General features: G+C 65.2%; 60 protein-coding genes (1 of these 60 running past the window's edge). 33 read left to right on the top strand and 27 right to left on the bottom strand.

Annotation, left to right across the window (positions count from 1 at the left end):
• Positions 1 to 139: 139 nt before the first annotated feature.
• Both H3H36_RS10165 and H3H36_RS10160 read left to right on the top strand, forming a co-directional pair.
• Positions 140 to 526, top strand: a complete 387-nt coding sequence (locus H3H36_RS10165) for a BPSL0067 family protein (RefSeq protein WP_182216956.1) — start codon at positions 140 to 142, stop codon at positions 524 to 526.
• Positions 527 to 534: 8 nt separating this feature from the next.
• Positions 535 to 969 (top strand): STY0301 family protein, encoded by a 435-nt coding sequence (locus H3H36_RS10160; protein WP_182216954.1) that lies wholly within the window; start codon positions 535 to 537, stop codon positions 967 to 969.
• Positions 970 to 990: 21 nt separating this feature from the next.
• On the opposite strand, the gene H3H36_RS10155 is transcribed toward H3H36_RS10160, so the two are convergent.
• The 3 genes from H3H36_RS10155 to H3H36_RS10145 all read right to left on the bottom strand — a co-directional run bounded on the left by H3H36_RS10155 (position 991) and on the right by H3H36_RS10145 (position 3,213).
• Positions 991 to 1,776 (bottom strand): BPSS1780 family membrane protein, encoded by a 786-nt coding sequence (locus H3H36_RS10155; protein ID WP_182216952.1) that lies wholly within the window; start codon positions 1,774 to 1,776, stop codon positions 991 to 993.
• Positions 1,773 to 2,732, bottom strand: coding sequence for a homoserine kinase (locus H3H36_RS10150; protein ID WP_182216950.1), 960 nt, complete (start codon positions 2,730 to 2,732; stop codon positions 1,773 to 1,775). The genes H3H36_RS10155 and H3H36_RS10150 overlap by 4 nt, the downstream gene beginning before the upstream one ends.
• A 61-nt stretch (positions 2,733 to 2,793) precedes the next feature.
• Positions 2,794 to 3,213, bottom strand: a complete 420-nt coding sequence (locus H3H36_RS10145) for a hypothetical protein (RefSeq protein ID WP_182216948.1) — start codon at positions 3,211 to 3,213, stop codon at positions 2,794 to 2,796.
• A 222-nt stretch (positions 3,214 to 3,435) separates the two neighbouring features.
• On the opposite strand from H3H36_RS10145, the gene polA reads away from it, so the two are divergent.
• From polA to H3H36_RS27695, 5 genes are all read left to right on the top strand, one after another.
• Positions 3,436 to 6,189 (top strand): DNA polymerase I, encoded by a 2,754-nt coding sequence (gene polA / locus H3H36_RS10140; RefSeq protein WP_182216946.1) that lies wholly within the window; start codon positions 3,436 to 3,438, stop codon positions 6,187 to 6,189.
• Positions 6,190 to 6,272: 83 nt separating this feature from the next.
• Positions 6,273 to 7,157 carry a dienelactone hydrolase family protein gene (locus tag H3H36_RS10135; protein WP_182216944.1) on the top strand — a complete coding sequence of 295 codons (885 nt, stop codon included), beginning with the start codon at positions 6,273 to 6,275 and terminating at the stop codon, positions 7,155 to 7,157.
• Between the two features lie 144 nt (positions 7,158 to 7,301).
• Complete coding sequence (locus tag H3H36_RS10130; RefSeq protein ID WP_182217211.1) at positions 7,302 to 8,051, top strand: ZIP family metal transporter; 750 nt, start codon at positions 7,302 to 7,304, stop codon at positions 8,049 to 8,051.
• Between the two features lie 96 nt (positions 8,052 to 8,147).
• Positions 8,148 to 8,429, top strand: coding sequence for a hypothetical protein (locus H3H36_RS10125; RefSeq protein WP_182216941.1), 282 nt, complete (start codon positions 8,148 to 8,150; stop codon positions 8,427 to 8,429).
• Positions 8,422 to 8,709: a type II toxin-antitoxin system RelE/ParE family toxin gene (locus H3H36_RS27695; protein ID WP_182216939.1), complete on the top strand. Its 288-nt coding sequence runs from the start codon at positions 8,422 to 8,424 to the stop codon at positions 8,707 to 8,709. The genes H3H36_RS10125 and H3H36_RS27695 overlap by 8 nt, the downstream gene beginning before the upstream one ends.
• Positions 8,710 to 8,724: 15 nt before the next feature.
• Here H3H36_RS27695 and H3H36_RS10115 read toward each other — a convergent pair whose 3' ends face one another.
• The 3 genes from H3H36_RS10115 to H3H36_RS10105 are packed head-to-tail and all read right to left on the bottom strand — an operon-like array spanning position 8,725 to position 11,650.
• Positions 8,725 to 9,579 (bottom strand): sulfurtransferase, encoded by an 855-nt coding sequence (locus H3H36_RS10115; RefSeq protein ID WP_182216937.1) that lies wholly within the window; start codon positions 9,577 to 9,579, stop codon positions 8,725 to 8,727.
• 9 nt (positions 9,580 to 9,588) lie between these two features.
• On the bottom strand, positions 9,589 to 10,512 hold the full coding sequence (locus H3H36_RS10110) for a DMT family transporter (protein ID WP_182216935.1): 924 nt from the start codon (positions 10,510 to 10,512) through the stop codon (positions 9,589 to 9,591).
• Positions 10,513 to 10,549: 37 nt separating this feature from the next.
• Entirely contained in the window at positions 10,550 to 11,650 is a 1,101-nt protein-coding gene (locus H3H36_RS10105; RefSeq protein WP_182216932.1) for an aromatic ring-hydroxylating oxygenase subunit alpha, read from the bottom strand.
• 356 nt (positions 11,651 to 12,006) lie between these two features.
• On the opposite strand from H3H36_RS10105, the gene H3H36_RS10100 reads away from it, so the two are divergent.
• The 4 genes from H3H36_RS10100 (at position 12,007) to H3H36_RS10085 (ending at position 15,959) form a co-directional block, all read left to right on the top strand.
• Positions 12,007 to 12,270 carry an exodeoxyribonuclease VII small subunit gene (locus H3H36_RS10100; protein ID WP_182216930.1) on the top strand — a complete coding sequence of 88 codons (264 nt, stop codon included), beginning with the start codon at positions 12,007 to 12,009 and terminating at the stop codon, positions 12,268 to 12,270.
• The gene (locus H3H36_RS10095; RefSeq protein ID WP_182216928.1) at positions 12,267 to 13,151 is read left to right on the top strand and encodes a polyprenyl synthetase family protein; all 885 of its coding nucleotides are present in this window, start codon (positions 12,267 to 12,269) and stop codon (positions 13,149 to 13,151) included. Before H3H36_RS10100 ends, H3H36_RS10095 begins: the two co-directional genes overlap by 4 nt.
• A 4-nt stretch (positions 13,152 to 13,155) precedes the next feature.
• Positions 13,156 to 15,027, top strand: coding sequence for a 1-deoxy-D-xylulose-5-phosphate synthase (gene dxs / locus H3H36_RS10090; protein ID WP_182216926.1), 1,872 nt, complete (start codon positions 13,156 to 13,158; stop codon positions 15,025 to 15,027).
• A 164-nt stretch (positions 15,028 to 15,191) separates the two neighbouring features.
• Entirely contained in the window at positions 15,192 to 15,959 is a 768-nt protein-coding gene (locus H3H36_RS10085; protein WP_182216923.1) for a M48 family metalloprotease, read from the top strand.
• Positions 15,960 to 16,013: 54 nt separating this feature from the next.
• Here H3H36_RS10085 and H3H36_RS10080 read toward each other — a convergent pair whose 3' ends face one another.
• Both H3H36_RS10080 and H3H36_RS10075 read right to left on the bottom strand, forming a co-directional pair.
• The gene (locus H3H36_RS10080) at positions 16,014 to 17,129 is read right to left on the bottom strand and encodes an alpha/beta fold hydrolase (protein WP_229219845.1); all 1,116 of its coding nucleotides are present in this window, start codon (positions 17,127 to 17,129) and stop codon (positions 16,014 to 16,016) included.
• Positions 17,130 to 17,184: 55 nt separating this feature from the next.
• Positions 17,185 to 17,739: a cob(I)yrinic acid a,c-diamide adenosyltransferase gene (locus tag H3H36_RS10075; RefSeq protein ID WP_182216921.1), complete on the bottom strand. Its 555-nt coding sequence runs from the start codon at positions 17,737 to 17,739 to the stop codon at positions 17,185 to 17,187.
• Between the two features lie 180 nt (positions 17,740 to 17,919).
• Between H3H36_RS10075 and H3H36_RS10070 the strand changes: the two genes are divergently transcribed.
• The 3 genes from H3H36_RS10070 to glcF are packed head-to-tail and all read left to right on the top strand — an operon-like array spanning position 17,920 to position 21,721.
• The gene (locus H3H36_RS10070) at positions 17,920 to 19,410 is read left to right on the top strand and encodes an FAD-linked oxidase C-terminal domain-containing protein (RefSeq protein ID WP_182216918.1); all 1,491 of its coding nucleotides are present in this window, start codon (positions 17,920 to 17,922) and stop codon (positions 19,408 to 19,410) included.
• Between the two features lie 10 nt (positions 19,411 to 19,420).
• Positions 19,421 to 20,470: a glycolate oxidase subunit GlcE gene (gene glcE / locus H3H36_RS10065; protein ID WP_182216916.1), complete on the top strand. Its 1,050-nt coding sequence runs from the start codon at positions 19,421 to 19,423 to the stop codon at positions 20,468 to 20,470.
• A 9-nt stretch (positions 20,471 to 20,479) separates the two neighbouring features.
• A complete protein-coding gene (gene glcF / locus H3H36_RS10060) occupies positions 20,480 to 21,721 on the top strand; it encodes a glycolate oxidase subunit GlcF (protein WP_182216914.1) in 1,242 nt (413 codons plus the stop codon).
• A 15-nt stretch (positions 21,722 to 21,736) separates the two neighbouring features.
• Here the strand turns inward: glcF and H3H36_RS10055 are convergent, their stop codons facing one another.
• From H3H36_RS10055 to H3H36_RS10025, 7 genes are all read right to left on the bottom strand, one after another.
• The gene (locus H3H36_RS10055; RefSeq protein ID WP_182216912.1) at positions 21,737 to 21,994 is read right to left on the bottom strand and encodes a hypothetical protein; all 258 of its coding nucleotides are present in this window, start codon (positions 21,992 to 21,994) and stop codon (positions 21,737 to 21,739) included.
• Positions 21,995 to 22,002: 8 nt separating this feature from the next.
• Positions 22,003 to 22,335 (bottom strand): ArsR/SmtB family transcription factor, encoded by a 333-nt coding sequence (locus H3H36_RS10050; RefSeq protein WP_311196617.1) that lies wholly within the window; start codon positions 22,333 to 22,335, stop codon positions 22,003 to 22,005.
• 161 nt (positions 22,336 to 22,496) lie between these two features.
• Positions 22,497 to 22,988 (bottom strand): hypothetical protein, encoded by a 492-nt coding sequence (locus H3H36_RS10045; protein WP_182216908.1) that lies wholly within the window; start codon positions 22,986 to 22,988, stop codon positions 22,497 to 22,499.
• Between the two features lie 24 nt (positions 22,989 to 23,012).
• On the bottom strand, positions 23,013 to 25,484 hold the full coding sequence (locus H3H36_RS10040; protein ID WP_182216906.1) for a putative bifunctional diguanylate cyclase/phosphodiesterase: 2,472 nt from the start codon (positions 25,482 to 25,484) through the stop codon (positions 23,013 to 23,015).
• Between the two features lie 197 nt (positions 25,485 to 25,681).
• A complete protein-coding gene (locus tag H3H36_RS10035; RefSeq protein ID WP_182160445.1) occupies positions 25,682 to 26,167 on the bottom strand; it encodes a glutathione peroxidase in 486 nt (161 codons plus the stop codon).
• The gene (locus H3H36_RS10030) at positions 26,167 to 27,303 is read right to left on the bottom strand and encodes a PilT/PilU family type 4a pilus ATPase (protein WP_182216904.1); all 1,137 of its coding nucleotides are present in this window, start codon (positions 27,301 to 27,303) and stop codon (positions 26,167 to 26,169) included. The genes H3H36_RS10035 and H3H36_RS10030 overlap by 1 nt, the downstream gene beginning before the upstream one ends.
• Before the next feature lie 98 nt (positions 27,304 to 27,401).
• Positions 27,402 to 28,445 (bottom strand): type IV pilus twitching motility protein PilT, encoded by a 1,044-nt coding sequence (locus H3H36_RS10025; RefSeq protein WP_182216902.1) that lies wholly within the window; start codon positions 28,443 to 28,445, stop codon positions 27,402 to 27,404.
• 108 nt (positions 28,446 to 28,553) lie between these two features.
• Between H3H36_RS10025 and H3H36_RS10020 the strand changes: the two genes are divergently transcribed.
• Both H3H36_RS10020 and proC read left to right on the top strand, forming a co-directional pair.
• On the top strand, positions 28,554 to 29,255 hold the full coding sequence (locus H3H36_RS10020; RefSeq protein WP_182216899.1) for a YggS family pyridoxal phosphate-dependent enzyme: 702 nt from the start codon (positions 28,554 to 28,556) through the stop codon (positions 29,253 to 29,255).
• A 15-nt stretch (positions 29,256 to 29,270) separates the two neighbouring features.
• Complete coding sequence (proC, locus tag H3H36_RS10015) at positions 29,271 to 30,095, top strand: pyrroline-5-carboxylate reductase (protein WP_182216897.1); 825 nt, start codon at positions 29,271 to 29,273, stop codon at positions 30,093 to 30,095.
• 101 nt (positions 30,096 to 30,196) lie between these two features.
• Here the strand turns inward: proC and H3H36_RS10010 are convergent, their stop codons facing one another.
• Together H3H36_RS10010 and H3H36_RS10005 are read right to left on the bottom strand one after the other, a co-directional pair.
• Positions 30,197 to 31,348 (bottom strand): SO2930 family diheme c-type cytochrome, encoded by a 1,152-nt coding sequence (locus H3H36_RS10010; RefSeq protein ID WP_229219844.1) that lies wholly within the window; start codon positions 31,346 to 31,348, stop codon positions 30,197 to 30,199.
• Between the two features lie 24 nt (positions 31,349 to 31,372).
• Complete coding sequence (locus H3H36_RS10005) at positions 31,373 to 32,620, bottom strand: parallel beta-helix domain-containing protein (protein ID WP_182216894.1); 1,248 nt, start codon at positions 32,618 to 32,620, stop codon at positions 31,373 to 31,375.
• Between the two features lie 172 nt (positions 32,621 to 32,792).
• On the opposite strand from H3H36_RS10005, the gene H3H36_RS10000 reads away from it, so the two are divergent.
• The gene (locus tag H3H36_RS10000; protein ID WP_182216892.1) at positions 32,793 to 33,092 is read left to right on the top strand and encodes a high-potential iron-sulfur protein; all 300 of its coding nucleotides are present in this window, start codon (positions 32,793 to 32,795) and stop codon (positions 33,090 to 33,092) included.
• Positions 33,093 to 33,097: 5 nt separating this feature from the next.
• Here H3H36_RS10000 and H3H36_RS09995 read toward each other — a convergent pair whose 3' ends face one another.
• A complete protein-coding gene (locus tag H3H36_RS09995; RefSeq protein ID WP_182216889.1) occupies positions 33,098 to 33,862 on the bottom strand; it encodes a substrate-binding periplasmic protein in 765 nt (254 codons plus the stop codon).
• A gap of 146 nt (positions 33,863 to 34,008) precedes the next feature.
• Between H3H36_RS09995 and H3H36_RS09990 the strand changes: the two genes are divergently transcribed.
• Positions 34,009 to 34,800 (top strand): substrate-binding periplasmic protein, encoded by a 792-nt coding sequence (locus H3H36_RS09990; RefSeq protein WP_182216885.1) that lies wholly within the window; start codon positions 34,009 to 34,011, stop codon positions 34,798 to 34,800.
• A gap of 93 nt (positions 34,801 to 34,893) precedes the next feature.
• Here H3H36_RS09990 and H3H36_RS09985 read toward each other — a convergent pair whose 3' ends face one another.
• The 3 genes from H3H36_RS09985 to H3H36_RS09975 all read right to left on the bottom strand — a co-directional run bounded on the left by H3H36_RS09985 (position 34,894) and on the right by H3H36_RS09975 (position 37,257).
• On the bottom strand, positions 34,894 to 35,259 hold the full coding sequence (locus H3H36_RS09985; RefSeq protein WP_229219843.1) for an ElaB/YgaM/YqjD family protein: 366 nt from the start codon (positions 35,257 to 35,259) through the stop codon (positions 34,894 to 34,896).
• Between the two features lie 118 nt (positions 35,260 to 35,377).
• Positions 35,378 to 36,232, bottom strand: coding sequence for a 4-hydroxybenzoate octaprenyltransferase (gene ubiA / locus H3H36_RS09980; RefSeq protein ID WP_182216883.1), 855 nt, complete (start codon positions 36,230 to 36,232; stop codon positions 35,378 to 35,380).
• 86 nt (positions 36,233 to 36,318) lie between these two features.
• Complete coding sequence (locus tag H3H36_RS09975) at positions 36,319 to 37,257, bottom strand: hydrogen peroxide-inducible genes activator (protein ID WP_182216880.1); 939 nt, start codon at positions 37,255 to 37,257, stop codon at positions 36,319 to 36,321.
• A 167-nt stretch (positions 37,258 to 37,424) separates the two neighbouring features.
• Here H3H36_RS09975 and H3H36_RS09970 point away from each other — a divergent pair, with 167 nt between their 5' ends.
• Genes H3H36_RS09970 through H3H36_RS09960 form a run of 3 tightly spaced genes read left to right on the top strand, consistent with a single transcriptional unit; the run spans position 37,425 to position 39,549 of the window.
• Positions 37,425 to 38,594: a PilT/PilU family type 4a pilus ATPase gene (locus H3H36_RS09970; RefSeq protein ID WP_182216878.1), complete on the top strand. Its 1,170-nt coding sequence runs from the start codon at positions 37,425 to 37,427 to the stop codon at positions 38,592 to 38,594.
• A gap of 38 nt (positions 38,595 to 38,632) precedes the next feature.
• Positions 38,633 to 39,109, top strand: a complete 477-nt coding sequence (gene rfaE2 / locus H3H36_RS09965; RefSeq protein ID WP_182216874.1) for a D-glycero-beta-D-manno-heptose 1-phosphate adenylyltransferase — start codon at positions 38,633 to 38,635, stop codon at positions 39,107 to 39,109.
• Positions 39,106 to 39,549 carry a MarR family winged helix-turn-helix transcriptional regulator gene (locus tag H3H36_RS09960; protein WP_182216872.1) on the top strand — a complete coding sequence of 148 codons (444 nt, stop codon included), beginning with the start codon at positions 39,106 to 39,108 and terminating at the stop codon, positions 39,547 to 39,549. Before rfaE2 ends, H3H36_RS09960 begins: the two co-directional genes overlap by 4 nt.
• Positions 39,550 to 39,561: 12 nt before the next feature.
• On the opposite strand, the gene H3H36_RS09955 is transcribed toward H3H36_RS09960, so the two are convergent.
• The 3 genes from H3H36_RS09955 to H3H36_RS09945 all read right to left on the bottom strand — a co-directional run bounded on the left by H3H36_RS09955 (position 39,562) and on the right by H3H36_RS09945 (position 41,932).
• Positions 39,562 to 40,032 carry an acyl-CoA thioesterase gene (locus tag H3H36_RS09955; protein WP_182216870.1) on the bottom strand — a complete coding sequence of 157 codons (471 nt, stop codon included), beginning with the start codon at positions 40,030 to 40,032 and terminating at the stop codon, positions 39,562 to 39,564.
• Between the two features lie 92 nt (positions 40,033 to 40,124).
• Positions 40,125 to 40,847, bottom strand: coding sequence for a LytR/AlgR family response regulator transcription factor (locus H3H36_RS09950; RefSeq protein WP_182216868.1), 723 nt, complete (start codon positions 40,845 to 40,847; stop codon positions 40,125 to 40,127).
• Complete coding sequence (locus H3H36_RS09945; RefSeq protein WP_182216866.1) at positions 40,844 to 41,932, bottom strand: sensor histidine kinase; 1,089 nt, start codon at positions 41,930 to 41,932, stop codon at positions 40,844 to 40,846. The genes H3H36_RS09950 and H3H36_RS09945 overlap by 4 nt, the downstream gene beginning before the upstream one ends.
• Before the next feature lie 146 nt (positions 41,933 to 42,078).
• Here H3H36_RS09945 and H3H36_RS09940 point away from each other — a divergent pair, with 146 nt between their 5' ends.
• Positions 42,079 to 42,978, top strand: coding sequence for a DJ-1/PfpI family protein (locus H3H36_RS09940; RefSeq protein ID WP_182216864.1), 900 nt, complete (start codon positions 42,079 to 42,081; stop codon positions 42,976 to 42,978).
• Between the two features lie 6 nt (positions 42,979 to 42,984).
• Here H3H36_RS09940 and trmL read toward each other — a convergent pair whose 3' ends face one another.
• Positions 42,985 to 43,455, bottom strand: coding sequence for a tRNA (uridine(34)/cytosine(34)/5-carboxymethylaminomethyluridine(34)-2'-O)-methyltransferase TrmL (gene trmL, locus H3H36_RS09935; protein ID WP_182216862.1), 471 nt, complete (start codon positions 43,453 to 43,455; stop codon positions 42,985 to 42,987).
• 20 nt (positions 43,456 to 43,475) lie between these two features.
• A complete protein-coding gene (locus H3H36_RS09930; protein WP_182216860.1) occupies positions 43,476 to 44,267 on the bottom strand; it encodes a ComF family protein in 792 nt (263 codons plus the stop codon).
• A 66-nt stretch (positions 44,268 to 44,333) separates the two neighbouring features.
• Here H3H36_RS09930 and H3H36_RS09925 point away from each other — a divergent pair, with 66 nt between their 5' ends.
• The 7 genes from H3H36_RS09925 to H3H36_RS09900 all read left to right on the top strand — a co-directional run bounded on the left by H3H36_RS09925 (position 44,334) and on the right by H3H36_RS09900 (position 50,410).
• Positions 44,334 to 45,257: a methyltransferase domain-containing protein gene (locus H3H36_RS09925; protein WP_182216858.1), complete on the top strand. Its 924-nt coding sequence runs from the start codon at positions 44,334 to 44,336 to the stop codon at positions 45,255 to 45,257.
• Between the two features lie 462 nt (positions 45,258 to 45,719).
• Positions 45,720 to 46,943, top strand: a complete 1,224-nt coding sequence (gene coxB / locus H3H36_RS09920) for a cytochrome c oxidase subunit II (protein ID WP_182216856.1) — start codon at positions 45,720 to 45,722, stop codon at positions 46,941 to 46,943.
• 13 nt (positions 46,944 to 46,956) lie between these two features.
• Positions 46,957 to 48,552: a cytochrome c oxidase subunit I gene (gene ctaD, locus H3H36_RS09915; RefSeq protein WP_182160466.1), complete on the top strand. Its 1,596-nt coding sequence runs from the start codon at positions 46,957 to 46,959 to the stop codon at positions 48,550 to 48,552.
• Positions 48,553 to 48,615: 63 nt separating this feature from the next.
• A complete protein-coding gene (locus H3H36_RS26680) occupies positions 48,616 to 48,723 on the top strand; it encodes a cytochrome oxidase small assembly protein (protein ID WP_220456333.1) in 108 nt (35 codons plus the stop codon).
• Positions 48,724 to 48,730: 7 nt separating this feature from the next.
• Entirely contained in the window at positions 48,731 to 49,282 is a 552-nt protein-coding gene (locus H3H36_RS09910) for a cytochrome c oxidase assembly protein (protein WP_182216854.1), read from the top strand.
• Between the two features lie 14 nt (positions 49,283 to 49,296).
• Entirely contained in the window at positions 49,297 to 49,509 is a 213-nt protein-coding gene (locus H3H36_RS09905; RefSeq protein WP_182216852.1) for a DUF2970 domain-containing protein, read from the top strand.
• A 40-nt stretch (positions 49,510 to 49,549) separates the two neighbouring features.
• The gene (locus H3H36_RS09900; RefSeq protein ID WP_182216850.1) at positions 49,550 to 50,410 is read left to right on the top strand and encodes a cytochrome c oxidase subunit 3; all 861 of its coding nucleotides are present in this window, start codon (positions 49,550 to 49,552) and stop codon (positions 50,408 to 50,410) included.
• A gap of 99 nt (positions 50,411 to 50,509) precedes the next feature.
• Here H3H36_RS09900 and H3H36_RS09895 read toward each other — a convergent pair whose 3' ends face one another.
• Complete coding sequence (locus tag H3H36_RS09895) at positions 50,510 to 50,713, bottom strand: twin transmembrane helix small protein (RefSeq protein ID WP_182154296.1); 204 nt, start codon at positions 50,711 to 50,713, stop codon at positions 50,510 to 50,512.
• A 40-nt stretch (positions 50,714 to 50,753) separates the two neighbouring features.
• Between H3H36_RS09895 and H3H36_RS09890 the strand changes: the two genes are divergently transcribed.
• The 4 genes in view from H3H36_RS09890 to cyoE are tightly spaced (at most 31 nt apart) and all read left to right on the top strand, a layout consistent with a single transcriptional unit that may run on beyond the window.
• Positions 50,754 to 51,485 (top strand): SURF1 family protein, encoded by a 732-nt coding sequence (locus tag H3H36_RS09890; protein WP_182216848.1) that lies wholly within the window; start codon positions 50,754 to 50,756, stop codon positions 51,483 to 51,485.
• 31 nt (positions 51,486 to 51,516) lie between these two features.
• Complete coding sequence (locus H3H36_RS09885; RefSeq protein ID WP_229219852.1) at positions 51,517 to 52,107, top strand: SCO family protein; 591 nt, start codon at positions 51,517 to 51,519, stop codon at positions 52,105 to 52,107.
• Between the two features lie 6 nt (positions 52,108 to 52,113).
• Entirely contained in the window at positions 52,114 to 53,280 is a 1,167-nt protein-coding gene (locus H3H36_RS09880) for a COX15/CtaA family protein (RefSeq protein WP_229219842.1), read from the top strand.
• A protein-coding gene (gene cyoE / locus H3H36_RS09875; protein ID WP_182216844.1) for a heme o synthase crosses the window boundary here: on the top strand, positions 53,280 to 53,524 show its 5' end (the start). It continues 649 nt past the right edge of the window; the window shows 245 of its 894 coding nt (coding positions 1-245); the start codon lies at positions 53,280 to 53,282; its stop codon lies beyond the right edge, outside the window. Before H3H36_RS09880 ends, cyoE begins: the two co-directional genes overlap by 1 nt.

Genomic DNA, 53,524 nt, shown 5'->3' with positions numbered 1-53,524 from the left:
CAGTTGGCTGCGTGGTCCATTTGATACCACTCAAGACCAGGTTTGTAGATGGGTGCTGTTTGTTCTTGTATAAGAAGCTGATTACTGGACGGTTGTAGCTTGGGGCCTTATCTAACCAAATGGGATGAGGAGGCCGGAAATGTCCTGCGTTTATCCGAAGGCAGCGGAACTGAAAGATAAGCCTGTGGTAGGCAGTCATCAATGTGTTGCGCTCGTGCAAGAATATGCGGGTGCACCTACGACTGCCAACTGGCGCCAGGGTGACGCGGTTGTCGGGAACGCGATGCTGAAGTCCGGCACCGCAATCGCGACTTTTGTGAATGGCCGCTACGCCAACCACCGTCATGGTAATCATGCGGCGTTATACATCAAGCAGGGAATCGGAGGTATCTACATCGCCGACCAATGGAAGGCCGCCAGCAAGACCAAGATATCGGTGCGGCTGATTCGTTCCCAAGGGAAGGACGCGAAAGGTAATTTTATTCACGCGAGCGATAATGCGGATGCGTTTTTTGTTATCGAATGAGGCTTAACATGAAATTGCTACCGCCGACCTTGTGCGCAGCAACGATGGCCCTGTTTCAATCTATGGCCGGCGCCGCTGCGGTGGTGCCCGAATGCCCGAAGTCCATCCAGGAAAAATCCATCCAGATCCTTGACGCGCCGTCAAGTTGGGCCGCGTTTGTCGGCTCACCGTTGTATCTTCATGGAGCAGCGCCTATGAGTGGGCCGCCGGAACAATTGGGCGAGCTTGCCGACTTCAAGCAAAAGCGCGGCAAGAACACATGGACCTCTACTTACCAGTTGGACGGGAAATTCCCTGAAGGAAAGTGGCTCGCCTGTACCTATGGCGAATCTGACCAGGTAACACTGTCCCAAAGGCTGGACGACAGTATCCAGGTCTGCACTTTCACCTATCGCAAGGGCACGCATGTCGGCCAGAACGACATCGCAATCCGCTGCCAGTAAGGCCAGTTCACCGCTAACGCGCTACTGCGCGGCCGGCGGCTGTTCCTGCGGCTCGGCCGGCAGGCCGAAAATTTGCCGGTAGCTGGCGTAGAACGAGCAATGCAGCAGCACCGTCAGGATCACGGACAGCGGCAGCAGTACCAGCAGGGCCACCTGGCTGCGACCCATCAGCATCAGCACCACTTCGCTCACCGTGGCCGTGATGGCGAACCAGCCCAGCGCGAAGACGATGAAGGCCTTGAGCGCGCGCAGCACGGAAAAGAAGCTGTAGAAGATGGCTTTGCCGAGCGCCATTTTCTGCCAGTAGATCAGCGGCGCGGCGAAGCAGAACGCCATCGCGGCCGGGATGTAGACGGCGCACGCGAGCAGCATGGCGCCGCCGAGGTTGGCTTCCTTCAGTTGCTGGGCCGTGTCGGCGTTCGCTTCGATCTGGCCCGTGATCAGCTGGAACAGCACGCCGCCGTCGGCCAGCGCCGAGGCGCCCAGGGCCAGCGCGGCCGCGCACAGGTACAGCACCCCCAGTTTGAGCAGCGTGCCCACGGCCGGCTTGTGAAAGCCCGTCAGCAAGCGGGCCGGCACGATGCGCTGGCCCCGTTCAATGTCCAGGCAGGCCTGCATGAAGGCGACGGAGAACACGGGCACCAGGATCACCGGCATGAACTGCCCCAGCAGCGGCACCACGCTGGCCAGCAGCGAGATGAACATGGAGCCCAGCAGCAGCGTCGAGAGCGCAGCCGGCTGCTGGCGGAACAGGACCACGCCCTGTTTCACCCACAGCCAGCCGGTACTTGCGGGCAGCTTGTTCATCCGGTCAGGCCCGGCGCCGGCGTGGCGATGCGTTCGCGCAGGATGCGCTCGAAATGCGTGGGGTCGTGCGGCGTGAGCATTTCCGCCTCGCGCGGCTGGTAGAAGTCATACAGGCGCGACAGCCAGAAGCGCAGCGCGGCGGCGCGCAGCATCGGTTGCCAGGCCGCCTGCTCGGCCGCCGTGAACGGGCGCACGGCATGGTAGGCGTCCAGCATGGCGCGCACGCGGGCTTCGTCCAGCACGCCCGTATCGAGGTTGATGCACCAGTCGTTGACGGTGACGGCCACGTCGAACAGCCAGGTGTCGCAGCCGGCGAAATAGAAGTCGAAGAAGCCGGTCAGCCGTTCACCGTCGAACATGACGTTGTTGCGGAACAGGTCGGCGTGCACGGGGCCACGCTGCAACTGGTGGTAGGTCTCGCAGCCGGCGTACGCCTGCTGGAAATGCATCTCGGACCGCAGCAGGTGGGCGCTGTCGTCCGACAGGTAAGGCAGCACCAGCGGCGTGGTTTCGTTCCACCACGCCAGGCCGCGCAAATTCGGTTGCTGCAGCGGGTAGTCCAGCCCGGCCAGGTGCATGCGCGCCAGCATGGCGCCCACGGCCGCGCAATGCACGGGTTGCGGGTCCATCTGCGAACGGCCTTCGAGCTTGCTGACGATGGCGGCCGGCTTGCCGTGCAGCGGCGCCAGCAGCTCACCGGCGTTGGTGGCCACGGGCGCCGGCACCAGCACGCCACGGGTGGCCAGGTGGTCCATCAGGCGCAGGTAGAACGGCAGCTGCTCGAACGACAGATTCTCGAAGATGGTGAGCACGTATTCGCCGCGCTCGGTGGTCAGGAAGAAATTGCTGTTTTCAATGCCGGAGGCGATGCCTTTGATGGCCAGCGCCTTGCCAAGGGGGAATTGCTGGATCCACTGGCTGATATCGTCCAGCGTGACCGGGGTAAAAACTGCCATGAGTGTCAGGGGTGAGGGTCGGTGGGCGCGCCCCGGGTCGCACGGGGCGCGGCGAAAAGGCTTATTGCTTGGCCGGCGGCGGTGGCGGCGGCACGCTGGTGTCGGCCGCTTCTTCCTCCGGGGTTTTCTTCTTTTTCTTGCCGATGTCAAATTCCATCACGGTCCAGTTGGGGCCGCGGTTGGCGCTGCCCATGGCGTCGCCCGGCAAGGCGCTGCCGACCGGGATGTTGGGCTTGACCGTGTAGGTGCTCTTGCCGCTCTTGACCTTGGCTTCGGTCACCCGGCCGCCTTCGCGCTTCTCGGTGATCTTTTTCTCGGCCGCTGCCGGCTTGGCGTTGACCGTGATCGGGTCGTCCGCCACTTCCTCGATTTTTTCGAGCTTGGGCGGGGTGCTGGCAGCGGGCGTCTGGGCACTGGCCACGCCCACCTGCGCGCACAGCGCCAGAAGGAGGACTTGCCAGAGAGTGGAGGTGCGCATCATGGTGGGGTCGCCTGTCAAAACGGGATGAAATCAGTGTCAGAACCCATTGTAACAAACAGACACGCTTAGCTGTTTCTAAAGCGTCATTTCCAGCCGCGATCAGGGCGTGCGGCTGTTGTTTCATTGTCTTTCTGGAAATGATGCAATGAGGGCGATGGGGGCCGTAAAGTCTGCGATAATGCCTGTTTCGCCCGCGCGCGCGTCCCCATTTTTCTCGGCATTATGCATAAAACCCTGCTGTTAGTTGACGGTTCCAGTTACCTTTACCGCGCCTTCCACGCGCTGCCCGACCTGCGCAGCCCGGACGGCTACCCGACCGGCGCCATGCACGGCATGGTCAACATGCTGCGCCGCCTGCGGGCCGACTATCCGGCCGCCTTCATCGCCTGCGTGTTCGACGCCAAGGGCAAGACCTTCCGCGATGAGATGTACCCCGAATACAAGGCCACGCGCGCTTCCATGCCGGACGACTTGCGCTTGCAGATCGAACCGATCCACGAAGCCGTCAAGGCCATGGGCTGGCCGATCCTGATGGTCGAGGGGGTGGAGGCGGACGACGTGATCGGCACGCTGGCCGTGCAGGCGGCCCAGGCTGGGATGGACGTGGTGGTGTCCACCGGCGACAAGGACCTGGCCCAGCTGGTCAACGAGCACGTCACGCTGATCAACACCATGAGCAACGAGAAGCTGGACCAGGCCGGCGTGCTGGCCAAGTTCGGCGTGCCGCCCAACCGCATCATCGATTACCTGACCCTGATCGGCGACACGGTCGACAACGTGCCCGGCGTGCACAAGTGCGGCCCCAAGACGGCCCTCAAGTGGCTGACCCAGTACGACAGCCTCGATGGCGTAATGGCCAACGCGGCCAGCGTGGGCGGCGCCGTGGGCGAGAACCTGCGCAAGGCGCTCGAGTGGCTGCCGCGCGGACGCCAGCTGATCACCGTGAAGACGGACTGCGACCTGTCCGGCCACATGAGCACCATCACGGAGTCGCTGGTGGCGCGGCCGGAGGACGTGGAGACGCTGCTGGCCTTCTTCACCAGGTATGGCTTCAAGACCTTGCAGCGCGAGTTGAGCGCGGCCAGCGGCAAGGCCGCGCCGGCTGCCGCTGCTGCCGCCGTGGCAGTGGCCGGTGGCGTCACGGAGGATATGTTCGCGGAGGCCCCCGCCGAGCTGCGCTACGACACCGTGCTGACGGACGCCCAACTGGAGCACTGGCTGGCCGTGATCGACGCGGCCGCGCTCACGGCCGTCGATACGGAAACCACGTCGCTCGATCCGATGACGGCCCAGCTGGTCGGCATTTCGCTGTCCGTGGAGCCGGGCGTGGCGTGCTACATCCCCGTCGCCCACGCCTACGCTGGCGTGCCGCAACAGCTGTCGCGCGAGCACGTGCTGGCGCGCCTGAAGCCGTGGCTGGAAGACGAGAACAAGCCCAAGGTGGGCCAGAACCTCAAGTACGACAGCCACATCTTCGCCAACCATGGCGTGCAGTTGCGCGGCATCGTGCACGACACGCTGCTCGAATCGTATGTATTCGAGTCGCACCGCCCGCACGACATGGACAGCCTGGCGCTGCGCCACCTGAACGTGACCACGATTCCCTTCACCGACGTATGCGGCAAGGGCGCCAGCCAGATCACCTTCGACCAGGTGGAACTGGGCCGCGCCACGGCCTACGCGGCCGAGGACGCGGACATCACGCTGCGCCTGCACCAGCACATGATCGGCAAGGTGGAAGGCGACGAGAAGCTGAACCATATCTACCGCGCCATCGAACTGCCGACGGCCGTGGTGCTGCAAAAGATCGAGCGCAACGGCGTGATGATCGACGCCGGCCTGCTGGCCACCCAGTCGGCCGAGCTGGGCGCGCGCGTGGCGGAACTGGAGCTGAAGGCGCATGAACTGGCCGGGCAGCCGTTCAACCTCGGCTCGCCCAAGCAGATCGGCGACATCTTTTTCGACAAGCTCAAGCTGCCGGTGGTGAAAAAGACGCCGAGCGGCGCGCCGTCAACGGACGAGGAAGTGCTGCAAAAGCTGGCCGAGGATTATCCGCTGCCGAAGGTGCTGCTCGAATACCGCAGCCTGTCCAAGCTCAAGTCCACCTACACGGACAAGCTGCCCAAGATGATCAACCCGCACACGGGCCGGGTGCACACCAACTACGCCCAGGCCGTGGCCGTGACGGGCCGGCTGGCCTCCAATGATCCGAACCTGCAGAACATCCCGATCCGCACCAAGGAAGGCCGCCGCATCCGCGAAGCGTTCGTGGCGCCGGCCGGCTGCCATATCGTGTCGGCCGACTATTCGCAGATCGAGTTGCGCATCATGGCCCACATCTCGGGCGACGAGAACATGCTGCGCGCCTTCGCCGAGGGCGTGGACATCCACCGCGCCACGGCCGGGGAAATCTTCGGCGTGCCGGCCGACGAAGTGTCGAGCGAGCAGCGGCGTTACGCCAAGGTGATCAACTTCGGCCTGATCTACGGCATGAGCGCGTTCGGCCTGGCGTCCAACCTGGGCATCGAGCGGGGCGCGGCGCAAAGCTATATCGACCGCTATTTCGCCCGCTTCTCCGGCGTCAAGCAGTACATGGAAGACACGCGCGCGCAAGCGAAGGCGCGCGGCTACGTGGAGACGGTGTTCGGCCGCCGCCTGTGGCTGCCCGAAATCAATTCGCCCAACGGCCCGCGCCGCCAGGGCGCGGAACGGGCCGCCATCAACGCGCCCATGCAGGGCACGGCGGCCGATTTGATCAAGCTGGCCATGATCGCCGTGCAGGGCTGGCTGGAGCGCGATGCCCTGCAAACGAAGATGATCATGCAGGTGCACGATGAACTGGTGCTGGAAGTGCCGGACGTGGAACTGGCCCTGGTGCGCGAGCAGTTGCCGCGCCTGATGGCTGGCGTGGCCGCGCTGAAAGTGCCGCTGACGGCCGAAGTAGGGGTCGGCAAGAATTGGGACGAGGCGCACTGAGACGCCCGCCCGGTAACGGTGTTTGGAATGGCGGGCGCTCACAAGGCGCCCGTGTGGAGACGTTAAACTAAAAGAGGAGACATATGAAAGATCTGGTACAAGATGCTGCAAGTCTGCTGTCGAAAACGTCGTTGTCCGATGGCGTGGGCCGTCGCGATTTCCTGAAGGTGGCGCTGGGCACGGGCTTCGCCGTGGCCGCCATGCCGGTGGTGGCGCAAAACGTCATCAAGACCGACACCGTGGGCCTGACGGCCGGCACGCTCCACCTCACCGTGAACGGGCAGACCGTGCCCGTCTACCGCGCCCAGCCTGAGGGCAAGACCAACCTGCCCGTGATCGTCGTCGTGTCCGAGATTTTCGGCGTGCACGAGCACATCGCGGACGTGGCGCGCCGCTTCGCCAAGCTCGGTTACCTGGCGCTGGCGCCGGAACTGTTCGTGCGCCAGGGTGATCCGAGCAAGGCCGCCACCATCGCCGACCTGCAGCGCGACATCATCGCCAAGACGCCGGACGCGCAGGTGATGGGCGATATCGATGCCACCTTCGCGTGGGCCAAGGCCAACGGCGGCAATCCGGACAAGATGGGCATCACCGGCTTTTGCTGGGGCGGGCGCATCGCGTGGATGTACGCGGCCCACAACCCGCAGCTGAAAGCGGCCGTGGCCTGGTATGGCCGCCTGGTGGGCGAGGCCAACGCCATGACGCCGACTTATCCGATCGACATCGCACCACAACTGAAGGTGCCGGTGCTGGGCCTGTACGGCTTGAAGGATACGGGCATCAGCCAGGATTCCATCGCCCGCATGAAGGAAGCGCTGAACCGGGCCGGTAACAAGTCGCAGTTCGTGGTGTACCCGAATTCGGGCCACGCCTTCCATGCGGACTACCGTCCCAGCTACGTGGAAGCGGACGCCAAGGACGGTTTTGCGCGCGCCATCGCCTGGTTCCGTGAGCATGGCGTGATGTAAGCAGTTAGCGTCATTTGCCGCCGATTGGGCAAATAAGCGGGCCGGGCGGTAAAATACCGTCCGGCCCGCGCCGCTTGCAGCCCTGCCGCCGCGCCCGGTCCCTGCCATAAGAGGTTCAAAATCGACTCGACACTCATTTCCATCCTGCTGGCCACCACCGTGGCGGGCGTGGTCAGCATCACGGCCGCCGCCATCTTCTCGTTCACGCTGCTGTCCAAGGTGGTCGAGCGCATGGTCAGCCTGTCGGTCGGCATCATGTTATCCACTTCCTTGCTGCACGCGTTGCCGGAAGCGTTCGAGTCGCAGGCCGACGCACGCAGCCTGTTCGCCACCTTGCTGGGCGGGCTGCTGGCCTTCTTCATGCTGGAAAAGCTGGCCATCCTGCGCCACTCGCACCACCACGAGGGCGACGGCCACCATCACCACCACGGCCACGACAAGCGCGAGGCGGGCAAGGCCGGCTGGATGATCCTGGTGGGCGATGGCATGCACAACTTCACGGACGGCATCCTGATCGCGGCCGCCTTCCTGGCCAATCCGGAGCTGGGGCTGGTGACGGGGCTGGCCATCATCGCGCACGAGATCCCGCAGGAGATCGGCGACTTCATCGTGCTGCTCAACGCCGGCTTCACGCGCACGCGCGCCTACGTGTACAACCTGCTGTGCAGCCTGATGGCGATCGGCGGCGGGGTGTTGGGCTACTTCATGCTGGACCGCGCCAGCGGCATGATTCCCTACGTGCTGGTGTTCGCCTCGTCCGGCTTCATCTACATCGCCGTGAGCGACCTGATGCCGCAGATGCAGCGCCGCGCCACGCTGAAGGAGACGGTGCCGCAAGTGCTGCTGATCGCCGTCGGCGTGGGCCTGGTGCTGTTCCTCACGCGCGGGCACTGACGGCAGGTTCCGCCCGCGCTGTCTTGCGCGGACACAAACGCAGCGTTCCGGCCTGCGGTATGATGGAGTTTTCGTCAATCACGTGCGGCGGATGCCATGGATGCTACGAACAGTAAGGCCGAAGCGGAGTTGAGTGCGCTGTCTACGGACCAGATGTTAAGGTTGCAACGGCTGGCCGATCTGGCCAAGGTGCGGCCGGAAGACGTGTGGCTGGATGTGCGGCAGTATGGCTGGGATGATGTGGAGGAGTCTATCCGGGCTGATCTCGAAGCGCAGGAGTATTTCAAGACTAATCCGGGCATTCCACATGCCGAAGTGATGGCCGAGGCGTGGCGCATTATCGCCGCTAACGCCAAACGACAAAACAAAGGTGGCTGAGCTTCGGGTGGTTTGGCAGCCACGCGCTTGGCAATCCTTCGTTCGCACCTTGCAGCATCTCAGCGCACAGGATGCCATGGCCGCGGAACTGGTGGCGCGGCGTGTCGAGGAGGCGCTTGCGGTGCTTGCGACGCGGCCTGACATTGGCACCCTTACTTTGGCGCCGGGCCGGCGAAGTTTTCCTGTTCCTCGTACCGGTCACACAATAGATTATCGTGTCGTGCGCGACGAATTGCGCATCTCGCGCTGGGCGCGCCAAACCCGGCACCGGCCGGGTTAAAGCGCTAAATCTTCCTTACGCCTCGCCCCTGGCCACCGGCCGTGCCGGATCGGCGCACCATTCGCTCCACGAGCCCGGATACAGTGCCGCGCCGCTCAGGCCGGCCACTTCCAGGGCCAGCAGGTTGTGGCAGGCCGTCACGCCCGAACCGCACTGCATGACGACATCCTGCGCCGTGTCGAACAACGGGCCAAACTCGCGCGTGAGTTCGTGCGGGCTCTTGAAACGGCCATTGCTCAGCAGGTTGTCCTTGAAGAAGCGGTTCTTGGCGCCGGGGATGTGGCCGCCCACCGGGTCCACGACTTCATTCTCGCCACGGAAGCGGTCCGGGGCGCGCGCGTCGATCACCTTGAGCGTACCGTCGGAAAGATTGGCCACCAGTTCGCCCGCCGTCACGGTCTTGGTCAGCGAGGGCTTTTCCATGATGTGGCCGCGCGGGGGCGTGGCCACCAGCGTCACCAGCGGCAAGCCTTGCGCCTGCCATGCGGCCAGGCCGCCATCGAGCACGGCCACGGCCGGGTGGCCGATCCAGCGCAGCATCCACCACAGGCGCGCCGCGTACATGCCGCCATGGGCGTCATAGGCCACCACCTGCGACTGGTCGTTCACGCCCCACTGGCGCAGCTTTTCGATCAGGGCCGAGCGGTCGGGCAGGGGATGACGGCCGTGGAACTTGCCGTCCGGGCCCACCTTGGGGCCGGCCAGGTCGTCCTCCATGCTGGCGAACTGCGCATTCTGGATATGGCCGGCGGCGTAGGCGGCGCGGCCCGCTTCCAGGTCAATCAAATCGTGGCGGCAGTCGATCACGATCCAGTCGGGATCGGTCAGGTGCCCGGCCAGGGTGGCGGCGTCTACCAAAGTCGTGTGCATGGCTGCTCCTTAAACTTCGCTTGCGATCGGATCGGTGTTGGCGATGGCCTTACCGCGTTCGGTACTGCGTGTATTGTAAAACGTTGCGGCGCTGCCGGACGCCAGGATCACGGCGATACCGGCCCAGCTGTGGCAGTCGAAGCGGTCGTCGAACACCAGCACGCCCCACAGGCTGGAGAACACGATGCCCGTGTATTGGAGGTTGGCCACCACCAGCGTGCTGCCGAGCCGGTAGGCGCGCGTCATGGCCATCTGGGCGCTGGTGGCGCACACGCCCACGCCCAGCAGCAGCAAGGCGCCGTGCATGGTGTTGATGGGATGCCAGCCGGACTGGCCGGGCGCGCCGGCCAGCATGGTGCCGGCCGCACCGGCCACCAGATTCATCACGGAGAAATAGAACACGACCCGGTATTCGGGCTCGCCGGCCAGTCCCAGCTTGCGCACCTGCATGTAGGCCATGGCCGACAGCCCGCTGGAACCGAGGGCCACCAGCGCCGGGCCCAGCTGGTTGGCGTGGAAGGCCGGCTGCAGCAGCAGCGTGACGCCGACGAAGCTCATGCCGACGGCCACGAACAACGGCCATTCGATATGGTTTTTCGCATGCCACCAGCCGGCGGCGAACAGGAACACGGCGATCCAGATCGGCGCCATGTAGTTGAGGGTCATGGCCGTGGCCAGCGGCAGGCGGGCGATGGTCCAGTACCACAGCCACAGCGACAGCACGCCCACCACGCCGCGCCACAGGTGGGCGCCGGGCATGGTGGTGCGCAGGTCGCCGCGCTGCATCCGGATCATGCAGAACAGCGTGGTGACGCCCACCACGCCCCGGTAGAACACGATTTCCGAGGTGCCGAACTGGTCGGAGGCCAGCTTCACGCACACCCCCATGGCGGCGAACATGAAACTGGCAAACAACATCCACAGCGACTGCATCGACTTCCCGGTTCCGCCGCCAGTGCGGCATTGATTGTTACAACGTGATCTTGCCGCGATACCACTCGTGGAAGTGCTGCATGCCGTCTTCCATCGGCGACTGGTAGGGGCCGGCGTCCGTCGTGCCGCGCTCCATCAAGGCCTTGCGGCCGGCGTCCATGCGCAGCGCGATCTCGTCGTCCTCGACCACGGTTTCCATGTAGGCGGCCCGTTCGGCCTCGATGAACTCGCGCTCGAACAGCACGATCTCCTCGGGATAGTAGAACTCCACCACGTTCTTGGTGCGCTGCGGACCTTCCGGCCACAGGGTCGAGACGATCAGCACGTGCGGATACCATTCGACCATGATGTTCGGGTACAGCGTGAGCCAGATGGCGCCATACGGCGGCGCCTCGCCGCCACGGAACTTGAGCACCTGCTCCTGCCAGCGCTTGTAGACCTCGGAACCGGCCTTGGTCAGGCCACGGTTCACGCCCACCGTCTGCACGCTGTAGTCGCGGCCGAATTCCCAGCGCAGGTCGTCGCAGCGGACAAAGCTGCCCAGGCCCGGGTGGAATGGCTCGACGTGGTAATCCTCGAGGTAGACTTCAATGAAAGTCTTCCAGTTGTAATTGCAGGTCTGGACCTCCACATGGTCGAACATATAGCCCGAGAAGTCGAGATCCTTGGTGACCGACAGGGCCTTGAGCTGCTCCATGACGTTGTAGCCGTTCTGCTCGAACAGCAAGCCGTTCCAGTTTTGCAGCTGGGTCTTGGGCAGGTTCAGGCAGGGCGTGGTCTCGAAGTGGGGCGCGCCGATCAGCTCGCCCTTGAGGTCATAGGTCCAGCGGTGCAGCGGGCAGACGATGTTGTCCGCATTGCCGCGGCCATTGAACATCAGCGCCTGGCGATGGCGGCACACGTTGGACACCAGCTCCACGCCGCTGGCGTTGCGCACCAGCATGCGCCCTTCGTTTTCGGAAACGAGGGTCGCAAAGTCGCCGGCGTTCGGCACCATCAGCTCGTGGCCCACGTAGCGTGGCCCCGTCTGGAACAATTGTTGTATTTCGCGCTGCAACAGCGCTGCGTCAAAATAGACGTTAACCGGAAGTTGCGCTTCAGTCGGCGCGAGCTTGGCGTGGCTACCCAGATCGGACATCCAAACCCCCCTTAATATGTGCTTCAAACCAAAGAGAGACAGAATCCGTAAAGACCTGAATTCAAGTTGTTGAAAATGGTATTTCGGACAGAACCGGCGATTATACCGCGTTTCCACCCCCTTTGTGCCCGGATCGGCCGCCAACTGGGCCGCGCTTGATCCGGCAGCGCAGTCGGCGGGAGGATTGCGATAAAATCCAGATTTCCCGATCGAAGGCCGGCAGCGGCGCCCCGGGCAGCGCGCCTATTTGTTCGACCGGATAAGTTGGTTTGTTCTAAAATAACGGGCTACACTGCGCCCGCAGCGCTGCTTTTTGCACAACATTGGCGCGTTTTGCCTGTAAAGATCCGAATTCTATGTCCAAGAAATCTAGCGCGGACACCGCGCAAACGGCCGTGCCGCCCGCTTCGTTTGAGGAAGCGATGGCCGAACTGGCCCAACTGGTGGCCCAAATGGAAGCCGGCCAGCTGCCGCTGGAAGCGTCGGTGGCGGCCTACCAGCGCGGTTCGGAGCTGGTGAAATACTGTGCCCAGCAGCTCGACAAGGTGGAATCCCAGGTCAAGGTGCTGGAAGGGGACATGCTCAAGCCGTTCGCCGACAACCAGGAGGAACTGGCATGACGCCCGCGTTCGACGATTGGATGAAAACCGTGCAGGCCGCCTCCGAGCGCGACCTGGCCGCCTACCTGCCCGGCCCGGACGTGGTGCCGACCAAGCTGCACGACGCCATGCGCTACGCGCTGCTGGGCGGCGGCAAGCGCGTGCGCCCGCTGCTGGTGTACGCGGCCGGCGCCCTGTTCGGCGCCGACGAAGCGCTGTTGAGCCGGGCGGCGGCCGCCGTGGAAATGATCCACGCCTATTCGCTCGTGCATGACGACATGCCGTGCATGGACGACGACGCCCTGCGCCGCGGCAAACCGACCGTGCACGTGGCCTACGACGAAGCGACGGCCCTGCTGGTGGGCGACGCGCTGCAATCGCAAGCGTTCCTGGTGCTGTCCGAAGCGGCGCCGTGCGAGCGCCTGGTGCCCATGCTGCGCCTGCTGGCGCACGCCTCCGGCTCGGCCGGCATGTGCGGCGGCCAGGCCATTGACCTTGACAGCGTGGGCCTGAGCCTGACGCTGCAACAGCTGGAGCAGATGCACCAGCTGAAAACGGGCGCGCTGCTGCGCGCCTCCGTGGTGCTGGGCGCGCTGGCCGGCAAGGCGCTGGACGACGCCGAGACGGCGGCCCTGAACACCTACGCGCGTGCCATCGGCCTGGCGTTCCAGGTGGTGGACGACGTGCTCGACGCGACGGCCGATTCGGCCACGCTGGGCAAGACGGCCGGCAAGGACGCGGCCGACAACAAGCCGACCTATGTGTCCATCCTCGGCCTGGAACCGTCGCGCGCGCTGGCCCAACAATTGCGGCTCGACGCGCACGCAGCGCTCGCGCCGTTCGGTGACAAAGCGCTGCGCTTACGCGAACTCGCGGACTTGATCGTGCAGCGGAAGGCATAAGAAAATGAATTTGCTCGAAACCATAGATTCCCCGGCCGATGTGCGCAAACTGGCGCGCCATCAGCTCACGCCGCTGGCCCATGAACTGCGCCACTACCTGCTCGATTCCGTCTCCAAGACGGGCGGCCACCTGTCGTCCAACCTGGGCACGGTGGAACTGACGGTGGCGCTGCACTACGTGTTCAACACACCGCATGACCGCATCGTGTGGGACGTGGGCCACCAGACCTACTCGCACAAGATCCTTACCGGCCGGCGCGAGCGCATGCACACGCTGCGCCAGCTGGACGGCATCTCCGGCTTCCCCAAGCGCGACGAAAGCGAATACGACACCTTCGGCACGGCCCACTCGTCAACTTCGATCTCGGCCGCGCTGGGCATGGCGCAGGCGGCCAAGATCAAGGGCGAGCAGCGCCACGCCATCGCCGTGATCGGCGACGGCTCGATGACGGCCGGCATGGCCTTCGAGGCGCTCAACAACGCCGGCGTACAGGAAGACCTGAACCTGCTGGTGATCCTGAACGACAATGACATGTCGATCTCGCCGCCCGTGGGCGCCTTGAACCGCTACCTGGCACGCCTGATGTCGGGCCAGTTCTACGCGGCCGCCAAGAACGTGGGCAAGTCGGTGTTGCCGGCGCCCGTGCTGGAGCTGGCCAAGCGGCTGGAAGAACACGCCAAGGGCATGGTGGTGCCGGCCACCATGTTCGAGGAATTCGGCTTCAACTACATTGGCCCCATCGACGGCCACGACCTTGAATCGCTGATCCCCACGCTGCAGAACATCAAGCAGCTCAAGGGCCCGCAGTTCCTGCACGTGGTGACCAAGAAGGGCCAGGGTTACAAGCTGGCCGAGGCCGAGCCTATCCTGTACCACGGCACGCCCAAGTTCAATCCGGCCGAAGGCATCAAGCCATCCACGGCGCCCGGCAAGATCACGTACACGGAAGTATTCGGCAACTGGCTGTGCGACATGGCCGCCGCCGACAAGCGCCTGGTCGGCATCACGCCGGCCATGCGCGAAGGCTCGGGCATGGTGCGCTTCGAGCAGCAGTTCCCGGACCGCTATTTCGACGTCGGCATCGCCGAGCAGCACGCCGTCACCTTCGGCGCCGGCCTGGCCTGCGAAGGGCTCAAGCCGGTGGTGGCGATCTACTCCACATTCCTGCAGCGCGCCTACGACCAGTTGATCCACGACGTGGCGCTGCAAAACCTGGACGTGACGTTCGCGCTCGACCGTGCCGGCCTGGTGGGCGCGGACGGCGCCACCCACGCCGGCAACTACGACATGGCGTATTTGCGCTGCATCCCCAACATGGTCATCATGGCCGCCTCGGACGAGAACGAGTGCCGCCAGATGCTCACCACCGGCTACCAGTACCACGGCCCGGCCGCGATTCGCTATCCGCGCGGCGCCGGCATCGGCGCGGCCATTGACCCCGCGCTGACGACCATCGAAATCGGCAAGGGTGAAATCAAGCGCCGTGGCCAGAAGATCGCCATCCTGGCCTTCGGCTCGATGGTGGCGCCGTCCGTCAAGGCGGCCGCCTCGCTCGACGCCACGGTGGCCAACATGCGCTTCGTCAAACCGCTGGACGTGGAACTGGTCAAGCAACTGGCCGCCGAGCACGACTACCTGGTGACGGTGGAAGAGGGGTGCATCATGGGCGGCGCGGGCGCCGCCGTGGCCGAAGCGCTGGCCGCCGCAGGCATCGTCAAGCCGATCCTGATGCTGGGCCTGCCCGACAAGTTCATCGACCATGGCGACCCGGCCAAGCTGCTGGCCGGCGTCGGCCTGGACGCGGACGGCATCGCCGCCTCGATCCGCCAGCGCTACGGCGCCGACGTACCGCGCCTGGTCGTCAACAACGGCTAAATAATCCGGGACGGACCCCGGTTTTCCCCGCCAGAAAAATCGGGGACGTAACACGGTTTTTCTGGCTGGGAAAACCGGGGTACGTCCCCGATTTTTTTTTTGTTGTGTCCGGGATATTTCGGGCCTATATTGGTATAAATCGTTTATACCGGCATGGGGGCGATATGCACCGGATTTGCTTGTGGACGGCGATCTTTTGCCTTTGCTGCGGCGCGGCGCAAAGCCAGGTGCCGGAATCGGGGCGCTGGCAGGAATTGCGTTTCTCCACCGATGCGGTCGATAGCCAGGTCGAGGACCGCTACATCGAACGCGTGGTGGAGCTGGCCGCCACCGGCAAGCTTGATGACGATCCCGGCCTGCTGGTCCGCTTGCGTTCCATTAGCGCCGGGCTGATACGGGCCGCCATCACGCTCAAGCCGGATGCGGCCCAATGGCAATGGGAACTGCATACGACCAGCGATCCGGGAGTCGATGCCGTCTGTATGGCGGGCGGAAAAATCCTCGTTGGCAGCGCGTTTGTGCGCCAGCTGGCGCTGGATGACGGCGAACTGGCCACGCTGCTGGCCCACGAGGTGGCCCACGCCGTGGCCGAACATGTGCGCGAGACCTTGTCCGAGGCCTTCCTGCTGGTGCGCCGGCCGCCACTGCCGCTGGACGTGCTCATGGAGCGGCTCGACAGCGACCTGTCGCTGCAAATTCGGCTGTCCGACTTGTCAATGATGCAGGAGAGCGAGGCCGACCAGTTGGGCATGGTGCTAGCCCACCGGGCCGGCTGGCCGCCGTCGGCCATGGTGCGCTTCTACGGCAAGCTGGCGGCCCAGGAGCCGGCCGCCCTGGTCGCCGACCATCCAGCCGCCGCCTCCCGCCTCAGCATGGCCAAGGGCATGGCCGTGCTGCTGGGGACAGATGCGCCGCTGGCCGTGTCGCCGTGATGTGCGGGCCCGGGCGCGCCAGGGGCGCCTACGCGGGCGTGGGCAACGCCATGGTTACTTGGGTGCGTGTTCAGGTCGAGCCGTCGCGGTGGCGCCGGCCACTTGGGGCTTGAGCTCCGCTTCGATTGCCGCGCGTATCGGCGCCATGTCGCACTGGATGGCAAAGTGGCCGCATTCACTGTCGAGCAAGGTCACGCGCGCATGCAGCAGCGGCGCCAGCGCCTGCGCCGCGCGCGGGTTGACCAGCTGGTCCTGCCGCGCGTTGATCAGGTGGACGCGTGCGCGCACCCGCGCCGCCGCCTGTTCCAGCCCTTGCGGCCCACCCGGCCCGGCGCCGATATCCTGGCTGAGCAGGGCGCGGATCTGCGCCAGGTTGTCGTTGGCATCGGGCGCTTCCGGATCGGGCGCCACCGTCTCGCGCAGGAACTTGTCGAAATCAGCCGGCGCCGTTTTGCGCTGCCGGAAGTCGGGCGAGGTGGCGTTCAGCGCGAACACCATCTGGAACAGGGGCAGCGGCGGGTTGCGCTGATAGTCGCCACCGGCGAACGCGGCGTCGCTGACGATGGCCTGTTCGGCCGTGCGCCAGAACAGCAGGTCGTAGCTGGACAGGCGCGGCGTGGCGGCGATGGGAATGGCGACATCCATGAAGCGGGGATGGCTCACCATCCACTGGAGCGTTTGCATGCCGCCCATCGAGTAGCCGACCACGGCCCGCAGGTGGCTGATACCCAGCTTTTCCGTCAACAGCCGGTGCTCGCTGGCCACCATGTCGCGGATGGTGAAGGCGGGGAAGGCCTTGCCGTGCTGGCTGGCGCTGTTGGACGGCGAGCAGGACACGCCATTGCCCAGCGCATCGACCAGGATCACGAAGTAGGGCGCCGTATCGAACAGGCCTTGCGGCCCCAGCACCTCCAGCAACTGCGCGCTGGTGCCCGTATGCCAGGTGGGCACCAGGATGGCGTTGTCGCGCGCGGCGTTGAGCGTGCCCAGGGCGCGGTAGCCGAGCTGGCAGTCGTGAATGACGGCGCCGTTCTCCAGCGTCACGTCGCCGAGGCGGGCGAATTGCTGGGGCGCCGCGGGCGCATCCGCGTGTGCGCGCGCGGCCAGCAGGGCGCCGCAGAACAGCATGGCCCGCGCGATGGCGGACGGCGCAGCAAAACGTGGTGTCATGCGTACTCCGGGTGGCGGCGGACCTGTCCCGGCCCGCGCTGGTTGAAGGGGAGCGTCAGCCGCGTTTGCGCTCGTGCTGCCACAGCACGTCGCTGCCGCCGGCGTAGCGGTTGAGCACGCGCGACAGCACGAACATCAGGTCCGACAGCCGGTTCACATACTGGCGCGGGTGGTCGTGGATGGTCTCGGCCTTGCCCAGGGTGACGATGGCCCGTTCCGCGCGGCGGCACACGGTGCGGCACACGTGCGCCACGGCGGCCGCCCGCGAGCCGGCCGGCAGGATGAATTCCGTCAGCGCCGGCAGGTCGGCGTTGTACTTGGCCAGCAGCTCGTCGAGCCGGGCCACGTGGGCCTCGGTGATCATCTGGTAGCCGGGGATGCACAGTTCCCCGCCCAGGTCGAACAGGTCGTGCTGGATCGTCACCAGCTCCTCGCGCAGGTCGTCGGGCATGGCTTCGCACAGCAGCAGGCCGATGTTGGAATTGAGTTCGTCCACGTCGCCCATGGCGTGCACCCGCACGCTGTCCTTGTCGGTGCGCGTGCCGTCGCCCAGGCCGGTGGTGCCGTTGTCGCCGGTGCGGGTGGCGATCTTGGAGAGTCGGTTGCCCATGATGGTTCCTGATCCGTGAAAAGCTGTGAGGATACGCCAAATCGGCCCGCCGCAGCGCATTTCCCCCACCGCCGACGCGGCGAATCGGCATCAGGTCTTGGCCTCAATTGATCGCCCGGCGGGACGGCGGCGCCGTTTGTGCTTACAATCGATGTCTATCGACTAGCTCCCTTCGCCGCCATGCATACCACTGCCCCCGATCCGGCCAACCTGTTCGCGCGCCGCCAGCAAGTGGCCGACGCCTTGCGCGCCGTGCTGCCCGCACGCTGCGTGCTGGCCGAGCCGGAGGATACCCGGCCCTATGAATGCGACGGCCTGGCCGCCTACCGCCAACTGCCCATGGTGGTGGTGCTGCCCGACAGCGAGGCGCAGGTGATCGCCATCGTCAACGTGTGCCGCGAGCTCAATGTGCCCATCGTGCCGCGCGGGGCGGGAACCGGCCTGTCCGGCGGCGCCATGCCGATTGCCGACGGCGTGGTGCTGTCCACGGCGCGCATGAACCAGATCATCCGCATGGATGCGTATTCCCGCACGGCCGTGGTGCAACCGGGCGTGCGCAACCTGGCCATTTCCGACGCCGCCGCCCGCCACGAGCTGTACTACGCGCCTGATCCCTCGTCGCAGATCGCCTGCACCATTGGCGGCAACGTGGCCGAGAATTCGGGCGGCGTGCACTGCCTGAAATACGGCCTGACGGTGCACAACGTGCTGCGCGTGCGCATGGTCACCATCGAGGGCGAGGTGGTGGAGCTGGGTGGCGAGTCGCTGGATGCGCCGGGGCTGGACCTGCTGGCCGTGTTCATCGGTTCCGAAGGCATGCTGGGCATCGTGACGGAAGTGACGGTCAGGCTGATTCCCAAGCCGTCCACGGCGCGCGTGATCATGGCCTCGTTCGGCGAGGTGGGCGCGGGCTGCAACGCCGTGGCCGACCTGATCGCGGCCGGCATCATCCCGGCCGGGCTGGAGATGATGGACCAGACCTCGGCCCGCATGGTCGAGCCATTCTGCAAGGCTGGTTACGACACCGAGGCGGCCGCCATCCTGCTGTGCGAGGCCGACGGCACCCCCGAGGAAGTGGAAGAAGACATCGCGCGCATGACGGCCGTGCTGCAGGCGGCCGGCGCCAGCGCCATCGCCGTGTCGCAGAACGAAGCCGAGCGGCTGCGCTTCTGGTCCGGCCGCAAGAACGCCTTCCCGGCTGCCGGCCGCATCTCGCCCGATTACTACTGCATGGATGGCACCATTCCCCGCAAGCGGCTGGCCGAAGTGCTGGCCGGGATCGCGCGCATGGAAACCAAGTACGGCCTGCGCTGCGCCAACGTGTTCCATGCGGGCGACGGCAACCTGCATCCGCTGATCCTGTTCGACGCCAACCAGCCCGACGAATTCGCGCGCGCGGAGGCGTTCGGCGCCGAGATCCTGGCGCTGAGCGTGGAAGTGGGCGGCACCATCACGGGCGAGCACGGGGTGGGCATCGAGAAGATCAATTCCATGTGCGAGCAGTTCACGGCCAAGGAGCTGGAAGCGTTCTTCGCCGTCAAGCGCGCCTTCGATCCGCTCAAGCTGCTCAATCCCGACAAGGCGATACCGACCCTGAACCGCTGCGCCGACATGGGCAAGATGCGGGTCACGGGCGGGGTGCTGAAATTCCCCAACTTGCCGCGTTTCTGACGGAGTCCCTTTGCAAGCGATCATCAATCAATACCAGGAGCGGATCCGCGCCGCCACGGCCGCCGGCACCCCATTGCGCCTGCGCGGCGGCGGCACCAAGGACTGGTACGGCAACATGCCCACCGGCGAGTTGCTCGACACGCGAGCCTACAGCGGCGTGCTGGCCTACGAACCGACGGAACTGGTGATCACGGCCCGCTGCGGCACGCCGCTGGCCGAGATCGAGGCGCTGCTGGCCGAACGGCGCCAGATGCTGGCCTTCGAACCACCCCGCTACGGCGCCGCCTCCACCATCGGCGGCGTGGTGGCGGCAGCGTTGTCCGGCCCGCGCCGCGCCAGCGCCGGCGCCGTGCGCGATTTCGTGCTGGGCGCGGCCCTGATGGACGGGCACGGCGAATTGCTGTGCTTCGGCGGCCAGGTGATGAAGAACGTGGCCGGCTATGACGTCTCGCGCCTGCTGGCCGGCTCGCTCGGCACGCTGGGCCTGATCCTGGACGTGTCGCTCAAGGTGCTGCCGCAGCCCGTGTGCGAGGCCAGCGTGCGCTTCGAATTGTCGGAAATCGACGCGCTGCGCCGCCTCAATGAGTGGGGGGGGCAGCCGCTGCCCATCTCGGCCAGTTGTTGGCACGACGGCATCCTGTCGCTGCGCCTGTCCGGGGCCGAGGCGGCCGTGGCGGCCGCGCGGCGCAGGCTCGGTGGCCAGCCGGTGGACGATGATGGCGCGTTCTGGGCCAGCCTGCGCGACCAGCGCCACGCCTTCTTCGATGGCGGCGAGTTGTGGCGGCTGTCCGTGCCGCCCACGGCCAGCGCGCTGGTGCTGAAAGGCGAACAGTTGATCGAGTGGGGCGGCGCGCAGCGCTGGCTGCGCGTGGCCGGCGGCGACGCGGCCAGCATCCGCCGCACGGTGGCGGCCGTGGGCGGGCACGCCACGCTGTTCCGCGGCGGCGACCGGAAGGCGGGTGTGTTCCAGCCGCTGGCGCCGGCCGTGGCGGCCATTCACCAGCGCCTCAAGGCCAGCTTCGACCCGGCCGGCATCTTCAACCCCGGCCGCATGTACTGATGGAGCACCATGCAAACTGATCTCGCCGATTTCATCAAGAACACCCGCGACGGCGAGGAAGCCGACGCCATCCTGCGCGCCTGCGTGCACTGCGGCTTTTGCACGGCCACCTGTCCCACCTACCAGTTGCTGGGCGATGAACTGGACGGGCCGCGCGGGCGCATCTACCTGATCAAGCAGGTGCTGGAAGGGGCGCCCGTCACGGCCAAGACCCAGAGCCACCTGGACCGCTGCCTGACGTGCCGCAACTGCGAATCGACCTGCCCGTCCGGCGTCAAGTACGGCCGGCTGGTCGACATCGGCCGCAAGGTGGTGGAGCAGCGCGTGCAGCGCCCGCTGGCCGAGCGCTTCAAGCGCGCCGTGCTCAAGGAAGCGCTGCCGCGCAGCTGGGTGTTCACCCCGGCGCTCAAGGCGGGCCAGTTGCTGCGGCCCTTGCTGTCCAAGCCTTTGCAGGACAAGATTCCGCATGCGCACGGCGCCGGCCAGCGTCCCGCCCGCACGCACGCGCGCAAGATGCTGGTGCTGGAAGGCTGTACGCAGCCGGGCATGGCGCCCAACATCAACAGCGCCACGGCGCGCGTGCTGGACGCGCTGGGCGTGCAGTTGCTGAGCGCCCCCAGGGCAGGCTGCTGCGGCGCGCTGCGCTACCATCTGAACGACCAGGACGGCGGCCTGGACGACATGCGCCGCAACATCGACGCCTGGTGGCCCTACGTGGAAGGCACGGACGGCGCGCCGCGCGTGGAAGCGATCGTGATGACGGCGTCCGGCTGCGGCGCCACCGTCAAGGAATATGGCCACCTGCTGGCGCACGATGCGGTGTATGCGGCCAAGGCCGAACGCATCTCGGCGTTGACGCGCGATCTGAGCGAGGTGATGCCGGAATTCGAGGAGGAACTGGGACGCCGGCTGCGCGGCAGGATCAGTGAGCGGGTGGCCTACCATCCACCGTGCACGCTGCAGCATGGCCAGCAGATCCGCGGCAAGGTGGAAGGCGTGCTGCGCGCCGCTGGCGTGGATGTGAAGCTGTGTGCCGACAGCCATTTGTGCTGCGGTTCGGCCGGCACCTACTCGCTGCTGCAGCCGGAACTGTCGCTGCAGCTGCGTGACCGCAAGCTGGCCAACCTGGCCGCGACGGAAGCGCAAGTGATTGTGTCGGCCAACGTGGGCTGCCAGGCCCACCTGCAATCGGGCACGCAAACGCCGGTGCAGCACTGGATCGAACTGATCGACCGGGCGCTGGCTTCCTAACGCGCCGGCGCTGCTTTATTCGACTTCCTTGAGCACTTTTTCGACCGTCGCCAGGCGGGATTTCAGGTCCGTCAGCGTGGCATCCATGGACGTTAGCCGGCGCGCCGTTTCCGCTTGCGCGGCGGCCGCCTGCTCGGCGATCTGGCGGTAGGCGTTGTCGTTGGCCAGCCGTGCCTTGGCCTGCTGGATGGCGGCATAGTAGCGCATGGCGAACACCGCCAGGACGGTGATCAGCGGCAGGATGATCGTAATCAGGAACACACTTTCAGACATGATGGCCTCTATGTTTCGGTATTGTTGGTCAGGGACTGCGCGGCCTGGGCGATGGCGGCCGGGGTAAGTTCGATGTCGAATGGCGCCGCTTCGAAAAATTTGAGCGCCTTGCCGTCCGGGGACAGTTCCAGCTGGCTCGTCACCAGCCCCGCATCCTCCAGTTTTTGCAGGTGCAGGTGCAACAGCGGGCGGCTGATGCCCAGCTCCCGCGCCAGCTGGCTGACGTAGTTGCGCCCGCCCGATTCCAGCGTGGCGATGATGCGCAGCCGGTGCGGGTTGGCCAGCGCCGACAGCATGGCCAGCAGCCGGTCTCCGTCAAGTGGTAATGTTTTCGTTTTCACGTGTAAAGAATATCTTACACATCGGGATATGGCAAGCGAATCCGCCATGGCGCGGCGCTGGACCGAAATTGGCAAAATTAGGGACGGACCCCAATTAGCGCTGGCGCTAATTGGGGTCCGTCCCTAATTTTGCCAATTCTGGCCTTGCACCGCGGGCTAAGTCAGCGGCTCTTGAAGATCGGGCAGAAGGCCGGATTGCCCGTCACGCTGGGACCGGGCGTACCGTCCGGCTTGAGTTCCTTGAGCCAGCCATCCGGATGGGCGGGTGTCGGCCGCTTGCCGCAGTTGGTGTGCACCCAGTGGATGCCCACGCCTTTGGTATAAAGCTGGCCGCACACGCCGATCCTGTCATTCACGTGAATCGCGTTCAATGGCGCGGGAATGCCGCTCTGGTTGCGGTCGAAGCCGGGCACGAACACATTGTCGATGGCCACGTCGTAGATGCGGCCATCCTGGTCCGCCTTCATGGTCAGGTGCGTGTGCGACAGCTCCACGCCCTTGCGGTATTGGCCGTGGGCGAACGCGGGGCCGCGCACCACCACGCCGGTGCGGTAGGAACCGGCGGCGGCGCTGCAGTCGGTGGCCTCGTCGGCGAGGGCGCTGGTGGCGCTGGTGATCATCAGCAGGCAAGCTGCCAGCAGGTTGTGCTTCATGTCGTACTCCATGTGTTGTTGAATTCAGCCCGGCGCGAACAGCGGGAATTGGGCGCCGCCTTCGGCATCGGCGCCGCGCAATGTGACGATCGGCGGCAGCTGCGCGGCGGCCTGCCAGAGCGGGGCGCTGTCGAACGCGGCCACCCAGGCCAGCACCTCGTCGGCCGGCATGGGACGGGCGATGCCGTAGCCCTGGGCCAGGTCGCAACCCAGGCGCATCAACATGGCCCCGTGTTCGACCGTCTCCACGCCCTCGGCGATGATGCGCATGCCGAACGAGCGCGCCAGGTTGATGATGGCGCTCACCAGGTGCAGGTCTTCCGGGTCCACCAGCATGGCGCGCACGAAGCTCTGGTCGATCTTGAGCGTGTCCGCCGGCAGGCGCTTGAGGTAGGACAGCGACGAATAGCCGGTGCCGAAATCGTCGAGTGCGAAGCTGATGCCTTGCCGCTGGCAGGCCTGCATGACGGTGCGCACGTGGGCCACGTCCGACAAGGCCGACGATTCGAGGATTTCCAGTTCCAGCATGGCCGGTGGCACGTCCGGGAATTCGGCCAGGATGGCGCCCAGGCGTTCGACGAAATCGGCGCGCTGGAAGTGGCGGGCCGCGATGTTGACGCTCACTACCCAGTGCGGCGCTTGCGTGCGCCAGGCCTGCAACTGGCGCAGCGCCTCGCGCAGCACCCATTCGCCGATGTCGACGATGATGTCGCTGTGCTCGACGATGGGCAGGAACTCCATCGGCCCCACCATGCCGCGCACCGGGTGCTGCCAGCGCAGCAGCGCCTCCATGCCGATGATGCGGCCCGAGCGCATGTCCAGCTTGGGCTGGTAGTGCAGCCGCAACTGGCCGGCGCGCAGCGCGGCCCGTACTTCCGTGCGGCGGTTGTGGTGGGTGCGCACCTGCTCGTCCAGGTCGGCGTCGAAGAAGTGGTAGCGCTTGCGGCCCGTCAGCTTGGCCTGGTACAGCGCCTGGTCGGCATGGCGCAGTAGCTGATCGGCGCTCGCTTCGTTGCCCGTGTAGATGGCCACGCCCACGCTGGCCGACATCTTCACCACTTCGCCTTCGCACAGGTAGTCGCGCTCGAGCGCCGCCAGCAGCCGTTGCAGCAGCGCGGCGATGGTGCCGCGCTCGCCCAGCGCCGGCAGCAGCAATACGAATTCGTCGCCGCCCAGGCGTGCCACGTACTGGCGCTGCTCGGCCAGTTGGTGCAGGCGGCTGGCCACTTGCCTGAGCAGGGCGTCGCCGACGGCCTGGCCCAGGCTGTCGTTGACGTGCTGGAAGTGGTCGAGGTCGAACAGGCACACGGCCAGCTGGTACTGGTTTTCGCGGGCGCGCGCGAGCTCGTGTTCGAAGCGGGCCGCCAGCGCGCTGCGGTTGGGCAGGCCGGTGAGCACGTCGTGGTTGCTTTGCCACGACATCTGCTGGATCAGCTGGCGCCGCTCGCTCACGTCGCGGAACACCAGCACCATGCCGTGCACGGCGCCGCTGGCCGAGCGGATGGCGGCGGCCGTGTATTCGATGTTGGCCAGTTCGCCCGACGTATGGCGCAAGGCCTGGTTGAGCATCTTGACGGCGTCGCCGCCGGCGCAGATGGCGTCCGTGGCCTTGAGCAGCGTGTGCTGGCCGAAGTTATTGGCCAGCACGAACACCTGGTGCAGCTCCATGCCGCGCGCCTGTTCCTCGCTGCGTCCCGTGAGCGCCTGCGCCACGGCGTTGATGGTGGCGATGCGGCCGGCCGTGTCGGTGGTGATGACGGCGTCGCCAATCGACGCCAGCGTCACTTCGATGCGTTCCTTCTCCTCGCGCAGCTGTTGCTGGCTGCGCCGCAGCGTCTGCACCAGCGCGGCCACTTTCTCGGCCATGTTGTTGAAGGTGCGGGCCAGCGCGCGTGCCTCCAGCGTACCGCGCACGGGCATGCGCACGCCGTAGTCGCCATTCTGGAAGCGGTTGGTGGCCAGTTCCAGCCGGCGCAGCATGCGCTGGTTTAGGCACACGAGCAGGCCAAGCAGCGCGTAGATGATGGTGATGTTGATGGCCGAGATTACGGCTTGCTGGCGCACCGTGTGCCATACGGCGTTGCGCGGCGCGGTCGGCGAGAAGCGCAGCGCCAGCGTGGTGCGCGGGCCGATGGTCCGTTCCATGGCCAGCGCCGGCACCGTGTCCAGCGCGGCGAACCAGTCGGGATGGCGCACCGGCGCGGGCGCGGCGCGCAGCGCTTCCAGGTGGCCAGCGGGATAGTCGAGATGGACGTCGGCCACGTCTGCATTGAGCAGCAGGGCACCGGCCAGCGTGGCGTCGAGCGCGGCGCGGTCGCGCGCGGCCAGCGCCGGTTGCAGGGCCGTGCTCAGGTAGCTTTCCAGTTCGCGCGCCTGTTGCCGGTAGCGGGCGCCGGCCGCCTGCGATTCGCCGTCCACCAGCAGCGTGTAGCGCACGCCCGTGACGACGGCGATGATGACGAAGATCGGCAGGAACAGGCGGGAATAGCTTCCCATCCGCATCCAGCGCGACAGTAATTGGCGCAGCAACGGCATAAACGGTCGATGTGATCGGGCGAATGAATCCACCTTCATTATTACCGAAAAGTTAATCCGCCAGCATTTTATTTTGCCGTTTGTAAAGTTCGCGCCACGACAGGGGGGGACGGCCCGCACGCTCGCTAGCGCATTGCAAGCAAGGGCGGCGGCGAGCGCTATTCGGCCAGCAGTTTTTCGATGTCGGCGATCAGTTCTTCGGGCTTGGTGGCCGGCGCGTAGCGCTTGTAGACGGTGCCGTCCTTGCGCACCAGGAACTTGGTGAAGTTCCACTTGATGCCTTCCGTGCCCAGCAGGCCGGGCGCTTCCTTCTTGAGCTGCTTGAACAGCGGGTGGGCCTGGCTGCCGTTGACGTCCACCTTGGCGAACATGGGGAAGGTGACGCCGTAGTTCTTTTCGCAGAAGGCGCCGATCTCGTCGGCCGAACCCGGTTCCTGGGCGCCGAACTGGTTGCACGGGAAGCCCAGCACCACGGCGCCCTTGTCCTTGAATTGTTCGTACACGGCTTCCAGGCCCTGGTACTGGGGCGTGAAGCCGCACTTGCTGGCCGTGTTGACGATCAACAGCACCTGGCCCTTGTACTGGCCCAGGCTGACGGGCTTGCCGGACAGGGTGTCCGCTTCCAGGTCGAAAATGGTGTGCATCAGATGATCCCCAAATGTTCGGTGCCGGCCGACAGGTCGCGCGTCTTGGCGGCCTTGCCTTCCAGCTTGATGGCGAGCCGCAAGTCGTTCACGGAGTCGGCGTTGCGCAATGCGTCTTCGTAGGTGATCAGGTCGGCCTCGTGCAGGTCGAACAGCGACTGGTCGAACGTCTGCATGCCCAGTTCGCGCGACTTCTTCATCAGTTCCTTGATCTCATGCACCTGGCCCTTGAAGATCAGGTCCGAGATCAGCGGCGAATTGAGCATGATCTCGATCGCCACCACGCGGCCCTTGCTTTCCTTGCGCGGCACCAGGCGCTGCGAGATCATGCCCTTCAGGTTCAGCGAGAGGTCCATCAGCAGCTGCTGGCGGCGCTCCTCGGGGAAGAAGTTGATGATGCGGTCCAGCGCCTGGTTGGCGCTGTTGGCGTGCAGCGTGGCCAGGCACAAATGGCCCGTCTCGGCGAAGGCGATCGCGTGGTCCATGGTCTCGCGGTCGCGGATCTCGCCGATCTGGATCACGTCCGGCGCCTGGCGCAGCGTGTTTTTCAGCGCCACTTCCCAGTCGTCCGTGTCCACCCCCACTTCGCGCTGGGTGACGATGCAGTTCTTGTGCGGGTGGACATATTCGACCGGGTCTTCGATGGTGATGATGTGGCCGTAGCTGTTCTCGTTGCGGTAGCCCACCATGGCCGCCAGCGTGGTCGATTTGCCCGACCCGGTGGCGCCCACCATGATCACCAGGCCGCGCTTGGCCATCACGACTTCCTTCAGCACTTCCGGCAGGCCCAGGTCTTCGAGCTTAGGGATCTCGCTGGTGATGGTCCGCAGCACCATGCCCACGGAGCTCATTTGCACGAAGGCCGAGACGCGGAACCGTCCGAGGTCGCCGGGGCTGATGGCGAAGTTCGCTTCCTTGGTCAGCTCGAAACTGGCGGTCTGCTTGTCGTTCATGATCGAGCGCGCCAGATCGGCCGTGTGGGCGGCCGTCAGGGCCTGGGCCGAGACGGGCGTCATCTTGCCGTCGATCTTGATGGCGGGCGGGAAGCCGGCCGTGATGAACAAGTCCGAGCCCTTCTTGCTGAGCATGAGGCGCAGCAGGTCGAACATGAATTTGGATGCCTGGTCGCGTTCCATGGTGGGCTCCTGATTGTTTTGGGGCGGGGTCAGGTCCGGCAATCGGACATGGGCGTCGCCCATGTCCGATTGCCGGACCTGACCCCGGCGTTCGATGTTCAGCCGGGGAAGTTGTCCGGCGTCTTGGCGGCCGAACGGGCGGCGGCCGACGAGATCACGTTGCGCCGCACCAGGTCCGTCAGGGTCTGGTCCAGCGTCTGCATGCCCATGTTGCTGCCGGTCTGGATGGCCGAATACATCTGCGCGATCTTGGCTTCGCGGATCAGGTTGCGGATGGCCGGCGTGGCCACCATGATCTCGTGCGCGGCCACGCGGCCGGAGCCGTCCTTGGTCTTGAGCAGCGTCTGCGAGATCACGGCCTGCAGCGATTCGGACAGCATGGCGCGCACCATCTCCTTCTCATCGGCCGGGAACACGTCGACGATACGGTCGATGGTCTTGGCGGCCGACGAGGTGTGCAGCGTGCCGAACACCAGGTGGCCCGTCTCGGCGGCCGACAGGGCCAGGCGGATGGTTTCCAGGTCGCGCAATTCGCCCACCAGGATCACGTCCGGGTCTTCGCGCAGGGCCGAGCGCAGCGCGTTGTTGAACGACAGCGTGTGCGGTCCCACTTCGCGCTGGTTGATCAGGCACTTCTTCGATTCGTGCACGAATTCGATCGGGTCTTCGATGGTGAGGATGTGGCCATACTCGTTCTCGTTGACGTGGTTGACCATGGCCGCCAGCGTGGTCGATTTGCCGGAGCCGGTGGGCCCGGTCACCAGCACCAGGCCGCGCGGCTTGAGCGCCAGTTCGGCGAAGATCTTGGGACAGTTCAGTTCTTCCAGGCTCAGGATCTTGGACGGAATCGTGCGCAGCACGGCCGACGCGCCCCGTTCCTGGTTGTAGGCGTTGACACGGAAGCGCGCCAGGCCAGGGATGGCGAACGAGAAGTCGCATTCGAGCATTTCCTCGTAAGCCTTGCGCTGGCCGTCGTTCATGATGTCATAGATCATGCCGTGCACGTCCTTGTGCTCCAGCGGCGGCAGATTGATGCGCCGTACATCGCCGTGTACCCGTATCATGGGCGGCAAGCCGGCCGACAGGTGCAAGTCCGAGGCCTTGTTCTTGACCGAGAATGCCAGCAGTTCTGAAATGTCCATTTATAATCCCTGTGCCTGTTGTCGGGCGCGCGCCGGGACGGCTCACCGGCGCGGCGTTGTTCAGCCGAATTCTTAACCTGTCCGCATACCACTGTTTCCTCATTGATTATGTCCACAATCGCCCAGAACTTGCAAGCTATAGCCGGCACAATTATTTCCGCATTACAAGAAAGCGGCCGCCCGGCCGGCGCGGTCCAGTTGCTGGCGGTGTCCAAGACGTTCGGGCCGGAGGCGGTACTGGAAGCGGTGCGCGCCGGCCAGCTGGCGTTCGGTGAAAACTACCTGCAGGAAGCGCTCGACAAGATCGCCGCCGTGGCCGCCGGTGCGCCGGGCGCCGCGCTGGAATGGCACTTCATCGGCCCCATCCAGAGCAACAAGACCCGGCCCATCGCCGAACATTTCGACTGGGTGCACACGGTGGACCGGCTCAAGATCGCCCAACGCCTGTCGGAACAACGCCCGCCGGACAAGGGGCCGCTCAATATCTGCCTGCAGGTGAACATCAGCGGTGAAGCCAGCAAGAGCGGTGTCGCGCCTGAGGAAGTGGCCGCGCTGGCCGCGCAAGTGGCCACGCTGCCCAACCTGCGGCTGCGCGGCCTGATGGCCATCCCCGAGCCGGCCGCCGAGTACCAACAACAGCGGGCGCCGTTCGCCCAGCTGCGCGCGCTGTACGAGCAGCTGCGCGCTGGCGGCCTGGGGCTCGACACGCTGTCGATGGGCATGTCGGCCGACCTGCGGGCCGCCATCGTCGAAGGCGCCACCATCGTGCGCGTGGGCAGCGCCATTTTCGGATCACGCAACTACCACTAAAAACGAGAGATAGACATGAAGATTGCATTTATCGGCGGCGGCAACATGGCATCGGCCCTGATCGCGGGCCTGGCAGGCAAGCTGACGGCGGGCGCCAACATCCACGTGGTCGACCCCAACGGCGCCGCGCTGGAGCAGCTGCGCAGCAAGTTCGGCGTGACCACGGCCAGCGCCGCCGGCACCGAACTGGCGGGACGCGACGTGATCGTGCTGGCCGTCAAACCGCAAAGCATGCGTGAAGTGGCGGCCCAGTTGCTGCCGCTCTTGGACCAGACCACGCCGCCGCTGGTGCTGTCGATCGCGGCCGGCATCCGCGCCGCCGATTTGTCGCGCTGGCTGGGCGGCTACGGCGCCATCGTGCGCTGCATGCCCAACACGCCGGCCCTGATCGGGCAAGGCATCACGGGCATGGTGGCCACGGCCGGCGTGAGCGCGGCGCAGAAGGACGCGGCCGACGCCATCCTGAAGGCCGTGGGCCAGACCGTGTGGCTGGACGACGAAGCGCAGATCGATCCTGTGACGGCTGTTTCGGGCAGCGGCCCGGCCTACGTGTTCTACTTCATCGAGGCGATGCAGCAGGCAGCGGCGGAACTGGGCCTGAGCGCGGAGCAGGGCAAGCAACTGGCGCTGGCCACGTTCACGGGCGCGGCGCAACTGGCCGCGCAATCGGACGAGCCGGTGTCGCTGCTGCGCGAGCGTGTCACGTCCAAGGGCGGCACCACGTATGCGGCGTTGACCAGCATGGAAGCGAGCGGCGTCAAGGCCGCCATCGTCACGGCCGTGAAAGCGGCGGCCCAGCGCGGCAAGGAGCTCGGCGACGAACTGGGCGGCGCCGCCTGATTCCAGGCCGCGAAGTTAGGGACGACCCCAAGCAAAATCGGGGACGTAACACGGTTTTCCCGCATGGGAAAACCGTGTTACGTCCCCGATTTTGCTTGGGGTTAAGGCTGGTCGCAGCCGGGCGGCATGGCGGCGATCCAGGCGCGGATCAGGGCCACGCCTTCCGCGTGCACGGAGCCGCGTCCCAGCTCCGGCATCATCACCCCCGTCTCGGCCGAGGCGAGCCGGTACAGCATGATCGATTCGTCCGGCTTGCCCGGCATGATGCCGTATTGCCGGCCGCCCGTGCCGGCGCCGGCCGCCACCGGCGGTTTGCATAAGCCCAGGTGCAGGTTGGCCGGCGCGCCCATGTTCAGGTGCAGCGCCGTGGTGTTGGCCGCGCCCTTGTCGTTGTGGCAGTGGGCGCAGTTGATGTCGAGGTAGGCGCGGGCGCGCGCGTCCAGTGTCTGCTTGTCGTCGCGCCAGTTGGCGTTGCGCGGCGCGGCCTGCGGCGCGGGCGCGCCCGTCAGGTAGCCGATGCGGCTCAGGTAGGTGAGCTGGTTTTCCGTCACACCGTCATGCGTGTAGTCGCGATTCAAATGGCGCGCTTTCGGGCCGATGGGCTGGAACTGGCGCGTCTTCAGGTCGGCCACGTGGCACGAGGCGCACTGGTTCACATTGGGCACCACGTAGGTCAGCGGCTGGCGGCTGTGGTCTTCATGCAGCACGTCCAGCGGCACTTGCTGGCCGGTGCGGGCCAGCACGGCGTCGGTCTGCTCGGCATTCCACACGTAGGGCAGGGCGATCCAGCCCGTCTTGCGGCGCACCAGCAGCCGCGTTTCGATCAGCCGGACGTTGGCCAGGTCGAGACGCTCGCCACCGTTGCGGCTGCTGTCGTAGGTGGCCAGCACGGCGTCGGCCTTGCCCGGCTCGCGCGGATAGAAGAAGGTCTTGGAGATGATGGTGCCGACCGGGAAGTCGAATGCGGCGTCGGGCTGGTAGGCGGCGCTGGCGCCCTTGGGCATCCACAGCGTGCGCAGCTTCTGGGCGTAGTCGGTGAACAGCGGCGTGTTCAGATCATACGGAACGACGCCGGTGTTGAGCACGAGCCGGCCGCCATCGGCCGCCATCAAATGCCAGTCGCTCAGTTTGGGGGGATTGCCGTCCGTGATGAATTCGACGGGCGGCTGGCCGCGCGTGCAGGCCGTCAGGGCCAGCGCGCACAGGGCCAGGGCGGCCGCCCGCCATGGGCGGCCAAGTGGGGCGGACATCATGGGTGATTACCTGCTTGCTTGGGTTCAGGTGGCCGACAGTTGCGGGATGGTCACCGGCGGCAGCTTGGCCAGCTGGCAGCGGTAGGGCGCCGTGTCCTTGTTCGGGTTCTGGTATTTGTGCGGGCCGTCGGCGTTGAGCACGTCCACGCCGTCCTGGATGCAGATGCGCGCCTCGGCCGGCAGCTTGCCATTCACCAGGAGCCTGGTGTCCACGTAGCCGTCCCACAGCACGTCGGGCAAATGGCCCGTCAAGCCGTACATGGCCAGCTTCAAGGCTTTCAGGTCCAGGCCGTCGGGCGAATCGCCGCCGCCCTTGAAGCGGTTGCCGTACACGAAGATGGCCTTGGGATAGGGATCGTAGCCGGCCGCCACGCCTTTCTCCGTGTAGTAGCCAGTCGAGTGGTAGCTGGAGATGATGACGTTGGCGGTCTGGTTGTCCGTGATGTCGTTGTCGAAGATCTCGACCTTGGAGTTGGAGTTGATCACCACGCCCGAGCCGGCCGGCACGCTGGCCACGGCCGTGCCGCGCGCGGCGAAGTTGCCCAGGTTGTTCTTGTCGACTTTGTTGTGGAACACGCGCGTGGCGTAGCCGGCCTGCGACAGGTTGGGCATGTTGAACACGAGGATGCCGCCGGTGTTGTTGGTGGCCACGTTGTCATACACGTCGGCGTTGACGGTGTTTTCGATCTCGATGCCGGCCACGTTCTGCTCGGCGCGCGAGCGGCGCACCACCACGTCGTGCGACTGGCCGACGTAGATGCCGGCGTCGGAGGCGGCGATGGCCACGCAATCCTCGATCAGCACGTTCTTCGTCTTGACCGGGTAGATGCCGTAGGCGCCGTTGCTGACCTTGGAGCCGCCCGTCCATTGCACCTTGACCTTGCGGATCGTGATGTGGTCGCCGTCGTTGATCTTCAGGCCGTCGCCTTTGCTGTCCTCGATGGTCAGGCCTTCGATGGTGAAGTCGCTGGCGTACACCAGCATGCCTTCCGGCCCCGTCACCTGGCCCTTGAACGAGAGCACGGTCTGGTCCATGCCGGCGCCGCGCACGGTGACGCCGTTGGCGCGCAGCGTGAGGCCGCTGTTCAGGTGGTAGTGGCCGGCCGGGATGGTGATGACGTCGCCCGGCTTGGCGTCCAGCAACTGCTCCTGCAAGTGCTGCTGGAACGTGGCGTCGGCGCTGGCGCCGGCCGGGGTATCGGCCGTTTTGCCGCATGACGTCAACAGGCAAACGGAACCGCAAAGCGCGAGCGCGCCCAGTGCCTTGTGCATGAAACTGTCCCCTTGTTTTTTTATTGGTGTGCAGTGTATGGCTCAGGAAGTATAGCCGTGGCCTGGCACTTTGTAATGCGCATTTTGGACATTCGTCCTGTTTTGTTGCGGCGGCGACACCGGCCCGCTGGTCGATAGTATGATGGCGGCTACACAACAATCGGGAGCCAACATGGCCAATCGCAGAATCTTCATCATGCAGGCCGTGGCGGGCCTGGCTGCCGCCGGCCTGGGCCGGCTGGCCATGGCCGACGAACGCACGCTGCTGCGCGAGGACGACCCCAAGGCGCTGGAGTTCGGCTATGTGGCCGAGACGGCCCGCGTGGACCAGGCCAAATACCCCGAACACCAGCCCGACCAGCAATGTTCCAAATGCCAGATCTACGAGGACGGCCCGGATGGCAAAGGTGGTTGTCCGCTGTTCCCCGGCAAGCTGGTGCTGGCTGGCGGCTGGTGCAGCGCGTTTAGCTGACCCGCTTAATTGCTTTTGTCGTCACCGAGGTATTTCTGGTAGATGGCGTTGTAGCGCCCCGTTTCCTTCAAGTGCTTGAGGCCGGCGTTGAAGTCGTCGCGCACGTGGCTGTCGCGGAACACGGGACGGTAATCCATGGGGTTAAGCTTGACGAAGCTGTGTTCCTGGATCGGCTTGAGCGGCACGCCGTGCTCGCGCTTGAGCTGCAACGTAAAGTACTTGAAGATGTTGCGGTCGCTGAGCACCAGGTCATAGCGGCCCTTGTCGAGCGTGAGCACCTGCAGCGCCTGGTCGTTCTGCTCGAAGTACAGGCCCGCGTCCTTGACCGGCCCCAGCCAGGCTGGATAGCGCTTGGCGGCGCCGGCGAAGGCGATCACGCGCAGGCCCCGCAAGTCCTGCGGCGTGTGGATCACCAGGTGACGATCCTTGAGGCTGATGAATACGTTGTCATACAGGACGGCCGGGTCGCCATAGTTGCCGCCGGCGGCCGTCAGGTCCTCGCCCAGGTCCGTCATGGCCGCGTCCACCATCCTCCCCTTGAACGCGACGGGCACGCGGGCGAACGGGAAATACTGGGGCTTGAGCACATGGCCGCGGTAGGCCAGCGCCTCGCCGATCACTTCCAGCTCGATGCCGGAATTCGTTTCAGGAAAACAGAACGGGGGGATTTTCTCGCCGAACGCCATCCTCACTTCCGCCGCCCGGGCGGGGATCAGGGCGGCGCAGGCCGCCAACACGGCGAGCAGACGATAGGGCAAGCGAAGCGACATGACGGTCCGGGTCGGGAAGTGGCGCGGTGGCAACCGCACAGTACGGCATCATTATGGCATGGTGGCGCGGCGCCGGGAATTTGGCTATGCTAGGTCCAGCCCGGCCACTGGCCCGATGACCCTCCCCACCTCGCAAGGGAATGACGATGACGATGCGGAAGTTGTTGCTGGCCGCCGCCTGCTGCCTGGCCCTGCCGGCCGGCGCGGGCAGGGCCGAACCCGTGCCTGCCCGCACCTACACGGTCGGTGTAGAGAACCTGCAATATTTTCCCCTGCATAGCACGGACGCCCACAACAACTACACGGGCTACGCGCGCGACGTACTGGACGCGTTCGCACGCCAGCAAGGCTATACCTTCCGTTACGTGCCGCTGCCCATCAACCGGCTGTATGCGGCGTTCCTGAAGGAACAAATCTTGGACTTCAAGTATCCGGACCACCCGAAATGGCGCGAGGAGTTGCGCGGTTCGCTCAAGGTCAGCTACAGCGATGTGGTGGTGACGTCGGAGGAAGGGGCGGTGGTGCTGCCGCAGAACAAGGGGCGGCCCTTGAGCGCCATCCATTCCCTGGGAACAGTGCTGGGCTTCACGCCCTGGCCCTACCAGTCTGCCATCGACAGCAAGGCCATCGCCGTGACCACCAGCAGCCGATTCGACGGCTTGCTGCGCCGCGCGCTGGCTGGCCAGCTCGACGCCGTGTATGTCAACGTGGACGTGGCCAATTATTTGCTGGAGAACGAATTGAAGGCGCCCGGCGGCCTGCAGTTCGATCCCGCCCTGCCGCATGCGCGCAGCGATTTTCGGCTCTCGAGTTTGCGGCACGAGGAGGTGGTGGCGCAGTTCAGCCAGTTCCTGCAGCGCGAACGGCCGTTATTGCAGCAATTGCGCGCCAAGTACAAGCTGGCTGAGCTGCGCCCGCCCGAGCCGGGCAACCGCTGAGTTGCGGCGCCGCGGCGCGGCCAGCCAGCGCAAGGCGTGGCCGGCGGCCGATGGCGGTGCGGTGGATGGGAAGCGCTGCTCAGGCAGGCCAGCTCAGCGGCGCGCCAGCAGCAGGCCGGCGATCACGCCCACGGCCGCACCCAGGCCCACGGCTTGCCATGCGTGGCCCTTGACGTAGCCGTTGGCCGACTGGGCCGCCAGCTTGCCGCGCGCGGCCATGCTGTCTTGCAGGCGCAGCAAGTCCGACTTGGCCGTGCGCAGTGTGTCATCGAAGCGGGCTTGCGCTTCGCCGGCGTTGTGGGCCGCGTTGCGCTTGGCTTCCTTGAGCCAGCTCTCGGCGTCGCCGATCACCTGCTTCAAGTCATTCATCAGTTTTTCGCGCGCCTCGTGGCTGGCGGCCTGGCTTTGGCCCATGCTGCCGTGCACAGCGCCATTTCCTTGTTGCACAGTCTGTTCCATGATGTTCACTCCCTGGTAAGGTGGATTACTACATCGTGAAATGCCCAGTGTATAAGTTGCTGCGCCAGCGGCGCTGTGCGCCAGATCAAGCGGGTGTGGAACGCGCGGAATGTGTTGCTTAGCGCAGCGCGTAATCCAGGGCCACGCCGGCGAACACCGCCGCGCCCAGCCAGTTGTTGTGGCGGAACGCATAGAAGCAGGCGTCGCGCTCACGGCCCCGAATCAAGGTGTAATGGTACGCCGCTATGGCGGCCGCTGCCAGCAGTCCCGTAACGAACCAGGCACGCAGGCCCAGCAGCCAGCCACAGGCCAGCAGCAGCGTCAGGTTGGCGCCGTAGCAGAACATGACGGCGGCCACGTCGTGGCGGCCGAAGGTGATGGCGGAAGTCTTGATGCCGATCTTCAAGTCGTCGTCGCGGTCCACCATGGCGTATTCCGTGTCGTAGGCCAGGGCCCAGAACACGTTGGCCACCAGCATCACCCAGGCCAGCGGCGGCACCGTGCCCTGCACGGCGGCGAAGGCCATCGGGATGCCGAAGCCGAACGCGATGCCCAGGTAAGCCTGGGGCAGCGCGAAGAAGCGCTTGAAGTAGGGGTAGGTGGCGGCGATGATGACGGCGGCCACCGACAGTTGCTTGGTCAGCGCGTTGAGCGGCAGGATCAGGCCGAACGACAGCACGGCCAGCACGGCGGCGATGGCCAGCGCTTCCTTGCCGCTGACCTTGCCGCTGGTGATGGGGCGCTGGGCCGTGCGCTTGACGTGCTTGTCGAAATCCTGGTCGGCGTAATCGTTGACGGCGCAGCCGGCCGACCGCATCAGCAGCGTGCCCAGCGAGAAGATAACCACCAGCTTCCAGTCCGGCTTGCCGCCCGAGGCCAGCCACAGCGCGCTCAGCGTGGGCCACAGCAGCAGCAGGGTGCCGATCGGTTTGTCGAGGCGCAGCAGGCGCGCGTACAGCTCCAGCTTGTTCATGGGGACGTTCCGTTGCAGGGCAAAACGCGATTATCGCAAATCCTGGAGCGTCGCGTCAGGGGCGGGGGGCTGGCTCCCGGTGGGCCTCAGTGGGCGTCCATCGGCAGCGGGGTGACGCCGGGCAGGTGGCATTGCGCCACGGCGGCGCAGATGGCGTCGATGGCGGCCTTGCGGGTGAAGCTTTTGCGCCACACGATCACCACCCGGCGCGACGGTTCGGGCTGGGTGAAGCGGCGGAAGCGCAGCATGCCATCCTCGCTGTCCATGTCCGGCACGGAGGCGCGCGGCAGCACCGTCAGGCCGATGCCGGAGGCCACCATGTGGCGGATGGTGTCGAGCGACGAACCTTCAAACGTGCGCTGCATGCCGTTGCCGGGCGAGGAGAAGCGCGCCATCTCGGGGCACACTTCCAGCACCTGGTCGCGGAAGCAGTGGCCGTTGCCCAGCAGCAGCATGTTTTCCGTCTTCAAATCCTCGGCCGCGATGGCCGCACGCCGCGCCCACGGGTGCTGGGGCGGCATGGCGACCACGAACGGTTCGTCGTACAGCGCTTGCACGGCCATGCCATGTTCAGGCAGCGGCAAGGCCATGATGGCCGCGTCCAGTTCGCCCTGGCGCAGCATTTCGAGCAATTTGACGGTGAAATTTTCCTGCAGGATCAAGGGCATCTGCGGCACGTTGGCGATCATGGCTTTCACCAGCGGCGGCAGCAAATAGGGACCGATGGTGTAGATCACGCCGAGGCGCAGGGGGCCGGCCAGCGGGTCCTTGTTCTGCTTGGCCAGTTCCTTGATGGCGGCCGTCTGTTCCAGCACGCGCTCGGCCTGGGCCACGATCTGCGCGCCCAGCGGGGTGACGGAGATTTCCGCGCCGCCCCGTTCAAACAATACGACACCGAGCTCGTCTTCGAGCTTCTTGATTGCTACCGAGAGCGTTGGCTGGGCCACATAGCACGCTTCGGCCGCGTGGCCGAAGTGTTTCGCTCGTGCAACAGCAACGATATATTTCAGTTCGGTCAGTGTCATAAAGGTATTTGAACACAGGCATTACGGGGACGCAATGATATAAAGAGGCCAATGTCAAGCGGTGTGTCATTGATGAAAAAGCGGCGGCGCCAGGCGCCGTCGATATAATGGCGCGGTATGGCCGTGGTGCTGGCCGTGTCGCGCTAACGATAGATTGAAAGGTTCGCATGTCCTCCACTTTTGGCCCCGATGAAGCGCGGGATTATCTGCACAAGCTGCTCAAGGTGATGCACCACACGGGCGGCTCGGATTTGTTCATTTCCGCCGACTTCCCGCCCAGCATGAAATCGCAGGGCGCCATGAAGGCGCTCAGCCAGCAAAAGCTGAGCGGCCCGATCACGCGCGCGCTGGCCCTGTCCATCATGAACGACAAGCAGCGCGCCGAGTTCGAGGCCGAGATGGAATGCAATTTCGCCATCTCGCTGCCCGACGTGTGCCGCTTCCGCGTCAACGTGTTCGTGCAGCAGCAGAACGTGGCCATGGTGATCCGCACCATCGCCTCCGAGATTCCCACCTTCGAAAAGCTGGACCTGCCCGAGATCCTGAAAGAAGTCATCATGACCAAGCGCGGGCTGGTGCTGGTGGTGGGCGGCACGGGGTCGGGCAAGTCGACCACGCTGGCGGCCATGATCGATTACCGCAACGCCAATTCGGCCGGCCACATCATCACGGTGGAAGACCCGGTCGAGTATGTGCACAAGAACAAGGGCTGCCTGATCACCCACCGCGAAGTGGGGGTGGATACGCTGTCCTGGCACAACGCGCTCAAGAACACCTTGCGCCAGGCGCCCGACGTGATCCTGATCGGCGAGATCCGCGACACGGAAACCATGGAACACGCGATCGCGTTCGCCGAGACGGGCCACCTGTGCCTGGGCACGCTGCACGCGAACAACTCCAACCAGACCATGGACCGCATCATTAACTTCTTCCCCGAGGAGCGGCGCAACCAGTTGCTGATGGACTTGTCGTCCAACCTGCGCGCCATCGTCTCGCAGCGGCTGGTGCGCACCGAGGATGGCAAGGGCCGCAAGGCGGCCATCGAAATCCTGCTCAACACGCCGACCATCGCCGAGATGATCTTCAAGGGCAATTTCCAGTCGATCAAGGAAATCATGCACAAGTCGCGCGAGCTGGGCATGTGCACCTTCGACCAGGCCCTGTATGAACTTTATAATAAGGGTTACATCGGCTACGACGAAGCGATCCGCAACGCCGATTCGGCCAATGGCCTGCGGCTGCAGATCAAGCTGCGCGGCGACCGCCACGGCGCGACTGCGGGCTCGTCCGCTGGCGAGCTCAGCATGCAGATCGATGACGAGGAAGAAGACGAATAAACCCTGGCCCCGGCCGCATCACTGAACGAAAAACCGCCATGCCCGTTTTTGAGAACAAGATTTGCACCCGTGAACAACTGGCCGCGCGCGTGGCCGCGCTGCCCAAGCCCGTCGTATTGACCAATGGCGTGTTCGACATCCTGCACCGTGGCCACGTGACCTACCTGGCGCAGGCGCGCGCGCTGGGCGCCGCGCTGGTGGTGGCGGCCAACACGGACGCCTCCGTCAAGCGGCTGGGCAAGGGCGACGACCGTCCGCTCAACAGCTGCGCCGACCGCATGGCCGTGCTGGCCGCGCTGGAATCGGTCAGCCTGGTGGTCGATTTCGACGAGGATACGGCGCTGCAGGTGGTGCTGGAAGCGCGTCCGGACATCTACGCCAAGGGCGGCGACTATGACATGCGGGCCATCCCGGAAGGGCAGGCCGTGCTGGCCTACGGTGGCCAGGCCATCGCCATCGACTTTGAACATGACCGCTCGACCACCAAGCTGCTGAACAAGGTGCGGCAGGGATGAAGCCGCCCTCGTCGCCACACGGCACCCAGGCGTGGCTGTCGACCGTGCGCGCCTACAATCTGTGCGAGGCGGTGGTCAGCAAGCGGCTGGCCGAGATCCACCTGCGGGTGGGCGACCTGGAAGTGCTGGCCACGCTGGCCACGCGGCCCGGCCTGAGCCAGCGCGAGCTGGCCGCGCGCTGCTTCATTACCAAGAGCGGCGTGAGCATGTTGCTGTCGCAGATGGAGGAGCGCGGCCTCGTCACGCGCGATATGGACGCGGACGACGCCCGCACCAAGCGCCTGACCTTGACGGCGGCCGGCATGGCGCTGGCGCAGCAAGCCATGAAGATCCAGGCCGAGGTGGTGCACGCCATGGTGGCCGGGTCGTCGGAGGCGGAGCTGGCCACGATACACCGCGTGATGGAGCGCGTCTCCTCCCAGCTGGAAGCGCTGCTGTAATCGGCGTTTGATTCAGGCGTGGCCATCGCGGCGCGCCTGCAAGGCCGCGATCACGACCTCGGGCGCCACCACGCCCTGCTTGCCCAATAACAGCCCCTTCGACGTGCCCTCGGCGATCAGCTTGTCGCCGATGGTGAAGCGGTGCGTCATGAAGAAGTGCCGTTCATCCCAATGGGTCAGTTCCAGGCTGGCCTTGAAGCGGCGGAACAGACCCAATTGCTTGCGGTAGTTCATCGTGTGCTCGGTGATCACGGGCATCCAGCCATGCTTGAGCATGAGCTTGGCCAGGCCGGAGCGGATGAACAGGTCGACCCGGTTCAGGTCGCACAACGTCAGGTAGCGGCCGTTGTTGACATGCAGGTTGAGGTCCAGGTCGTTGGGCATGGTCATCAGCGCCAGTTCGCTGGTGGCCGGGCCCACGGGCAGGCGCGGGCGGAACAGGGTGGTGATCAGCACATAGAACAGGCGAACGAACAGATTCATGGCGGGACTCCCGATAATGGTTCAACTTTGAACATTATAGTTCAAAGTTGAACTTCATTGCCGGCGTGCTCGAAAAATGGTTCTTGCCGCTGCTACAGCGTGGATGCCAGCAATGCCAGCACCGGCTTGCGGTAGCGCCGGCTGATGCGCAAGCGCTGGGCACATTGCAGGACGACTTCATACTCGCCGTCTTCACGGATGCCCAGCGAGGCGATGCGGTCCAGATTGACGATGGTGGAGCGGTGTATGCGGACGAAGCCATGCGCCGCCAACAACAGGTCCAGGTCGGCCAGGCTGCGGCGCAGCAGATGCGTGCGGCTTCCCACATGCAGCGTGGCGTAATAATCGCTGGCCTCGACCCAGTCGACATCGCCGAACTTCACCACCTCCAGCGTGTTGCCGTTCTTGATGATGAAGCGCCGGGTTTCACCGGATATGCGCAGGCGTTCCTTTGCGCGCGCCAGGACACGTTCAAAGCGCTGGTCATCGAACGGCTTTAACAGGTAATCCAAAGCGCCCACTTCAAAGGCGCGCAGGGCGAATTGATGGTGGGCGGTGACGAACACGATCGCGAACGCTGGCGCCGGGCCGAGGCGTTCCAGCAGTTCGAAGCCATCGCATTCCGGCATTTCCACGTCAAGGAACACCAGATCGGGTGTCGCGCTGGCGATGGCCGCGATCGCCTCGTCGGCCGAGCCGCATTGCCCCACCACGATCATGCCCGGATCGCGCGCCAGCAAGGCGGCGATATTGCGGCGCGCGAGCGGCTCATCGTCGACGATCAGGGCGCGCAATGGCGGCGGTTTGGCATTCATGCGGGCAGGCGATAGGGCAGGGTGATGGTCGCCAGCACGCCATCGCGCCCATGGTTTTGCAGCGTCAGGGCCGACGCCTCGCCAAACAGGGCCAGTAGCCGCTGCCGGGTGTTGGACAGGCCAACGCGCTCCTGTGGCTGCGCCGGTAATGGCGGGCCATCGTTGGCGACCCGCAACGTCAGCGTGGCGCCATCGCAGGCGGCGGACACGCGCACTTCACCACCGCGGGCGCGCTTGGCGATGCCGTGCTTGATGGCGTTTTCCACCAGCGCCTGGGCGATGAAATCGGGCACCTGGGCCCGCATCAGTTCAGCGGGAACGTCGATCTGGTAGCGCAGCCGTTCGGCGAAACGCATGCGCTGGATGTCCAGGTATTTGCGCAGAAAGTCGATCTCCTCCTCCATGCTGACGAACTGGCGCTGCGAGCGGTCTGTCACGCGACGCAGCAAATCACCGAGCGCCGCGATGGCCGTGATCGCCTCCTGGTCCTTTTGTTCGCGGATCAATGCCGTGACGGCGTTGAGCGCATTGAAGATGAAATGCGGTTCCAGCTGGAGGCGCAGCGAGGCCAGTTGCGCCCGCGCCAGCAATTCGGCCAGTCGCGCGCTGGCGGCGCGCTGATGCCAGAGCCGGTTGTGGGCGGCAAGCGTCATGCTGAGCGCGGCGATGGCGCCATACAGCAGCACATCGACCACCACCGTGCCGAGGAATTTTCCCTTCCACAGGGGCGCGAAGGCGCCCGGGCCGGCCGCGTAGGCGTAGGGGTTGGTCGCGTGCTCGAGCAATGCCGCCCATGTGGCCCAGGCCAGGCCGACGGCCAGGCAGGTGGCGCCATGCACGCACCAGGACAGGAGCTTGCTGGACGGCAGGGGTAAGCGTCCCAGCAAGCCCAGGATGACCGGCGTCAGCACCGCCCACGGCGCCCAGGACGCCGCCGTCACGAGAAACAGCGTCAACCAGGCGTGATGCATGCCCATGGCGCGCATCGACACCACGGTCTGGGTCGCATCGAACAAGGCCAGCGCCAGCCAGCCGCCGGCCACATAGCGCCACGCGCTGCGCGTTGGATAAGTGCTTGTTTTCATGCCGTCATCATAGGGGAAAACATTGCACTAAGCGAAAGTTTGCAGCCAATGCACGAAAGTGTGCAGCCAGGCGCCTCGTGCCGGCGCCATCGCGATGGGACACTGGCTTTCCCGTCACCAGCCGGTGCGCTTATCCAAGGAACAGCATGATGAACAGACGTGATCTTTTTCTTTTGTCGACGGCGATGGGGCTGGCGGCGGCATTGCCCAGGATGGCCCATGCCAGGCCCCAGCGTCCGGCGCCCGCGCCGCTGCCACTGCCGGCCGAAGGCAGCATTGCGGTGGCGTTTGTGTTGTCGGACGATGCCGTCGTCATTGATTTTGCCGGGCCGTGGGAGGTGTTTGAAAACGTCAGCCTGCCAGGGCGCAAGGGGGCGCCCGTGTTCCAGCTCTATACCGTGGCTGAAACGAGGGCGCCGATCAAGGCGACTGGCGGCATGACCATCGTGCCGGACTACACGTTCGCCACCGCACCCGCGCCCAAGCTGATCGTCATTCCCGCGCAAAGCGATCCAAGCGAGGCCATGCTGGCCTGGATCAGGGCGGCGGCGCAAACGGCCGATCTCACCATGTCGGTCTGCCTGGGCGCTTTCCTGCTGGCCCGGACGGGGCTGCTATCCGGGCAGGCGGCGACGACCCACCATGGCGCCTATGCGCAATTTCAGATGGCGTTTCCCGACATTGTGCTGAAGCGCGGTGCGCGTTATGTCGAATCGCAGTCTGGCAAGGTCGCCAGCGCGGGCGGGCTGTCGTCCGGCATCGACCTTGCGCTGCGGGTGGTGGAACGGTATTGCGGCCGCGACGTGGCGCTGCGCACGGCCGATCACCTCGAATATCAAGGGCAGGGTTGGTTGCATCCGGATGCCAATGGCGCTTATGCCAAACGGCGGGTATCGACCGATCAGCATCCTTGCTGTGTTATTTGCGAGATGGATGTGGAGAAGGCGACGGCGCCCACTTCCGTTTATCGGGGCCGCACCTTTTACTTCTGCATGGCCGCGCACAAGCAGCTGTTTGACGCCAACCCGGCCCGCTTTCTCGCGTAGGCGTGGTCAGGCGCCGCCCGCGTAGCCGTTCTGGCGCCACGCTTCGAACACGACCACGGCCACCGTGTTCGACAGGTTCAGGCTGCGGTTGTCGGGCCGCATGGGCAGGCGGATGCGCTGGGCTGGCGGAAACGATGCGCGCAGGTCCGGGTCCAGTCCCCGCGTTTCGGAGCCGAATACGAACACGTCGCCGGGACGGAAGGTGGCGTTGGCGAAGGGCGAGGAACCGTGCGTGGTCATGGCGAACATGCGGGCCGGGTCGGGCTGCACGGCGGCCAGGAAGGCGTCCCAGTTCTGGTGCACCTGCATTTGCGCGTATTCGTGGTAGTCGAGGCCGGCGCGCTTCATTTTCGAGTCTTCCAGCGGAAAGCCCAGCGGTTCGATCAGGTGCAGCTGGGCGCCCGTGTTGGCGCACAGGCGGATCACGTTGCCCGTGTTGGGCGGGATTTCCGGGTTGACGAGGACGACGTGGAACAAGGTGCTTCTCCTAAAAAAATTCAATGAGGCGGCGTGCGCGCGAACACCAGATTGCTCACGCGCGCGGCGCCGTAACGCTTGAACGTGGCGGCCAGCGCATGCAGGGTCTGGCCGCTGGTCATGACGTCGTCGACGATGCCGATGTGGCGGCCTTCGACGAGCGCCGGGTCGGCCACGGCGAACGCGTGGGCCACGTTGCGGCCGCGGTGCTCGGGCGCGACGCCGCTTTGGGCCAGCGTATCGTGCACGCGGCAGGCCAGGCGCGGCGCCAGCGCCACGCCCAGCATGCGCGCCAGCGGACGGGCGATTTCCAGCGCCTGGTTGTAGCCCCGTTCGGCCAGCCGCCGCGGCCCCAGCGGCACCGGGCACAGCACGGCCGGCAGCACGAAGCCGGGACGCTCCAGTACGGCGTCGCGCAGCAGGCGGGCGAACAGCACGGCGTGCGCCAGACGGTGGCCGAATTTTAACTGCAATACCAGCTGGTCGAGCGGCATGGCGTAATCGGCGGCCACCACGGTGGCGTCGAACGCGGGCCGATGCAGCAGGCAGCCGGCGCACAGTCCGGGGCCAGGGCCGTCTGCGGCGCCTGCCGGCAGCGGATTGGCGCACTGGTGGCAGCGTGGGATCCGGGGGCGGTCATGGCCAAAAAACTGGGCCGTGCAGGGCGGGCACAGCGTCTCGGCGCAGGCGGCGCCGCACAGCGCGCACGCCGTGGGCAGCAGGCCTTGCAGCAGGGCCGTGCCAGTGCGGCGCAGCAGCGCGCGGGCGCTGGCTGGAGGCTTGGCGGGCGGCGGTGGCGGGGCGGTCGGCATCGCGTTTGGCTACAACCATGTACACTGCCGACATTATCGCATCTTCACCGCTCCTGATTGAGAATCATGCAAGTGCCTGCCCAAGCGCCCAAACTCAGCGCGCCCATCGACCTGGGGCGCGTGCGCGCCGCCTTCGCCCACCCGCAGCGGGTGCAACCGTCCGACTTCCTGCGGCGCGAAATCGCCGCGCGCATGCATGACCGGCTGGGGCTGATCAAGCTGTCGCCCCAGCGCGTGCTCGATGCCGGCTGTGGCGAGGGAGCTGATTTGGCAACGTTGCAAAAAGCTTACCCGGCGGCCCAGATCCTGGGGGTGGATGCGGCCGCAGCCATGGTGGGCGCGGCCCGCGCGCGCGCGGCGCGGCCCGGCGCCATCAACCAGTTGATGAGCAAGCTGTTGCCAGCCAAGACGGGCGTGGACCTGGTGTGCGGCGACTTCGCGGCGCTGCCGCTGGGGCCGGGCGCCGTGAATGTGGTGTGGTCCAACCTGGCGTTGCACTGGCATCCGCAGCCGGACCGGGTGTTCGCCGAATGGCGCCGCGTGCTCAAGGTCGATGGCTTGCTGATGTTTTCCTGCTTCGGCCCCGACACGTTCAAGGAAGTGCGGGCCGCGTTCGAGGACGTGGACCTGGCGCCCCATGGCCTGCCGTTCGTCGATATGCACGATTTCGGCGACCAGCTGGTGGAGGCGGGCTTTTCCACGCCGGTGCTGGACATGGAAGTCATCACCGTCACCTACGACACGCCGCAGGCGCTGCTGGCCGATGTGCGGGCCTGGGGCGGCAATCCGCTGGCCACGCGCCGTCGCGGCCTGATGGGGCGCCAGGCCTGGGCCAGGATGCTGGCCGCATTGGAGCGGGCGCGCCGCCCCGATGGCAAGCTGGGCCTGTCATTCGAGGTCATCTACGGCCATGCCTTCCGTCCCGCCCCGCGCGTGACGTCCACGGGCGAGGCCATTATCCGCTTCGACCTGCCGCGCAAGCCGCGCTAGGCGCCCCCAGCCGGGGCCATGCGGGCCACCGGATTCCTGTCAAATTGCTATCAAATTGACGCACAGCGGTGGCCCGGACGGGCCCGCCGCAGGGCGGCGCCTGGCCTTTCGGGGCGCCATTATGCTGCGCCGCCACTATGAGAAATTGGATTATTCCTTGATGGAAGTCATTTTTGTTCTATATAATCGTTGACTAATTTTGTCATGTCTTGACATCGCCAACCTGATATAGGCGGCGTCGGGGAGGCGAAGAGTAATTGCTAGTGCAGGCCGGGCATCTGATAGTAATATTAGATACGCTTGGCGAAATATCAAGATCCTGCTCTATCGCAGCCTGATGTTTTTTGCGGGCGCGCCGGGCCGGATCTGAAGGTGTTTTAGGAGCGGCGGCGGTTCAACTCATCGAATCTTCACGCCGTTTTAAAAAAAATATATCCATTTTTTTTGGTGGTTGGGGAAAACATGAAACATGCAAAGCGACTTCAATCGTTGATGCTCGGGCTGCTGATGACAGCGGCGGGCATGCCGGCGTGGGCGGCCGACGCCCCGGTGGCGGCCGGCACCTACACGGCGGCCACGGGCGGTACCGGCGGTCCCATGGTGCGCGAACTGAACCTGCAGGCACCGGCAACCCAGATCGCGTCCGAAGTCTACAGCCTGCACACCTGGATGATGGTGATCTGCATGGTGATCTTCGTCGCCGTGTTCGGCGTGATGTTCTATTCGATCATCAAGCACCGCAAGTCGCTGGGCCACAAGCCAGCCACCTTCCATGAATCGACGGCCGTCGAAATCGCCTGGACCGTGGTCCCCTTCCTGATCGTGATCGGCATGGCGCTGCCCGCCACCCGCACCGTGGTCGGCATGAAAGACACCTCCAACGCCGACATCACCATCAAGGCCACCGGCATGCAGTGGAAATGGGGCTACGATTACCTGAAAGGCGAAGGCCAGGGCATTTCCTTCCTGTCCAACCTGTCCACCCCGCGCGCGCAAGTGGGCGCGCCCGGCGTGGCGCCAACCCAGCCACGCGGCGAGAACTACCTGATCGAAGTCGATAATGAAGTGGTGGTGCCGGTCAACAAGAAGATCCGCATCGTCACCACGGCCAACGACGTGATCCACGCCTGGTCCATCCCCGCCTTCGCCGTCAAGCAGGACGCCATCCCCGGCTTCGTGCGCGACACCTGGTTCAAGGCCGAACACACCGGCACCTACCGCGGCAATTGCGCCGAACTGTGCGGCAAGGAGCACGCCTTCATGCCCATCGTCGTCAAGGTCGTGACGGAAGACGAGTACAAGGTCTGGGTCGACGGCAAGCTCAAGGAAATGGCCGCGCTGGCGGAAGACCCGACCAAAGTCTGGACCATCGATGAACTGAAAACCAAGGGCGAGAAAGTGTACGCCACCAATTGCGTCGTGTGCCACCAGGCGACCGGCAAGGGCTTGCCTGGCGCGTTCGCCGCGCTGGACGGTTCGCCCGTCGTCAATGGTCCCAAGGCGGACCAGATCCACGTTCTGCTGAACGGCAAGAAGAGCGGCAAGTTCCCTGGCGAGATGCCAGCGTGGAAGCAACTGTCGGATACGGAGATTGCGGCTGTCATCACCTACACCCGCAACAACTGGTCGAACAAGGCCGCCGAAAACATCGTTCAACCAGCCGAAGTTCTGGCTGCACGCAAGTAATCAGGGGACTTACATGAGCACGAGCACTTTGGATCACGCACACGACCACGCGCACGACCACGCGCACGACCACCCGCACGGCCTGTCGCGCTGGTTGTTCGCCACCAACCACAAGGATATCGGCACGCTGTACCTGTGGTTCTCCTTCATCATGCTGCTGTCGGGCGGCGTACTGGCCCTGATGATACGCACCGAGCTGTTCAAGCCCGGCCTGCAATTCTTCCAGCCTGAATTCTTCAACCAGCTCACCACCATGCACGGCCTGGTGATGGTGTTCGGCGCCATCATGCCGGCCTTCGTGGGCTACGCCAACTGGATGATCCCGCTGCAGATCGGCGCCTCCGACATGGCCTTCGCCCGCATGAACAACTTCTCGTTCTGGCTGCTGCCACCGGCCGCCATCCTGCTGGCGTCGTCGTTCTTCGTCCCTGGCGGCGCCACGGCCGCCGGCTGGACGCTGTACGCGCCGCTGTCGAGCCAGATGGGCATCGGCATGGACATGGGTATCTTCGCCATGCACCTGATGGGCGCCTCGTCCATCATGGGCTCGATCAACATCATCGTCACCATCCTCAACATGCGCGCGCCCGGCATGACGCTGATGAAGATGCCGATGTTCTGCTGGACCTGGCTGATCACGGCCTACCTGCTGATCGCCGTGATGCCCGTGCTGGCCGGCGCCATCACCATGACCCTGACCGACCGCCACTTCGGTACCTCGTTCTTCAACGCGGCCGGCGGCGGCGACCCGGTCATGTACCAGCACATCTTCTGGTTCTTCGGCCACCCCGAGGTGTACATCATGATCCTGCCGGCGTTCGGCATCGTGTCGCAGATCCTGCCCGCGTTCGCCCGCAAGCCGCTGTTCGGCTACGCCTCGATGGTGTACGCCACCGCTTCGATCGCCATCCTGTCGTTCATCGTGTGGGCGCACCACATGTTCACCACCGGCATGCCGGTGACCTCGCAGCTGTTCTTCATGTACGCCACCATGCTGATCGCCGTGCCCACGGGCGTGAAGGTGTTCAACTGGATCGCTACCATGTGGAAGGGTTCCATGACCTTCGAGACGCCGATGCTGTTCGCCGTCGGCTTCATCTTCGTGTTCACCATGGGCGGCTTCACGGGCCTGATCCTGGCCGTGACCCCGATCGACATCCAGCTGCAGGATACCTACTACGTGGTGGCCCACTTCCACTACGTGCTGGTGGCCGGCTCGCTGTTCGCGCTGTTCGCCGGTTTCTACTACTGGTCGCCGAAATGGACCGGCCACATGTACAACGAAACCATGGGCAAGCTGCACTTCTGGCTGTCGCTGATCACCTTCAACGTGACCTTCTTCCCGATGCACTTCCTGGGCCTGGCCGGCATGCCACGCCGCTACGCCGACTACCCGGCGCAGTTCACGGACTTCAACATGATCGCTTCCATCGGCGCCTTCGGTTTCGGCCTGTCGCAAGCGTTCTTCCTGTTCTTCGTCGTGCTGCCGACCATCCGTGGCGGCAAGAAGGCCGAGACCAAGCCATGGGATGGCGCGGAAGGCCTGGAATGGACCGTGCCTAGCCCGGCCCCGTTCCACACCTTCGAGACGCCACCAACCGTCAAGTAATGGCAAGGGCGGGCTGCCAGCCGGTGGCCCGCCAACGATCGTTCCAGCAGTGAGTCGAGAACCATGTCGCAAGCGAATAAACCAAACAATGTGAGGACCGGCCTGATCCTGGCGTCGGTGGCGCTGGTGTTCTTCGTGTCCGTGTTCGTCAAGCACATCTGGCTGAGCTGACGTGGCCATGGACCAGGAAACCCGCGGCCTGAACCGGCAATTGCTGGGCAAGCTGCTCGTCATCGCCGTGATGATGTTCGGCTTCGGCTATGCCTTGATCCCCGTCTACAAGCAGATTTGCGAAGTGTTGGGGATCAACGTGCTGACGCAGAAGGATGGCACGGTGACGCTGGACCAGAACACCCAGGTGGACATGAGCCGCACCGTCACCGTGGAGTTCGACGGCAATGCGCAGGGGCCGTGGCGTTTCCGCCCCGTGGTAGCCAGCGTCAAGGTGCACCCGGGCCAGTTGCAAACGGTGTTGTATGAAGTGGTCAACACCCAGCCGCGCACGGTGCAGGCCCAGGCCATTCCCAGCTACGCGCCGCAAAGCGCCACGCCGCACTTCAAGAAAGTGGAATGCTTCTGTTTCAAGCAGCAGACCCTGAAGGCGAACGAGGCGCGGCAGATGCCGGTGGTGTTCTACATCGACCCGGCCCTGCCCAAGGATGTGAAGACGATCACGCTGTCGTACACGTTTTTTGAAATCGCCGGTCTGGACAAGACGGCCTCGAAGTGAGCAAGGTGGACGCCATGGATGAAGTGAAGAAACCGCAGCAACAGGCGTCGTTCCTGTATTCCATGAAAGCGGTGTTCTGGTCGTTCTTCGGCTTGCGCCGCAAGAGCGATTTCGATGCGGATTCGGCTAAACTCAATCCCGTGCACGTCATCATCGCCGGCTTGATCGGGGTGGCCCTGTTCATCGCGTTACTGATATCGATCGTCAAATTTGTCGTTTCAAAATAAAAGCAGCATTCACGCATACAGTTGATTTAGGGAGATGAAGATGAGTTCACAAAACGCCTCGGCACCGTACTACTTCGTGCCTGGTCCATCCAAGTGGCCGCTGCTGGCCGGCCTGTCGCTGTTGTTGACCATGGCTGGCGCGTCGGCCTGGGTGAACGATGTATCGTGGGGCCCGGCCGCCAACCTGGTCGGCCTGGCCGGCATCATCACGGTGCTGTACTTCTGGTTCGGCGACGCCATCGGCGAGTCGGAGAAGGGCTTGTACAGCCAGCGTATCGACCATTCCTACCGCTGGTCCATGAGCTGGTTCATCTTCTCGGAGGTGATGTTCTTCGGCGCGTTCTTCGGCGCCCTGTTCTATGCGCGCAGCATCACCATGCCGTGGCTGGGTGACCTGGACCACAAGATCCTGTGGCCTGATTTCGCGGCCCACTGGGGCAATGCGGGTCCGGCCGGCACCATCCAGGAATTCAAGACCATGGGGCCGTTCCCGATCCCGACCCTGAACACGGCGCTGCTGCTGACCTCGGGCCTGACCCTGACCATCTCGCACCACGCACTGCGCGCCGGCCATCGCGGCAAGACGGCGTTCTGGCTGTTCCTGACCATCCTGCTGGGCGCGACCTTCATGGGCTTCCAGGCCTTCGAATACATGCACGCCTACAGCGAACTGAACCTGAAGCTGACCTCGGGCATCTACGGTTCCACCTTCTTCATGCTGACCGGCTTCCACGGCTTCCACGTGACCATGGGCGCCATCATGCTGTCGGTGGTGCTGTACCGCGTGCTGCGCGGCCACTTCACGCCCGACCACCACTTCGCCTTCGAAGGCGCGGCCTGGTACTGGCACTTCGTCGACGTGGTCTGGCTGGGCCTGTACGTGGTGGTCTACTGGATGTAAGAGGGCGTTATAATTCTTCGCGGCGCGCCAGCCGCGAAGCTGAAAAAGCCGCATGCGGGCCAGACCCGGATGCGGCTTTTTTCGTGGCCCAGTACGGGTTTATTGGCGGATGCCGGTGGGCTGGATGTAGCCGAGCTTGTAGCCGAGCAGGATCAGCAGGAACAGCGTGATCGACAGGCCCACCCGCATGGCCAGCGCCCTGACCGTGTTGTTGCTTTTGCCTTTGTCGCGCATGAGGAAGAACAGGGCCGAACCCAGGCTGCCGATGATCAGGATGAAGGCGATGGCGACGGCAATTTTCATGGCGCGGTAGACTGTAGAGAGAATTAAGGCACCTATTGTAATGCGTATCGCCTTCCGGTTTAAACTGATCCCATTGGCGGCCACCGTGCTGGTGGCGGCGCTCGGCGTCGCCTTGGGAAATTGGCAAGAACGGCGCGCGGCCGAGAAGCTGGCGCTGGAGGCGCGGCTGGCGCAAGGCGCCGCCGCCGCCCCGGTCCAACTGGACGGGCGCCCCGTGCCGGCGGCCGGGGTGGAATTTCGCCGCGTGCGGGTGCAGGGCCGGTTCGTGCCCGGCTGGCCGCTGTACCTGGACAACCGGCCATACCAGGGCCGGGCAGGTTTTTATGTGCTGATGCCGTTTCGCATCGACGGCACGGCCAGCCACGTGCTGGTGGCGCGCGGCTGGCTGCCGCGCGACCCGGTGCAGCGCGACAAGCTGCCCGATTACGCCACCCCGGCCGGCACCGTCACGCTGGAAGGCGTGGCGCGCCAGAACGTGGGCCACGTGATGCAGCTGGGCGCCGCGCCCGCGCTGCGTCCGGGCGCCATCGTGCAGAACGCCGACCCGGCCCAGGTGGCGGCGGCCAGCGGACTGGCGCTGGCGCCGTTCGTGATCGAACAGGCCGGCGCCGCCGGCCCGGACGACGCGGCCCTGGTGCGCGACTGGCCGGCGCCGGCGCTGGGCGTGGACAAACATCGCGGCTACGCCTTCCAGTGGTACGCACTGGCGGCGATGGCCATCATTTTTTATGTGTGGAATGGATACCGACGTGGAAAAAGCAGTGGAAAATAAGACGGCCAATATCGACCCGGCGGCGCGGCAAATGGCGCGCGGGCGCTGGAAGCTGCTGGCCGTGCTGGCCGTGTGCGCGGCGCCGCTGATTGCCTCCTACTTCACCTATTACGTGATCAAGCCCAGCGGCCGCACCAACTACGGCGACCTGATCGACCCGCGCCGGTACCCGATTCCCGCCATGGCCAGCAGCACGCTGGACGGCAAGCCGGCCACGCTAGCCGACTACAAGGGCAAGTGGATCATGCTCAAGGTGGGCCCGTCCGACTGCCAGCAGGATTGCCAGGACCAGCTGTTCGCCATGCGCCAGCTGCGCACCATGCAGGGCAAGGACATGGAGCGCATCGAGCGGATCTGGCTGATCACGGACGACGCGCCGCTGGACACCATGCTGCTGCGCGTGAATGACGGCACCCGCATGCTGCGCGCGCCCGCCGGCGCCGTGGAAAAATGGCTGCCGCCCGGCACGGACGGCCCGCTTAGCGAGCACGTGTTCCTGATCGACCCGCTGGGCAACCTGATGATGCGCTTCCCGGCCCGCGCCGTCTCGTCCGACATCGATAAAATGGCCAAGGTGAAGAAAGACCTGGCCAAGCTGCTCAAAGCGTCCGCCATAGGTTGAACCATCATGCATGCCGCCACCTTGCCCCAAATGGCCATCACCGCGCTGCTGGTGGCCTTGCTGCCGCTGTCCATCGTGTGGACCTCGTCCGACACCAGCAAGTACCGCAAGCTGGTGTGGGTGTGCGTGTTCCTCACGTTCGACCTGATCGTGTTCGGCGCCTTCACGCGCCTGACGGATTCCGGCCTCGGTTGCCCGGACTGGCCCGGTTGTTACGGCACGGCCAATCCCTTCCTGGCCCATGAGCAGATCCAGGCCGCCGAAACGCTGCTGCCCAGCGGCCCGGTGACGGTGGCCAAGGCCTGGATCGAAATGATCCACCGCTACCTGGCCATGACGATCGGGGTGCTGATCGTGGCCATGGTGGCGCAATCGTGGCGCCACTGGCTGCGCGACCGCAGCCGGGTGGAGTACGCGCCCTGGCTGCCCACGGCGCTGCTGCTGTTCGTCTGCCTGCAGGGCGCGTTCGGCGCCTGGACCGTCACCCTCAAGCTGCAGCCCGTGATCGTCACCACCCACCTGCTGCTGGGCATGGGCTTGCTGGCGCTGCTCACGTGGTATGGCGGCCGCCAGGACCAGCTGATCGCGCCTGTGCGCACCGTGGTGACCGGGTCGCCGCCGGCCATGCGCAACATCCGCCTGCTGGCCGCGCTGTCGGGCGCGCTGCTGCTGGTGCAACTGGCGCTGGGCGGCTGGGTGAGCACCAACTACGCCACGCTGGCCTGCACTGATTTCCCCCTGTGCGGCGGCAAGCTGGTGCCGGAAATGGATGTCGAACACGGGTTCACGCTGTGGCGTGAACTGGGCAAGACGGCCGCCGGCCACTACCTGCCATTCGCCGCGCTGACGGCCATCCACTGGGTGCACCGCAATTTCGCCTTCGTGGTGGCGCTGGTGGCCGGCTACACGGCGTTCCGCGCCTGGGGCCACACGGCCCTGCACAAGACGGCGCGCGCCATCGCCGTGGTGCTGGTGGTCCAGCTGTGCACGGGCGTGGCCACCATCTTCCTCAACTATCCGCTGGCCATCGCCGTGCTCCATAACGCCGGGGCGGCGCTGCTGGTGCTGTTGCTGACCATGTTAAACTACCGGGCCAAGTTCCAATTCGAGATTGCGCAGAAGGCAGCCGCCAGCGCCGTATTCCCGCAAGCCACCGCTGCCAGACACCACTAATGACGACCCACACCGCCACCCATAAAACCGGCAACCGCTTTGCCCAATACTGGACGCTGACCAAGCCCCGCGTGACCCAACTGGCCGTGTTCTGCGCCGTGATCGGCATGTTCCTGGCCACCGACGGCCTGCCCGACTGGCGCGTGGTGGTGGCCGCCACGCTCGGCATCTGGCTGCTGGCCGGCGCCGCGTTCGCCGTCAACTGCCTGGCCGAACGCGAGATCGACGCGCGCATGGCGCGCAC

It is taken from the genome of Rugamonas fusca (assembly GCF_014042365.1).
Classification (GTDB): Bacteria; Pseudomonadota; Gammaproteobacteria; order Burkholderiales; family Burkholderiaceae_D; genus Rugamonas; species Rugamonas fusca.
This window is presented reverse-complemented; position numbering and strand designations above follow the sequence as displayed.

Bases quoted from the DNA above. Each gene is read 5' to 3' on its own strand.
- H3H36_RS09960 (WP_182216872.1), top strand. From the start codon at position 39,106: ATGAAGCCGCCCTCGTCGCCACACGGCACCCAGGCGTGGCTGTCGACC.
- H3H36_RS09880 (WP_229219842.1), top strand. From the start codon at position 52,114: ATGCATGCCGCCACCTTGCCCCAAATGGCCATCACCGCGCTGCTGGTG.
- H3H36_RS09990 (WP_182216885.1), top strand. From the start codon at position 34,009: ATGACGATGCGGAAGTTGTTGCTGGCCGCCGCCTGCTGCCTGGCCCTG.
- H3H36_RS10030 (WP_182216904.1), bottom strand. From the start codon at position 27,303: ATGGAACGCGACCAGGCATCCAAATTCATGTTCGACCTGCTGCGCCTC.
- H3H36_RS10005 (WP_182216894.1), bottom strand. From the start codon at position 32,620: ATGCACAAGGCACTGGGCGCGCTCGCGCTTTGCGGTTCCGTTTGCCTG.
- H3H36_RS10080 (WP_229219845.1), bottom strand. From the start codon at position 17,129: ATGACACCACGTTTTGCTGCGCCGTCCGCCATCGCGCGGGCCATGCTG.
- ubiA (WP_182216883.1), bottom strand. From the start codon at position 36,232: ATGAACAAGCTGGAGCTGTACGCGCGCCTGCTGCGCCTCGACAAACCG.
- H3H36_RS10105 (WP_182216932.1), bottom strand. From the start codon at position 11,650: ATGTCCGATCTGGGTAGCCACGCCAAGCTCGCGCCGACTGAAGCGCAA.
- H3H36_RS10010 (WP_229219844.1), bottom strand. From the start codon at position 31,348: ATGATGTCCGCCCCACTTGGCCGCCCATGGCGGGCGGCCGCCCTGGCC.
- dxs (WP_182216926.1), top strand. From the start codon at position 13,156: ATGAATTTGCTCGAAACCATAGATTCCCCGGCCGATGTGCGCAAACTG.
- H3H36_RS10045 (WP_182216908.1), bottom strand. From the start codon at position 22,988: ATGAAGCACAACCTGCTGGCAGCTTGCCTGCTGATGATCACCAGCGCC.
- H3H36_RS10150 (WP_182216950.1), bottom strand. From the start codon at position 2,732: ATGGCAGTTTTTACCCCGGTCACGCTGGACGATATCAGCCAGTGGATC.
- H3H36_RS09905 (WP_182216852.1), top strand. From the start codon at position 49,297: ATGGATGAAGTGAAGAAACCGCAGCAACAGGCGTCGTTCCTGTATTCC.
- H3H36_RS09930 (WP_182216860.1), bottom strand. From the start codon at position 44,267: ATGCCGACCGCCCCGCCACCGCCGCCCGCCAAGCCTCCAGCCAGCGCC.
- H3H36_RS09940 (WP_182216864.1), top strand. From the start codon at position 42,079: ATGATGAACAGACGTGATCTTTTTCTTTTGTCGACGGCGATGGGGCTG.
- proC (WP_182216897.1), top strand. From the start codon at position 29,271: ATGAAGATTGCATTTATCGGCGGCGGCAACATGGCATCGGCCCTGATC.
- ctaD (WP_182160466.1), top strand. From the start codon at position 46,957: ATGAGCACGAGCACTTTGGATCACGCACACGACCACGCGCACGACCAC.
- H3H36_RS09895 (WP_182154296.1), bottom strand. From the start codon at position 50,713: ATGAAAATTGCCGTCGCCATCGCCTTCATCCTGATCATCGGCAGCCTG.
- H3H36_RS10115 (WP_182216937.1), bottom strand. From the start codon at position 9,579: ATGCACACGACTTTGGTAGACGCCGCCACCCTGGCCGGGCACCTGACC.
- H3H36_RS10095 (WP_182216928.1), top strand. From the start codon at position 12,267: ATGACGCCCGCGTTCGACGATTGGATGAAAACCGTGCAGGCCGCCTCC.
- H3H36_RS09955 (WP_182216870.1), bottom strand. From the start codon at position 40,032: ATGAATCTGTTCGTTCGCCTGTTCTATGTGCTGATCACCACCCTGTTC.
- H3H36_RS09950 (WP_182216868.1), bottom strand. From the start codon at position 40,847: ATGAATGCCAAACCGCCGCCATTGCGCGCCCTGATCGTCGACGATGAG.
- H3H36_RS09945 (WP_182216866.1), bottom strand. From the start codon at position 41,932: ATGAAAACAAGCACTTATCCAACGCGCAGCGCGTGGCGCTATGTGGCC.
- rfaE2 (WP_182216874.1), top strand. From the start codon at position 38,633: ATGCCCGTTTTTGAGAACAAGATTTGCACCCGTGAACAACTGGCCGCG.
- H3H36_RS10110 (WP_182216935.1), bottom strand. From the start codon at position 10,512: ATGCAGTCGCTGTGGATGTTGTTTGCCAGTTTCATGTTCGCCGCCATG.
- H3H36_RS10035 (WP_182160445.1), bottom strand. From the start codon at position 26,167: ATGCACACCATTTTCGACCTGGAAGCGGACACCCTGTCCGGCAAGCCC.
- H3H36_RS10075 (WP_182216921.1), bottom strand. From the start codon at position 17,739: ATGGGCAACCGACTCTCCAAGATCGCCACCCGCACCGGCGACAACGGC.
- H3H36_RS10160 (WP_182216954.1), top strand. From the start codon at position 535: ATGAAATTGCTACCGCCGACCTTGTGCGCAGCAACGATGGCCCTGTTT.
- H3H36_RS10070 (WP_182216918.1), top strand. From the start codon at position 17,920: ATGCATACCACTGCCCCCGATCCGGCCAACCTGTTCGCGCGCCGCCAG.
- H3H36_RS10100 (WP_182216930.1), top strand. From the start codon at position 12,007: ATGTCCAAGAAATCTAGCGCGGACACCGCGCAAACGGCCGTGCCGCCC.
- H3H36_RS09890 (WP_182216848.1), top strand. From the start codon at position 50,754: ATGCGTATCGCCTTCCGGTTTAAACTGATCCCATTGGCGGCCACCGTG.
- H3H36_RS09995 (WP_182216889.1), bottom strand. From the start codon at position 33,862: ATGTCGCTTCGCTTGCCCTATCGTCTGCTCGCCGTGTTGGCGGCCTGC.
- polA (WP_182216946.1), top strand. From the start codon at position 3,436: ATGCATAAAACCCTGCTGTTAGTTGACGGTTCCAGTTACCTTTACCGC.
- coxB (WP_182216856.1), top strand. From the start codon at position 45,720: ATGAAACATGCAAAGCGACTTCAATCGTTGATGCTCGGGCTGCTGATG.
- glcF (WP_182216914.1), top strand. From the start codon at position 20,480: ATGCAAACTGATCTCGCCGATTTCATCAAGAACACCCGCGACGGCGAG.
- H3H36_RS10000 (WP_182216892.1), top strand. From the start codon at position 32,793: ATGGCCAATCGCAGAATCTTCATCATGCAGGCCGTGGCGGGCCTGGCT.
- H3H36_RS09975 (WP_182216880.1), bottom strand. From the start codon at position 37,257: ATGACACTGACCGAACTGAAATATATCGTTGCTGTTGCACGAGCGAAA.
- H3H36_RS09925 (WP_182216858.1), top strand. From the start codon at position 44,334: ATGCAAGTGCCTGCCCAAGCGCCCAAACTCAGCGCGCCCATCGACCTG.
- H3H36_RS09985 (WP_229219843.1), bottom strand. From the start codon at position 35,259: ATGGAACAGACTGTGCAACAAGGAAATGGCGCTGTGCACGGCAGCATG.
- H3H36_RS10135 (WP_182216944.1), top strand. From the start codon at position 6,273: ATGAAAGATCTGGTACAAGATGCTGCAAGTCTGCTGTCGAAAACGTCG.
- H3H36_RS09970 (WP_182216878.1), top strand. From the start codon at position 37,425: ATGTCCTCCACTTTTGGCCCCGATGAAGCGCGGGATTATCTGCACAAG.
- H3H36_RS10125 (WP_182216941.1), top strand. From the start codon at position 8,148: ATGGATGCTACGAACAGTAAGGCCGAAGCGGAGTTGAGTGCGCTGTCT.
- H3H36_RS09885 (WP_229219852.1), top strand. From the start codon at position 51,517: ATGGCGCGCGGGCGCTGGAAGCTGCTGGCCGTGCTGGCCGTGTGCGCG.
- H3H36_RS09910 (WP_182216854.1), top strand. From the start codon at position 48,731: ATGGACCAGGAAACCCGCGGCCTGAACCGGCAATTGCTGGGCAAGCTG.
- H3H36_RS10085 (WP_182216923.1), top strand. From the start codon at position 15,192: ATGCACCGGATTTGCTTGTGGACGGCGATCTTTTGCCTTTGCTGCGGC.
- H3H36_RS10020 (WP_182216899.1), top strand. From the start codon at position 28,554: ATGTCCACAATCGCCCAGAACTTGCAAGCTATAGCCGGCACAATTATT.
- H3H36_RS10145 (WP_182216948.1), bottom strand. From the start codon at position 3,213: ATGATGCGCACCTCCACTCTCTGGCAAGTCCTCCTTCTGGCGCTGTGC.
- H3H36_RS10040 (WP_182216906.1), bottom strand. From the start codon at position 25,484: ATGGGAAGCTATTCCCGCCTGTTCCTGCCGATCTTCGTCATCATCGCC.
- H3H36_RS26680 (WP_220456333.1), top strand. From the start codon at position 48,616: ATGTCGCAAGCGAATAAACCAAACAATGTGAGGACCGGCCTGATCCTG.
- H3H36_RS10165 (WP_182216956.1), top strand. From the start codon at position 140: ATGTCCTGCGTTTATCCGAAGGCAGCGGAACTGAAAGATAAGCCTGTG.
- H3H36_RS10055 (WP_182216912.1), bottom strand. From the start codon at position 21,994: ATGTCTGAAAGTGTGTTCCTGATTACGATCATCCTGCCGCTGATCACC.
- H3H36_RS09900 (WP_182216850.1), top strand. From the start codon at position 49,550: ATGAGTTCACAAAACGCCTCGGCACCGTACTACTTCGTGCCTGGTCCA.
- H3H36_RS10025 (WP_182216902.1), bottom strand. From the start codon at position 28,445: ATGGACATTTCAGAACTGCTGGCATTCTCGGTCAAGAACAAGGCCTCG.
- H3H36_RS10155 (WP_182216952.1), bottom strand. From the start codon at position 1,776: ATGAACAAGCTGCCCGCAAGTACCGGCTGGCTGTGGGTGAAACAGGGC.